Origin of the sequence: Variovorax sp. M-6, from assembly GCF_052114385.1 — a bacterium.
Classification (GTDB): Bacteria; Pseudomonadota; Gammaproteobacteria; order Burkholderiales; family Burkholderiaceae_C; genus Variovorax.
In genome coordinates, this window is sequence record NZ_JBFREQ010000017.1 from 53,495 (window position 1) to 108,816 (window position 55,322).

Consider the following 55,322-nt stretch of genomic DNA (forward strand, 5'->3'; position numbering starts at 1 on the left):
GTCGATGTCGCCCGCCATCAGCATCGCCTGGGCCGGTTCGGCCAGGTTCAGCAGACGCAGCAGGTTGCTGGCCGCGCTGCGGGAGCGTCCGACGGCCTGCGCGGCGGATTCGTGAGTGAGCCCGAACTCTTGTACCAACCTTTGCAGGCCTTGCGCTTCTTCAAGCGGATTCAGGTCTTCGCGCTGGATGTTCTCGATCAGCGACATGGCGGCCGCGGCCTCGTCGGGCACGTCGCGCACCAGCACCGGCACGCTTTCGAGGCCGGCCAGGCCGGCCGCCCGGAAGCGCCGTTCGCCCGCGATGATCTCGAACTCGGCCTTCTTGTCGCGCGCCGCTTCGGCGTCCAGTCGACGCACCAGGATCGGCTGCATGATGCCTTGCGCCTTGATGCTCTCGGCCAATTCGTACAGCGCGCCTTCGTCCATGCGCGTGCGCGGCTGGTAGACGCCGGGCACCATCTGGTCGAGCTGGAGGGTGGTCGGATTCGGCGGCGCCGCATCATCGAGGACCGCGCTGTCCGAGCCGTTGAAGGTCGGCCCCAGGAGGGCTTCGAGTCCGCGGCCGAGGCCCTTCGGTTTTTTGGTGGCCATGGAAGTCATTCTTCTTTCAGTAGGTCGTTCAGCAGAGCCCGGCCTTCGGGCCAGTCGCCCAACCCGGATTCGCTGTTGAGGTGTCCACGGGCGCCGGCTTCGACGAAGCGGGCGCCCCAGTCGCGCGCCATCTCGCGAGAGCGCGTGGCCTCGCAGTAGGGATCGTCCTGGGCCGCGATCATCAGCGCGGGGAATGGCAGGGGCTGGCGCACGATCGGCGCCCAGCCGGGAATCATCTGGCGGAGGTCGTCGCGTTCGACGTCGCCCGGGGCGACCAGCAGCGCCGCGCGCACCTTGGCCGTCCGGCGGGAGTGCGCGGCCCAGGCCGCCACCAGGATGCAGCCGAGGCTGTGCGCCACGAGCACCACCGGACCAGGGGCGGCCAGCACTTCTTCCTCGAGCCGGGCAGACCAGTCGCCGCGCAGCGGCCGGATCCAGTCGTGCTGGTCGACGCGGTGGTCGCCGTAGTTCGTCTCCCAGCGGCTTTGCCAGTGGGCGGGGTCGCTGTTTTGCCAGCCCGGCAGCAGCAAGATCTTCGGAGCGGTCATCGGCGGGGCAATGGTCAAGGACCGTCGGGTGCGTGGACGGCGACGGGAGGCGCATCCATCGGCGCGGGCACCGGCGGCGCTGCGGCTTCGGACGCCAGCGCGCTGGCCGGCGGCATCTTCTCGACCAGTTCCTGCGCGAAGGCCACGAAGGCCTGGCTGCCCTTGGCCAGCGGGTCGAACACAACGCCCGGCAGTCCGTAGCTCGGCGCTTCGGCCAGCCGCACATTGCGCGGAATCACGGTGTCGAACACCTTCTCGCCGAAATGGGCCTTGAGCTGCTCGCTCACCTGCTGCTGAAGGGTGATCCGCGGGTCGAACATCACGCGCAGCAGGCCGATGATCTGCAGATTCTTGTTGAGATTGGCGTGCACCTGCTTGATGGTGTTGACCAGGTCGGTCAGGCCTTCGAGCGCAAAGTACTCGCACTGCATCGGCACGATCACGCCGTGCGCGGCGCACAGCCCGTTGAGCGTGAGCAGGCTCAGGCTGGGCGGGCAGTCGATGAGGATGAAGTCGTACTCGGCGCCGACCGCGGCGAGCGCGGTGCGCAGGCGCTTTTCGCGCCGATCGAGGGCCACCATCTCGACCTCGGCGCCCGCCAGTTCGCGGTTGGCGCCCAGGATGTCGTAGCCGCATTTCTCGGACTTCACGCGTGCTTCGGCCACCGAGGCCGACTCCAGCAGGACGTCATACACGGTGGTTTCGAGCTGGCGCTTGTCGACGCCCGACCCCATGGTGGCGTTGCCCTGGGGATCGAGGTCGATCATCAGGACACGCTGTCCGACCCTCGCCAGACCCGCTGCCAGATTCACCGTGGTGGTGGTCTTGCCGACGCCGCCCTTCTGGTTCGCGATGCAAAAGATCTTGGCCATGCTTACCTGGAAATGGCCAGCTTGAAGCCGAAGGCGATCAGGAAGACGCCCGCGAGCTTGCCGAGCATGCCGGAGACACGGGGGTTGGCGCGCAGGCGCTCGGCCAGGAAATAGGTCAGAAGCGTCACGATCAGGCCATACATGAAGGTCAGGAAGGCGATCGTGGCGGCCATCGCGGCAAAGGTCGAGAAGCCTTGATGCCGCGTCGGGTCGATGAACAGAGGGAAGAAGGCCATGTAGAACACGATGGCCTTCGGGTTCAGCAGCGTGATCGTCAAGGCCTGCTGGAGGTACTGCCGCGGCCGGATATTGAGAATAGGGGCCGCGCCCGGCTTGGCGCGGATCATCTTGAAGCCCAGCCACGCCAGATAGGCGGCTCCCAGCCACTGCACCGCGCTGAATGCGGCCGGGTAGGCACTGAGCAAGGCGGCCACGCCGGCCACGGCGGCCCACATCAGCACCTGGTCGCCGGCGATCACGCCCAGGGTGGCGGCCAGTCCGCCACGGATTCCGCCCTTGCCGGTCGAGGTGATCAAGGCGAGATTGCCAGGCCCGGGTATCGCCAGAAAAAGAATGATGGCGGCGACGAACGCGCCGTAGTCAGCGATGCCGAACATGGAAATGGCCTGAAATGGGAGTGCGTCGAGTCTAAGCGAGGTCGGCGCAATGAGCGCCTGTCAGGCGGCGCGTTTTCGCATCCAGACGATGCAGCGTTCGGCATCCAGGCCCGGAACCGACAGTTGTTCCACGTGAAACACTTCGCAATCCACCGGAAGCTGGGCGATTTCGTCGTCCGGCGCCCTGCCCTTCATGGCCATCCAGACGCCGTCCGGCGCCAGCAGATGGCGAGAGCCAGCCACGAAGTCGGCCAACGAGGCGAAGGCCCGGGAACTGATCAACTCGTAGCTCCCCGCCAGCATCTCGACCCGCGCGTGCAGTCCGCGAAGATTCTTCAGCCCCAGCTCCGACGCCACCTGCTGGACGAATGCCACCTTCTTGGCCACGGCGTCGAGGCAAGTGACCTGGATGTCGTCTCGAAGGATCGCGACCACCACCCCGGGCAACCCGGCGCCCGCCCCAACGTCCAGCAATCGCGCGCCGCCTGGACATTCCCTCTTGAGCGGCTGGATCACCGACAGGCTGTCGAGCAGATGGTGCGTCAGGACCGTCGCCGGATCCCTCAGGGCGGTGAGGTTGTACACCTTGTTCCACTTGAGGATCAGCGCGCCGTAGGCCAGCAGGCGCTCGCATTGGCGATCGCTCAAGTCCAGTCCGAGCGCGGCCGAGCCCTCGCGCAGCAATTGCTCCTGGCTCATTCGACGACCGGATCTGCTGTGGTGGCCGCATCCCGGGCAAAGGCCTGGTGTCCGCCCTTGCGAAGATGGATCATCAGCAGCGAGATCGCCGCCGGCGTGACACCGGAGATGCGCGAGGCCATGCCCAGCGTCTCCGGCCGGTGCTTGGCAAGCTTCTGGCGAACTTCGAAGCTCAGGGCCTTGACCTGGCCATAGTCGAAGGTTTCGGGCAACTTGAGGTTCTCGAAATGAGCGGCCCGCTCCACCTCGTCATGCTGACGATCGATATAGCCCGAGTACTTGGCGGCGATCTCGATCTGCTCCACCTCGGTCGCACCCGGCGTCGCCGCGGCGGCGTACTTCCCACCGTCCAGCGACATCAGCGACTCATAGCTGACGTTCGGACGACGCAGCAGGTCGCCCAGGTTGTATTCGTGCTCGATGGCCTTCCCAAGCACACGCTCCGATTCGGCAGCCGGCAGGTTGCGCGGATTGACCCAGATCGAACGCAAGCGCTCTGTTTCACGTGAAACAACGTCGCGCTTGCGCGAGAAAGCATCCCAGCGCGCATCGTCGACCAAGCCGAGCTTCCGGCCGATCTCGGTCAGCCGCATGTCGGCGTTGTCTTCGCGCAGCTGCAGCCTGAACTCGGCACGGCTGGTAAACATCCGGTACGGCTCGGTCACGCCCTTGGTGATCAGGTCATCGACCAGCACGCCCAGGTAGGCCTCGTCGCGACGCGGCAGCCAGGCCCCCTCCCCTCTGCATTGCAGTGCAGCATTGATGCCGGCGAACAGGCCTTGGGCGGCGGCCTCCTCGTAGCCGGTGGTGCCGTTGATCTGTCCGGCAAAGAAGAGGCCCTGGATCGCCCGCGTCTCGAAGTTGCTCTTGAGCTCGCGCGGATCGAAGTAGTCGTATTCGATCGCGTAGCCGGGCCGCAGGATGTGCGCGTTCTCCAGGCCGACCATCGAGCGCACCAGCTGGTACTGGATGTCGAAAGGCAGGCTGGTCGAGATTCCGTTCGGGTAGTACTCGTTGGTGGTCAGCCCTTCGGGCTCGAGGAAGATCTGGTGGCTCTCCTTGTCGGCGAAGCGGTTGATCTTGTCCTCGACGCTCGGGCAGTAGCGCGGCCCGATGCCGTCGATCTTGCCCATGAACATCGGGCTGCGGTCGAAACCCGAGCGGATGATCTCGTGCGTCCGTGCATTGGTGTTCGTGATCCAGCAGGGCATCTGCTGCGGATGCATGTCCTTGTGGCCCATGAAGCTGAAGACCGGCATCGGCCCGGCCCCGCCGGGCATGCCGTCGCCAGGCTGCTCGGTGCACTTCGAGAAATCGATGGTCCGGCCGTCGAGCCGCGGCGGCGTCCCGGTCTTGAGGCGGCCTTGTGGCAGCTTCAGCTCCTTGAGCCGCGCCGACAGGCTGATCGCGGGCGGGTCCCCGGCGCGCCCCGCCTGGTAGTTGTCCAATCCCACGTGAATGCGGCCGTCCAGGAACGTGCCGGCCGTGAGCACCACCGCCCGCGCGCGGAAGGCGATGCCCACCTGCGTGATCGCCCCCACCACGCGATCGCCTTCGATCATCAGGTCGTCGACCGCCTGCTGGAACAGCGACAGGTTGGGCTGATTCTCGAGCCGGCGCCGGATCGCGGCCTTGTACAGAACCCGGTCGGCCTGCGCCCGGGTCGCCCGCACGGCCGGCCCCTTGCTCGAGTTCAGGACACGGAACTGGATCCCGCCCTCGTCCGTCGCGAGGGCCATGGCGCCGCCGAGAGCGTCGACTTCCTTCACGAGGTGGCCCTTGCCGATGCCGCCGATCGAGGGGTTGCAGCTCATCTGCCCCAGGGTCTCGATGTTGTGGGTGAGCAGCAGCGTGCGGGCGCCCATGCGCGCGGAAGCCAGCGCGGCTTCGGTGCCGGCATGGCCGCCGCCGACGACGATCACATCGAATTCTTCGGGGTACAGCATGGAATGGGGCGCAGGACGCGTGCGCTCTCGGAAAGGGGCGTCAATTTTAATCGCCGGCGCGCCTCCGTGCACCCTTTGGGGACAAGCGTGCCGGACCCGGCATCCGCGCCATGGGCCATCGGCACTGGAAGTAGTGCTATCATTTTGATAGCAATCAAGGTCGCGACACGCACGACTCACAAGGCAAAAACGCGCCCGACGCGAAACCGCTAGCATCGGCCTCGCGTCGTCAAGAACGCGTTTCGCCTATTCACTGGAGTTTTTCGAATGAAGCTGTATTACTCGCCGGGCGCCTGCTCGCTGTCCCCCCACATCGCGCTGCGCGAGGCCGGCCTGGCCTTCGAGCCGGTGCTCGCGAGCACCAAGAGCCACAAGCTGCAGGACGGTACCGACTACTACGGCATCAACCCGCTGGGCTACGTGCCGATGCTCGAACTCGACGACGGCACGCGCCTGCGCGAAGGCCCGGCCATCGTGCAGTACATCGCCGACCTGGCGCCGACCAAGAACCTGGCACCGGCCAACGGCACGATGCAGCGCTATCGCCTGCAGGAATGGCTGACCTTCGTCGGCACCGAGATGCACAAGGGCTTCTCGCCGCTGTTCAACCCGAACATGCCCGAGGAAGCCAAGACCATCTCGAAGACCAAGCTGCTGTCGCGCTACGAATGGCTCGACGGCCAACTGGCCGACAAGGACTTCCTGATGGGCGAGCACTTCAGCGTCGCCGACGGCTATCTGTTCACGGTGACCAACTGGACCAAGCCGACGGGCCTGGACATCTCGAAGTTCGCAAACGTCAACGCCTGGCACACGCGCGTCGCCGCCCGCCCCGCCGTGCAGGAGGCCCTGAAGGCCGAAGGCCTGATGAAATAGGCTCGCCCCCAGGTTGCCCGGCACTTCGTGTCCGGGCGCCCACCCCCTACCGGGGGCAACACCGGCGGACTGGCAAAGCCAGATCCGCGGTGTTTCACGAACGGGCCTGGCTGCGCCGGCCTGTGAACTGCGCATACGCGCCCGCCTGGGCGAGCGCTATGCAGGGCGCTGGCGCCAGGCCAGCAGGGCGCCGAGCCACAGGGTGAGGGCCGAGGCCACGAGGCCGCCGGCCAAGCCGCCACGGCCGTCGGAGATCCAGCCGGTCACGGTGGGGCCGACGATCTGGCCCGCTGCGAACACGATCGTGAAGGCGCTGATGCCCGTCGCCCATTGGGCCGGCGGCAGGTTGTGGCGCACCAGCGCCGTGGTGGAGGCCACCACCGACAGGAACACCGCGCCGAACATCAGGCCCGAGGCCAGGGTCACCGGCCAGGCCGGGCTCAGCACGGGCAGCAGGGTCGCCACGCCCAGCAGCGCATTGAGCAGCGCCTGCGGGCCACCGCCGCGGAAGCGGTCCAGCAGGCCCGCCCAGAGCCGCGACGACGCGACGCAGGCGACGCCGAGCAAGGCGTAGAACAAGGTGATCTCGCCCGGCCTCGCACCCTGCTCGCGCAGCAGCGCGATCACGAAGGTCATGTAACCGATGTAGCCGGCACCGAAGAGCGCGTAGCCCGCGAGGGCCCAGCCGAATCGCCGCAGCGGCGAGCCGCCATCGAGCGCGAGCGGCGGCCTCGACGCCGCCGGTCCGGCGACCCCCACGCCCTCCCCCGGCATCGCACGCACCGCGAGCGCCAGCACGGCCGTCGCGGCGAAGCTCGCCAGCGCCAGCGCCCACCAGGCCCAGGCCCAGCCGTGCGGCGCCCCCGCCGCAGCCTGCAGCACGGCCGGCACCAGCAGTGCCGACAGCGTGATGCCGAGGCCGGTGCCCCCGTAGTAGAGCCCCAGCAGGAAGCCCGCGCGCGACGGCTGCGAGACGCCGAGCCGTGCCGCCAGCAATCCGCCGGCGACGAACACCCAGGCGCTCGCGAGGCCGGCCAGCAGCCGCTGCAGCAACAAGGCCGGGGCCGAGGTGAAGAAGCCGCTGGCGGCCATGAACAGGCTGGCCGCGAACGCGCCGCCGACCAGCAGCCGGACCGCGCCGAAGCGACGCATCAGGGCCGGCGTCAGCAGCGCGCCGAGCAGGTAGCCCGCGGCGTTGGCGGTGTTCATTCCACCGGCCAGCGCATAGCTCCAGCCCAGGTCCGCGCGCATCGGCGGCAGCAACAGGCCATAGGAAAAGCGGGTGATGCCGAGCGACACGGCGGCGCCCAACGACAGGGCCAGCGCGAGACGGAGGGCTTGGGCGGGCGTGAGCGAGGCGGCGGTCGAGGGCATGGGGCGGGCCCATTCTGCGGCAGCGCCTAGCACCAAAGCGACAACCTCGCGACAGCAGGGTTGCGACCGCGGGTTTACCCTAGCTCTGTCTTTCCCTTCACGTCACCACAAGGCACTCCGGCATGAGCACTCTTTTCGATCCCGTCCAGGCGGGCGATCTCGCACTCGGCAACCGCATCGTCATGGCGCCGCTGACGCGCAACCGCTCACCCAATGCGGTGCCGCGCGACATCACGGCCACCTATTACGCACAGCGCGCCTCGGCCGGCCTGCTGATCACCGAGGCCACCGCGATCAGCCAGCAGGGCCAGGGCTACGCCGATGTGCCCGGCCTCTACGGCACCGAGCAACTCGACGCCTGGAAGCGCGTGACCGACGCCGTGCACGCCGAGGGCGGCAAGATCGTGGTCCAGCTCTGGCACGTCGGGCGCGTCTCGCACACCGAGCTTCAGCCCGACAACGGCAAGCCGGTGGCGCCTTCCGCGATCACGGCCAGGACCAAGACCGTGCTGATCAAGGACGGCGTGCCGACTTTCGTCGACACCTCGGAGCCGCGCGCGCTCGACGCCGCCGAACTGCCGGGCATCGTGCACGCCTATGCGGCCGCGGCGCGCAACGCGGTCGAGACCGCAGGCTTCGACGGCGTCGAGATCCACGGCGCCAACGGCTACCTGCTCGACCAGTTCCTGAAAACCGGGAGCAACGAGCGCACCGACGACTACGGCGGCAGCATCCGCAACCGCGCCCGCCTGTTGCTGGAGGTGACGCGCGCGGTGGTCGATGCGGCCGGCGGCGGCCGCACCGGCGTCCGCCTGTCGCCCGTCACGCCCGCCAACGACGTCCACGACGCCGACCCGCAGCCGCTGTTCGACTACGTCGTCAGGCAGCTGGCGCCGCTCGGCCTGGCCTACATCCACGTCATCGAAGGTGCCACCGGCGGCCCGCGCGAGCTCGACGATCGACCCTTCGACTACGAGGCCCTCAAGGCGGCCTACCGCGAGGCGGGCGGCAAGGGCGCCTGGATGGTCAACAACGGCTACGACAAGCCGCTGGCCGAAGAGGCGCTGAAGGAAGGCGATGACCTCGTCGCCTTCGGCAAGCCCTTCATCTCCAATCCGGACCTGGTGCGCCGCCTGCGCGAAGGCGCGCCGCTGAATGCGTGGGACAAGACCACCTTCTACGGCGGCGGCGAAGCGGGCTACATCGACTACCCAGCGCTGGCTTGAGGCGCCTCGAAGGCCACGCTGACGCGCAGCCCGCCGGCCTCCGAGGCGCGCGCGAAGCGTAGCTCCGCGCCGAGCAGCTTCGCGTAGCGGGCCACGATCGCCAGGCCCAGTCCCGCCCCCTGCCCGAGCTTGCGCCCGGCCGGCCCCTGGGCCCAGCGCTGCAGCAGGTCGCGCTCGGCCTCGGGCGCGATGCCCGGGCCGTCGTCGGCCACTCCGAGCGTGAGACCGGAGAGTTCCACGGTGATGGTGCGGCCGCCGTAGCGCAGCGCGTTGTCGATCAGGTTGTCGAGGATGCCCTCGACCAGCGCGGCATTGGCCTGCACCGTGACCGCCTCGTCCAGGCCGAGCGCGCCCAGGTCCACGCCCCGGGCATCGGCGCGCGCCAGGTGCCGAAGCACCGCCTGCTGCACCAGCTGGTCCAGGCGCAGGGTCTCGCGTTGCAGGCCGGTACGTCCCTCGTCGGCCAGCGCCAGCGCCAGCAACTGGTCGACCAGACGACTGGCGCGGGCCTGGCTCTGCGCGATCTGCTGCAACTGCTCGCGCCAGACGGCCGGGCTCTGCTGGGCCAGGCCGTAGTCGGCCAGCGCGCGGATGCCCGCGAGCGGCGTGCGCAGCTCGTGCGCCACGTTGCCGGCGAACTCGCGCTGCGCGGAGGCGCTCTGGGCCAGCCGCTCGAGCAGCGCATTGAGCGTGTCGCCGAGCTGCTCGAGTTCGCGCGAACTGCGCGCCACCGGCACCGCCGCCAGGTCGTGGGCGTCGCGCTGCTCCAGCGTGCGCCTGAGTTCGCCCAACGGGTGAAGCTCGCGCTCGATGCCGCGCCAGAGCCAGCCCGCGAGCAGCGCGAGCAACACCAGCTGCGGCGCCAGCGAATAGATCAGAAGCTTCTCGATCAGCATCGCGCGCGCGCGCGTGGTCTGGGCAATGACGACGCGATAGGCGGCCGGCGCCTCGTGGTCCAGCACCACCGCGCGCAAGGTCATTCCCCGGTAGTCGATGCGCGAGAAACGATGGCGCGCGCCCTCCTCGGGTGCCGGTGCCACCAGCCCCTGGTCACCCGCGAGCAGCGAGCCGTCGGGCCGCAACACCGCGAAGAAGACCGTCTCCGACTGGTCGAACAGGACGTTGGTGATGTCGCGCGGCGACAGCAGGAGGTCGAGGCCGCGTTCGCCGGCGCGCACGCTGGCCGACACCGAATAGGCGTCGTCGAGGAGCGCGCGATCGAAGGCCTGCTCGGTGAAGTAGCTGGCGACCAGCAGTGCCACCGCCGTGCCCAGCAGCCAGGTCAGGCCCAGCGGCGGCAGCACGCGGCGCAGCACCCGCGCGGTCAGCGACGGCGCCGCTGCCGCGCCCGCACTCACGTCTCGGCTTCCATCAGGTAGCCGATGCCGCGCAGGGTGCGGATGACGGCGCCGCTGGCGACCAGCTTCTTGCGCAGGCGGGAGATGAAGGCCTCGAGCGCGTTGTCGCCCAGGGACTCGTCGAAGGTCGACAGCTTGTCCGACAGCTCGCGCTTGCTGACCGTGCGGCCCGGCGGGCTCATCAGCTCCCACAGCACCTCGAACTCGCGCGCCGGCAGGTCGAGCGGGACGCCGCCGACCGCGAAGCGGCGAGCCCGCCGATCGAGCCGCAGGTGCCCGAGTATCGCGATGTCCTCGGTGCCCTGGGCCCGGCGCACCAGCGCCCGCAGCCGGGCCTCGACCTCGGCCAGGTCGAAGGGCTTGCCGAGGTAGTCGTCCGCGCCCGCGTCCAGGCCCGCGATGCGCTCGTCGGTGCGGTCGCGCGCGGTCAGCACCAGCACCGGCGTGCGGTCGCCGCGGCCGCGCGCATGGCGCAGCGCGACCAGGCCGCTGGCCAGCCCGCTGGTCGGGCTCGCGGTGGCCGGCAGGTTCAGGTCCAGCAGCACGGCATCGAAGGTCTGCACGCGCCACAGGTGGTCGGCGTCCTCGACGTTGGCCGCCACGTCGACGCGATGGCCGGCGTCACCCAGACTGCGCAGCATCACGCCGCTCAGGACTTCATCGTCTTCGACCAGTAGGATTCGCATGGGAAGGGGAATCAAAAAATATCGGCTGTTTGTACAGCACGCAGCACCCCCATGCTGGACATTGGCATGGCGGAAAGGTTCAAACTCGCCACTCGTTCACATGAAGGAGCAATCACGATGAGCCAGAAGTTCCAGGTCACGGGCATGAGTTGCGGCCACTGCGCCGGTGTGGTGCAGAGCGCCGTCCAGACGATCGATCCCAGTGCGCAGGTCACGGTCGATCTCGAGACCGGCCACGTCGATGTGGTCAGCGAGCATCCTCGACGGGACATCATTGTGGCGATCGAGAACGCCGGCTACCAGGCCCAATAGCCTTCTTTCTCCAGCGCCCCAGGACGCGCAGCACGCCAAAGCAAGAGAACAGTTGAATACTTTGTGTTTCAAAGTGCAAAATGCGTGCAGCAAAAAATTCACCTGGTCAGAAAGACGCTCCATGTTCTCGAGCCTGTTGCCTTCCTCCGTTCGCGAAGCCGCCTATCGGCGCAAGTTCCTGGAGAACCCCGAGAGCGAGAACCTGTTCATGGGCTCGTTCGAGAGCTTCGCCGATGCGGAATCCAATGCGCCAGCCGGCAAGGCGGTAGGCTACGACGACGCCGAGGCGGCCAAGACGCTCTATAGCCACCAGCTCTATTTCTACGACTACCCAGGCCTGTTCTGGCTCGGCCGGGCGCTCGACGGGGGCATGCGCAGCGTTTTCGACCTGGGTGGCCATGTCGGGATCAAGTACTACGCCTTCCGCCGCGTGCTTCCCTACCCTGCGAACCTGCGCTGGACGGTCTGCGACCTGCCCGGCGTCGTGCAGACGGGCCAGGAGCTCGCCGTCCAGCGCGAAGCGACGTCCCAGCTCGACTTCACGACCGACTTTCGCAACGCCAGCGGCTACGACGTCCTCTATGCCTCGGGCAGCCTGCAATACCTGCCGTTGCGGATCTCGGAAATGCTGGCCCAGATGCCCGTGAAGCCGAAGCGCATCGTGATCAACACGGCAGCGACGCACCCCGACCGGACGCTCTTCACGCTCAACAGCATCGGCTTCGCGGTCTGTCCCTACCGCATCCAGCACCAGGACGCCCTGCTGAACGAACTGATGGAGTCCGGGTACCAGCGCCGCGATGCCTGGCGCAATGAAGGCAAGCCGATCGAGGTCCCGTTCGTCGAGGGCGGCGACAAGGCCTTCTACTCCGGCTGCTGCTTCGATCTGCGCTGAGCCGCGCGCGCCCGGAGCGCGGGTCGCCAGCGCGGGGCGAGCGCCCCGCTACCATCCGCCCATGCCTTTTCACCCCCGGATCCTGATCGCCGAAGACGAGTCCGGCATCGCCGACACCCTGCAATACGTGTTGCGCACCGACGGCTTCGTGCCGGTCTGGTGCGCCACTGCGGAGCAGGCCATCGCGCAGTTCGCGGCCGAGCCGCCCGCGCTCGCGATCCTCGACGTCGGGCTGCCCGACATGAACGGCTTCGAGCTGTTCAAGCGGCTGCAGGCCCTGCCCGGCGGTGCACAGGTGCCGATGCTGTTCCTGACCGCGCGCAGCGACGAGATCGATCGCGTGGTCGGCCTCGAGCTCGGCGCCGACGACTACATCGCCAAGCCCTTCTCGCCACGCGAGCTGGTGGCCCGGGTGCGGACCATCCTGCGCCGCAGCGGACGCGGCGCGCAGGGCACGTCAGCTCCCGCGGCGGCGCCCACCGCCCCGACGCCGGCCCCGCAGGCGCCGGCCACGCCGTTCGCGCTCGACAGCGAGCGCATGCAGATTCGCTACTACGGCCGCCTGCTCGAACTCTCGCGCTACGAGTACGGCCTGCTGCGGCTGCTGGTGCAGCGGCCCGGCCGCGTCTACACGCGCGACGACCTGCTGCGCCTGGTCTGGGACGAGGCCAGCGACAGCTTCGACCGCACGGTGGATGCGCACGTGAAGACCCTGCGCGCCAAGCTCAAGGCGATCGCGCCCGAGGTCGATCCGATCCGCACGCTGCGCGGGACGGGCTACGCGTTGAACGAAGACCTGCCGTCGGCGCCATGAGCACCAGGCCGGCGCCGGGCCGCTCCCAAGACGGACAGCGGCCCCCTCGAGGGGCAGCGACCCACACGCAGTGGGGGAGCGTGGGGGCCCAGGCCGGCGCCGGGCCGCCCCAAGGCGGCCTGCAGCCCCCTCGGGGGGCAGCGACCCACACGCAGTGGGGGAGCGTGGGGGCCATGAAGTGACGAGCCGCACGCGCATCTTCATCGGCATCCTGCTGATCTATACGGCGGGCATCGCCTTCCTGCTCTACCGCGTGGTGATCGACATCGACCCGCGCTACCGCGAGTCGGCGGAGGAGTCGCTGGTCGAGGCTTCGCAGCTGATGGCCAGCCTGGTCGAACAGGACGTGATCGCCGGCGCGATCAACACCACGCGGCTCGAGCCGCTATTCCGCTCGGCCTATGCGCGCCAGTTCTCGGCCCAGATCTACAACCTGCACAAGCGCCACGTCGAACTGCGCATGTATGTCACCGACCGCAACGGCCGCGTGCTGTTCGATTCGCTGGGCCGCAACCTCGGTGCCGACTTCTCCCAGTGGAGCGACGTCAAGCGCTCGCTGGCCGGCACCTACGGCGCCCGCACCACGCGCGACATCGCGGGCGATCCGCTGAGCTCGGTGATGTACGTGGGCGCGCCGGTGCGCTGGGGCAACGAGATCGTCGGCGTGGTCAGCGTCGGCAAGCCGGTGCAGAGCTTCGGCCAGTTCGTCGAGGACGCCCGGGCCCGCACGCTGGGGGTCGGCGTCGGCTCGGCGCTGGCGCTGCTGGTGGGCGCGGTGATCGTCTCGATCTGGCTGGTGCGGCCCTTCGGGCTGATCTCGGACTACGTGGGCTGGCTGCGCGCCCAGCGCAGCCTGAGCCTCGGACGCATGCTGCGCCGGGCGGTCGACACGGTGCGCCGCGGCTTGGGCGAGATGCGCGACGCCTTCACCGGCCGCAACTACGTCGCCGACTACGTCCAGACCTTCACGCACGAGATCAAGAGCCCGCTGTCGGCGATCCGCGGCGCCGCCGAGCTGATCCAGGAGCCCTCGATGCCGCAGGCCGAGCGCGAACGCTTCCTCGGCAACATCGCGCACGAGACCCAGCGCATCCAGGAGATCGTCGACCGCATGATGGAGCTCACCGCGCTCGAGACGCGGCGCGCGCTGGACCGCAGCGAACCGGTGGCGCTGGCCCCGCTGCTGCAGGACGTGGCCGCCGGCGCCCGGGCGGCGGCCGCCAGGCGCGAGGTCCGCGTGCAGGTGGCGATCCACGCCGAGGCCAGCGTCGAGGGCGATCCCTTCCTGCTGCGCCGCGCGATCAGCAACCTGCTCGACAACGCGATCGACTTCTCGCCCGCGGGCGCCGAGGTGCTGCTGGCGCTGGAGGCCAGCTCGCGCCGCGCCATCGTGAGCGTGCGCGACCGCGGCCAGGGCATCCCGGACTACGCCAAGGACAAGGTGTTCGAGAAGTTCTATTCGCTCGCCCGGCCGCACAACCAGAAGAAGAGCACCGGCCTCGGCCTGGCCTTCGTGAAGGAGATCGCGGCGCTGCACCGCGGCCGGGTCGAGCTCGCGAACGCACCGCGCGGCGGCGCACTGGCCACCCTCACGCTGCCGCTGCTGTCACATCACTGACCGGTGAGCTCCCGGTAGGCCTTGCGGGTCTCGGGGCTCACCGCGTCGAGCACCTGCTCGTAGGAGGTCTTGTGGCGCGCCAGCAGCCGCGCCGAGGCCACGGTCTTCGACTTGCAGTACCAATGGCAGCTGTGCTGCATCAGGAACAGCTCGGCCGACATCATGAAGGCCTTGGCCTTCGATGGCCGGTGCAGCTCGTTGCGCATGACCCCGGCGATGCCGCGCGCGTGGATCGCGAAGGCCTGGCGCAGATCGAAGGTCGCGGCCGGGAACAGCTGCTGCACGAAGGGCAGCGCGAGCGGCAGCTTGCTGACCCGCGCCTCCTTTTCGCCGACCCGGGCGAACTCGGCCGCGAAGCTGTCGAACTGGGCCGACAGTTTTTCCTCGGTGGTGTCGAGCAGGCGCCAGATCTGTTCGCGGCGTTCGGGGTCGTCCTCGCCGAGGCAGCGCAGGTAGCCCTCGGTGAGGTTCTCCATGAGCTTCTCGATCTGGTAGTGGCCGAGGTGGCTGCCCAGCAGCGCGATGCGCCGGCGCTGGTCATTGGACTTGAGGAGATAGGCGCCGATGACGATGAGCGTCACCAGGGTGAGAGTTTCCATGAAGCGGTCGCGAGGGCGTTGAGCAGCAGCGAGTGTAGGGACCCCGCGCCGCTGCGCGGCGCGGCTACCGGAAAAAGTCCAGGATGCGGCTGCGCTCCTCCGGCGGCGCCGGCGGGCTCACCGGCACGCCGGCCAGGTCCTCGGCAGGCAGCGGCGCGAGCGCGGCGTCCAGCCCCAGGCTGGCCACGCCGCGGCCAGGCGCGTAGTCGTCGAAATACCACTCGCCGTCGACCTGCACCACGCCGTCCGCGGGCTTCAGCGCAGCCACCGGCACGCCCTTGAGCGCCGCCTGCATGTAGCCGGTCCAGATCGGCAGGCTCAGGCTGCCGCCGGTCTCGCCGCGCACGCCGAGCTGGCGCGGCGTGTCGTAGCCGACCCAGGCGATGCCGACCCGGGTCGGCTGGAAGCCCGCGAACCAGGTGTCGAAGGAGTCGTTGGTGGTGCCCGTCTTGCCGTACAGGTCGTCGCGCCGGAGCGCCTGGTAGGCCCTGGAGGCCGTGCCGCCCTTCACCACGCTCTGCAGCAGCGAGTCCATCAGGAAGGCATTGCGTTCGGGAATCGCGCGCCGGGCCTCGTCCAGCACCGGCGGCTCGGTCTCCATCAGGACCTTGCCTCGGGCATCGGTGACACGCGTCACGAGGTAGGGATTGACGCGATAGCCGCCATTGGCGAACACCGCATAGCCGGCCGCCATCTGCATCGGCGTCACCGAACCAGCGCCCAGCGCCATCGGCAGGTTGGCCGGCTGCTTCTCGCGCTCGAAGCCGAAGCGCGTGACCCAGTCCTGCGCATAGTCGGCGCCGATCGACTGCATGACCCGCAGCGTGACCAGGTTCTTCGATTGCTGCAGCGCGCGGCGCAGCGTGACCGGGCCTTCGTGGCCGCCGTCGTAGTTCTTCGGCTCCCAGGCCGTGCCGTTGGCGCCCGCCTCGAAGTACAGCGGGGCGTCGTTGATCACGGTGGCCGGCGTGAAGCCCTTCTCGAGCGCGGCCGAATAGATGAAGGGCTTGAAGCTCGAGCCCGGCTGGCGCCAGGCCTGCGTCGCGTGGTTGAACTTGTTCTTGCCGAAGTCGAAGCCACCGACCAGTGCCTGGATCGCGCCGGTGCGCGGATCGAGCGCCACGAAGGCGCCTTCGACCTCGGGCAACTGCGTGATCTCCCAGCTGTTCTTCGGCGTGCGCGCGACCCGGATCACGGCGCCGGGTCGGATGCGGATGTTGCGCGCGGCCTTCTCCGACAGGCCCGACTGTGCCGGCTTCAGGCCCTCGCCGCTGATCTGCAGCGTCTCGCCATTGGCGCGCACCGCCGTGACCTCCTTGGCGCCGGCCTGCAGCACCACCGCGGCGATCAGGTCGCCGTTGTCCGGATGCTCGGCCAGCGCATCGTCCACCGCGTCGTCGATCAACTTCGGATCGGCCGGCAGGTCGACGACCGCCTCGGGCCCGCGATAGGCCTGGCGCCGCTCGTAGTCCATGATGCCGCGGCGCAATGAGCGATAGGCCGCCTGCTGCTCGGCCGCGATCAGAGAGGTCGTGACCTTGAGGCCGCTGGTGTAGATGCTGTCGCCGTACTGCGCATGCATCATCTGGCGCACGGTCTCGGCCACGTGCTCGGCATGCAGCCGCGACGGATCGGCGGCGTCGCGCAGCTGCAGCGGCTCCTTGCGCGCCAGCTCGGCCTGCGCGGCGTTGATGAAGCCGGTCTCCTGCATGCGGTCGATCACGTAGAGCTGGCGGGCGCGCGCGCGGCGCGGGTTGGCCACCGGGTTGTTGGTGCCAGGCGCCTTCGGCAGGCCGGCCAGCATCGCGGCCTCGGCGATCGTGACGTCCTGCAGCGGCTTGCCGAAATAGGCCTCGGCCGCAGCCGCGAATCCGTAGGCCCGGTTGCCCAGGTAGATCTGGTTCAGGTAGATCTCGAGGATCTGGTCCTTCGTGAGTTCGCGCTCCATGCGCAGCGCCAGCAGGATCTCCCAGGTCTTGCGCCGCACCGTGCGCTCCGAGCTCAGGTAGACGTTGCGCGCCACCTGCATCGTGATGGTCGAGGCGCCCTGCTTGCGCCCGCCCTGCAGGCTGGCCAGCGCGGCACGCGCGAAGCCCTTGTAGTCGACACCGCCGTGCTCGTAGAAGCGCGCGTCCTCTACCGCCAGCACCGCGTCCTTCATGACCTTCGGAATCTGCGCGAAGGGCGTCAGGTTGCGGCGCTCCTCGCCGAACTCGCCGATCAGCGTGCCTTCGGCCGAATAGACCCGCAGCGGTTGCTTGGGCTGGTAGTCGGACAGCTCCGCGATGTCGGGCAGCCGTGGGTAGATGGTGGCCACCGCGATGCCTCCGGCGATCGCCAGGACGACGACGGTGCCGGCCGACAGCGCAGCGATCCAGGCCACCGGGCGGCGCCAGGTCGGCGCTCGGGAGGGGGTTGCGGAGGGAGAGGTCATGGCAGGGAGGGAGCAGGAACAGGCCGCGATGGTTCCCCATGGGCGCGATATCCGTGTGAAGTGCCGGCTCGCGGGACTTCACACGGACTTCACACAAGCCTGCATCGGCCGCGCCGGACTTCAAGAAGCCTTCCCACTGCCTTCTCGCTCGCTCTCGACAGTGGGCACCGTGCAAGTTCGCACGAGAAGGAGAAAGAACAACACCATGGACGCCCCTGCCACCCCCACCCCCACCCGCCCCGGCCGCTGGCTCTGGCTCGTCACCGTGACGCTGGCCGCCGCAAGCTTTCTCGCCCTGAGCGCCCGCCCGCTGCATGCGCAGGAAGCACCGGGCCCGCGTGCGAAGACCGAGAGCCCTTACTTCTTCGTCAAGAGCGACGATCCCGAACTCGACCGCCTGCCGCTCAAGGGCACGGAGGTCGACGTGAAGATCTCGGGCGTGATCGCCGACGTCACCGTCATGCAGACCTACCGCAACGAGGGCCAGCGGGCGATCGAGGCGCGCTACGTGTTCCCGGGCTCGACCCGCGCCGCGGTCGGCGCCTTGCACGTGCGGATCGGCGACCGCCTCATCACGGCGCAGATCCGCGAGAAGGCGCAGGCCCGCATCGACTACGAGGCCGCGAAGAAGGAAGGCAGGACCGCCGCGCTGCTCGAGCAGCACCTGCCCAACGTGTTCCAGATGAACGTCGCCAACATCCTGCCGGGCGACGAGGTCAAGGTGGCGCTGCGTTACACCGAGCTGCTGGTGCCGCAGGGCGGCAACTACCAGTTCGTCTATCCGACCGTGGTCGGGCCGCGCTACAACAGCCCCCAGTCGGAGAACGCGCAGGCCCGCTGGGTGGCGCAGCCGACGCTGCGGGCCGCGGTCGCACCGGGCACCGCCTTCAAGCTCAAGGTCGCGCTCGACGTGCCGATGGCGCTGCAGGAAGTGCGCTCGCCGAGCCATTCGATCGAGGTCGCCCGGCGCGATGGCGACGCCCATGCCGACGTCGCGCTGGCCGGCAGCGCCGGGCCGGCCGACAACCGCGACTTCGTGCTCGACTACCGGCTCGCGGGCGAGCGGATCCAGTCCGGGCTGATGCTCTACCAGGGCCACGGCGACGATTCCGAGAACTTCTTCCTCGCGATGGTCGAGCCGCCGAAGTCGGTGGCCGCGAACGCCGTCTCGCCGCGCGACTACATCTTCGTGGTCGACATCTCGGGCTCGATGCACGGCTTCCCGCTCGACACCGCCAAGGTCATGCTGGAGCGCCTGATCGGCGGCCTGCGGCCCAGCGACACCTTCAACGTGCTGCTGTTCTCGGGCAGCAACCGGATGCTGTCGCCGCACTCGGTGCCGGCCACCCGCGCCAATATCACGCAGGCGCTGGCAACGATCCAGAACTACGGCGGCGGCGGCAGCACCGAGCTGATTCCGGCACTGAAGCGCGCCTATGCCGAACCGAAGGCCGAGGGCGTCTCGCGCACCCTCGTGGTGGTCACCGACGGCTACGTCACCGTGGAGCGCGAGGCCTTCGAGCTGGTGCGCAGGAACCTGTCCAAGGCCAACCTGTTCGCCTTCGGCATCGGCTCGTCGGTCAACCGCCACCTGATGGAAGGCCTGGCGCGCGCCGGCATGGGCGAGCCCTTCGTGATCACCGACCCGGTCCAGGCGCCCGAGCAGGCCGCGCGCTTCCGCCGCATGGTCGAGTCGCCGGTGCTGACCCAGGTGAAGGCGCGCTTCGAGGGCCTCGATGTCTACGAGGTGGAGCCGATGGCGCTGCCCGACGTGCTCGGCGAGCGCCCGGTGATCCTGTTCGGCAAGTGGCGCGGCGAGGCCAGGGGCCGGCTCGTGATCGAAGGCCGCAGCGCCGAAGGTCCGTACCAGCAGGTGCTGAAGGTGGACCCGCAGGCGCGCCGGGACGCGGCCGCGCTGCGCAGCCTGTGGGCGCGCCATCGGATCGCGAGCCTCTCCGACCAGGAAGCGCTGGAGGGCGGCGACGACCTGCGCCAGCGCATCACCGACCTGGGGCTGCGCTACGGCCTGCTCACGCAGTACACCAGCTTCATCGCGATCGACCAGGTGGTGCGCAACGCGGCGCCGCAGAACGGCGCCAGCGTCGACCAGCCGCTGCCGCTGCCGCAGGGCGTGGGCGAACTCGCGCTCGGCCAGAACCTGGGCGCCGAGGTGCCGAGCACGCCGGAGCCCGAAACGCTGGGCGCGATCGCGGTGGTGCTCTCGATGCTGGCGATGCTGCGGCGCCGCGCCCGCCGCAACGACCGCCGGCGGCTGACTTCGTGAAACCTTGCGGGACAGACCAACAAAGTGCGAAGCAGTTTTTGCTCTGTCCTCAACTGATCAGAAAAAGGACGACGATGACTCTTGCCTCTCTCGCAAGCCGCCACCCGCGCCTCTTCGAGGCCGGCATCCGGCTCGACCGCGCACCGGCCCTGGCCTGGCTCGCGCTGCAGGCCGCCGCACTGGCGCCGACCTGGCTCTGGATGGGACGGCGCATGCTGGACCGCTCGGACGATCCGCTCGGCCTGCTGGCACTCGCAGCGCTGGGCCTGCTGGTCGCCGCGCTGCGACGCGAGTTGCGCGCTGCGCCGCGCCTCGGCTGGCTGGCGCTGGCCGGGCTGGCGACGCTCGCCGCCACCTTGCTGCGCACCGGCGCCGGCCCGTTGCCTTCGCTGCCGCCCCTGGCCGCCGCCCTCGTTGCCATGCTGGCGCTGGCCTGCGGCCTGCTGGCCTTCCTGCCTCGGCAGGTGGCCGCATGGCCGGTCGCCGGGCTGGCGGTGCTGGCGCTGCCGCTGCTGTCCTCGCTGCAGTTCTATGCCGGCTACCCGCTGCGCGTGGTCACCGCCGAGGCCAGCCGCTGGCTGCTGGCGCCGGGCTTCGACGTGGCGCGCGAAGGCAGCAGCCTGTGGATCGAAGGCCGGCTGGTCATCGTCGACGCGCCCTGCTCGGGCGTGCAGATGGTCTGGCTCGGCTATTTCACGGCGTGCGTGGTCGCGCTCTGGGCCCGGCGCGACGACCGGGGGTTCCTGGCACGGCTGCCGGCCGTCGGCCTGCTGGTGCTGGCCGGCAACATCGTGCGCAACAGCGCGCTGGTGGCCCTCGAGGCCATCGGACAGGCGCCGGCGCCCTGGCTGCACGATGCCTTCGGGCTCGCGCTGTTGGCCGGGGTCTGCGGCTGCATCGCATGGGTGATGACCACTTCCCGAGGAGGCCGGCATGGCAATCCCGCTCTTTGACCGCTGCTTCGCCAACCGCTTCGTGCATCGCATCCTGCACAAGGCGGTGTTCGCGCTCGCCATGGGGCTCTGCCTGGCCTGGTCGGCCGGCTCGGCGCTGCACCGATCGACGCCGGCCGCTGCCGCCGCCGTCTTCCAGGAATGGCCCAGCGAATGGGACGGCGCGCCGCTGCGACCGCTGGCGATGAGCGCCGTCGAACGCCGCTTCGCCGAACGCTTTCCGGGCGCCATCGCGCGCCTGACCGACGGCGAACAGGTGCTGGTGCTGCGCCAGGTGAACGCCCCGACCCGCATGCTGCACCCGGCTGCCGACTGCTACCGCGCCCTGGGCTACGGCATCGCCCAGGCCCGTCTGGAACGCGACCTGCACGAAAGACTGTGGCGTTGTTTCGTCGCCGAGCGCGGCGCCAGGCAAAAAATCCGCGTCTGCGAGCGCATCGTCGACGCGGGGGGCGATGCTTTCACCGACACTTCAGCCTGGTACTGGGCGGCGGCCAGCGGCCGCTCGAGCGGCCCGTGGCAAGCTGTGACCCTGGCCAGACAGATCGAGTGACGCGCATTGAAACACCCCCGAAGCGCCGGCGGCGCCGCCCCCTCGAGGGGGCGATACCAGCGGCCCGGCAAAGCCGGTTCCGCGGTATCCCTGGCATCGGGAGACGCCGGTTTCATGCATCGCGGGTCACACGATGGCGTGATGGAACATTGACAGAGTGAGAGTGATTTGCTGAAGAAAGCGCTGGTTTACCTGCTTTTCGCGACCCTGGCCCTGGTGCTGACTGCGGCGGTCGCGGTGTTCCTGATCCTCAAGGTGGCGCTGGCACCCGGCCGCGACGAGTGGCCGGCGCGCATCCAGGCCGGCCCGGTGGCGATCGATGTCGGGGTCCCGACCGCGATCCGCCTGGCCACCTCGACCTGGTTCGCGCCCTGGCTGGCCGGCCGAACGCTGGACACCGCCCACGGCCCGGTCCTGTTCGGCTGGAACGCAGCGACCGAAACCCTGGAACTCCGGTGTGCGCCCTGCAGCGCCACGGTGCCGGCGCTGGGCAGCCAGCCGATCCGGCTCGACAGCCTGCGAGGCACGGTGCGCCGCGACGCCGGCACGCTCAGCGGCGTGCTGGAGGCCGCGCCGCCCGGACGGCCGGCGACGGCGGCCGGCGGCGACGACGGGATCCTGCACGCCCGCTGGAACGGCCGGCTGACGCAGAAGGCCCTGTCGATCGACATCCATGTGCCCGAAACGCCCATCACGCGCTGGTACGCGGCGCTGACGCCCGGCCTGGCGGAGCTGCAGCGCGCCCGCATCGGCGGCACGCTGGCGCTGAACGCCCAGGTGGTGCTGCCCGCCGGCACCTTCACGCTGCAGCCGCGCATCGCCGACTTCACGGTCGACGGACTGGGCACCGAGGCGATCGCCAGCGCCCGCACCAGCTGCGGTGCACCGAGCCGGCTCGGCAACGAGAGCTGGCTGGCGCGCGCCGTGATCGCGGCCGAGGATCAGCGCTTCTTCAACCATCCGGGCTACGACATCGTCGAGCTGACGGCCTCGCTCGAAATCAACCAGAAGGCCGCCAAGGCCGAGCGCGGCGGCAGCACGCTGACCCAGCAGCTCGCCAAGATGCTGGTGACGGGTGGCGAGCAAAGCGCCGACCGCAAGCTGCGCGAGCTGCTCTACGCGGTCGAAATGGAGCAGACGCTGGGCAAGGCGCGCATCCTGCAGCTCTACCTCGACAACGCGCCCTGGGGCGCCCGGATTTGCGGCGCCGAAACGGCGGCGCGCACCTATTTCAAGCGCTCCGCGCGCAACCTCGAGCCGGCGCAGGCGGTCTGGCTGGCCGCCATGCTGAACAACCCGGCCGCCGCGGTGCGCAAGTGGCAGCATGACGGCACCATCAACGCCGAGCGCGCGAAGTGGGTGGCCGAAGGCGTGCGTGGCATCAGCAAGCCGCAGCGCGACGCCCTGCTGCGCAGTGTGGCGGCGGCCCGCTTCGCACCACCTTGACGCGGCCCGCGGCGTGCACCAGCACGGCGCGACGGCAAGCCGGCGGCAGGCCGGTTCGCTGGCACATGTCTTGCGATGGCATCCGCAATGGATGCTGTCACCGCCCCTCCGCCCGCAGCCGTTGAAATCGTCGCGCTGAGCAAGCGCTACGCCGCCGGCACGCCGCCCGCGGTCGATCAGATCGACCTGCGCATCGCCAGCGGCAGCTACTGCTGCCTGCTGGGCCCCTCGGGCTGCGGCAAGAGCACCACGCTGCGCATGGTCGCGGGCCACGAGTCGGCCTCGGGCGGCGACATCCTGCTGGACAACCGCAACATCACGAACCTGCCGGCGGCGGCGCGCGGCACCGCGATGATGTTCCAGAGCTTCGCGCTGTTCCCGCACCTGTCGGCGCTCGACAACGTCGCCTTCAGCCTCAAGATGAAAGGCGTCTCGAAAAGCGAACGCCACAGGCGCGCCGCCAACCTGCTCGAACGGGTCGCGATGGGACACCTGGCCGAGCGCAAGCCGGGCGAACTCTCGGGCGGCCAGCAGCAGCGGGTGGCGCTGGCGCGGGCCCTGATCACCGAACCCCGCGTGCTGCTGCTCGACGAGCCGCTGTCCGCGCTCGACCCCTTCCTGCGGATCCAGATGCGCGCCGAGCTGCGCCGCTGGCAGAAGGAACTCGGCCTCACCTTCATCCACGTCACGCACTCGCAGGAGGAGGCGATGGCGCTGGCCGACACCATGGTGGTGATGAACAACGGACTGATCGAGCAGGTCGGCTCGCCGCACGACGTCTACAACCATCCGGCCAGCGAATTCGTGGCCCGTTTCATGGGCGGCCACAACGTGTTCGCGCTCGACGACGGGCTGGTCGCGGTGCGCAACGACCACATGCGGATCGCGCCCGCGGGTGCCGTCGGCGGCGACACCGGACTGCCCGCGCACGTGACCGATGTCGATTACCAGGGCACCTACGTGCTGCTGGGCCTGCGCCTCGCGGGCGTGCCCCCGGAGTTCGCCAACGTCTCGGTGCTGCTGACCGAGAAGGACTTCGCCGCCCGCAACTACGCGCCCGGCGAGAGCGTGCGCCTCTCGTGGGCCGCGGCCGACGCGCGGACGCTGGGCCCCGGTGCCACCCGCCCCGAGGCGCGCGGTGGCGGCACGCCACCGGCCCGGCGCGCGCCGATGGCGGCCCTGGCAGCGATGGCGGCCTGAGGGCGCCCCACCACGCACGCCCCCGCATTTCGGTTCTTCCCCATTCATCACCACCGCCTCCCAGGAGACCTCCCATGTCCAAGAAAATCGACACCCCCACCGCCGGCGTGCAGCGCCGCACGCTGCTGCAGGGCACCGCGGGCATCCTCGCGGCGGGCGTGTTCCCCGCCATCCATGCGCAGGAGAAGATCGTGCTGCGCTACCTCGGCACCGCGGTCAACCAGGACAAGGCGATCGCCGAGAAGTTCAAGGCCGACACCGGCATCGAGATCCAGTACGTGGCCGTCACCACCGACGACGTCACCAAGCGCGCCGTGACCGCGCCGAACAGCTTCGACCTGATCGACACCGAGTACTTCTCGCTGAAGAAGATCGTGCCGACCGGCAACCTGAAGGGCATCGACACCCGGCGCGTGAAGAACGCCGACAAGATCACCTCGCTGTTCACCAAGGGCGAGGTCGCGGGCAAGAAGGTCGGCGACCAGGGCACGGCGCCGATCAAGGTGATCTTCCTCGAAGGCGAGAAGAGCAAGGCCTTCTCGAAGACGCCGACGCAGTTCATGTCGCTGATCCCGACCACCTACAACGCCGACACGCTGGGCATCCGTCCCGACCTCATCAAGCGCCCGATCGGCTCCTGGGCCGAGCTGCTGAACCCCGAGTTCAAGGGCAAGGCCGCGATCCTCAACATCCCGTCGATCGGCATCATGGACGCGGCGATGGTGGTCGAGGCCAAGGGCATCCACAAGTACGCCGACAAGGGCAACATGACCAAGGCCGAGATCGACCTGACGATCAAGACCCTGATCGAGGCCAAGAAGGCGGGCCAGTTCCGCGCGCTGTGGAAGGACTTCAACGAGTCGGTCAACCTGATGTCCTCGGGCGAGGTGGTGATCCAGTCGATGTGGTCGCCGGCCGTGACCGCGGTGCGCAGCAAAGGCATCGCCTGCACCTTCCAGCCACTGAAGGAAGGCTATCGCGCCTGGGCCTCGGGCTTCGGCCTGCCGGCCACGCTGTCGGGCAGGAAGCTCGACGGCGCCTACGAGTTCATCAACTGGTTCCTCGACGGCTGGGCCGGCGCCTACCTGAACCGCCAGGGCTACTACAGCGCCGTGCTGGAAACAGCCAAGGCCAAGATGGAGCCCTACGAGTGGGCCTACTGGATGGAAGGCAAGCCCGCCGCGCAGGACATCAAGAGCCCGCAGGGCGACGTCATCGCCAAGGCCGGCGCGCTGCGCGACGGCGGCAGCTACGAGGAGCGCATGGGCGGCATCGCGTGCTGGAACGCCGTGATGGACGAAAACGAATACATGGTCAGGAAGTGGAACGAGTTCGTGGCTGCCTAGCGGCAGTCCACGAACTCGACCCCCAGGCTGCGCTGCGCTTCGCCCACCCCCTGTGAGGGGGCGACACCAGCGGCCCGGCAAAGCCGGTTCCGCGGTGTCCCACCAACGGGCTTCGCGTTGCTCGCCTGAGAGAACACTCCATCTCCCACTTCATTCATGAGCGCACCCGCCACATCCGGCCACGCCGCATCGCTGCCCACCAAGTCCATCAAGGCCTGGTGGCAGGCGGCGCCCTTCGCGCTGGTGTTCCTGCTCTTCTTCCTCGTTCCGCTGGCGCTGGTCGCGATGGTGAGCCTGTGGAATTTCAACGAGTACGAACTGATCCCGGCGATCTCGCCGCGCAACTACCTGAGCATCTTCGAGGGCTGCTCGCACCTCACCGACAACGGCGATTTCTGCGTCACGCTGTCGACCTACCTCAGCACGCTGAAGTTCTGCCTGCTGGTCTGGGGCATCACGCTGCTGGTGGGCTTCTCGGTGGCCTACTTCCTGGCCTTCCACGTGCGCTCGCCGGGCATGCAGACGCTGCTGTTCGTGCTGTGCACCGTGCCCTTCTGGACCTCCAACGTGATCCGCATGATCTCGTGGGTGCCGCTGCTGGGGCGCAACGGGCTCGTGAACCAGGGGCTCGTGGGGCTGGGCCTGGTCGACACGCCGGTCGAATGGCTGCTGTTCTCGGACTTCTCGGTGGTGCTGGCCTTCGTGCACCTCTACACGATGTTCATGATCGTGCCGATCTTCAACTCGATGATGCGCATCGACCGCTCGCTGCTCGAAGCCGCCAACGACTCCGGCGCGTCGGGCTGGCAGACGCTGTGGAACGTGATCGTGCCGCTGTCGCGCACGGGCATCCTGATCGGCTCGATCTTCGTCATCACGATCGTGATGGGCGACTTCGTCACCATCGGCGTGATGGGCGGCCAGCAGATCGCCTCGATCGGCAAGATCATCCAGGTGCAGACCTCGTACCTGCAGTTCCCGCTGGCGGCGGCCAACGCGATGATTCTCCTGGCGGTGGTGCTCATGATCATCTGGGGCCTGACCCGCCTGGTCGACATCCGGAAGGAGCTCTGACTTGAGCCCACGCATTGGAGAACAGCGCAGGCCCGGCTTCTGGCCCCTCGCCATCGTCTTCGCGCTGTTCGTGGTCTTTCTCTACGGCCCGATGGTCACGATCTTCGTGCTGAGCTTCCAGGGCCCCGAAGGCGGCCTGACCTTTCCGCTGCGCGGCGTCTCGCTGCACTGGTTCCGCAAGCTCGCCGAAGGCCTGGGCACGGTCGACATCGGCGCCGCCTTCGGGCGCTCGCTGGTGCTCGGTGCGGTGGTGATGGCATTCACGGTCGTGCTGTCGGTGCTGGCCGGCCTCGCGTTCCGCAAGCGGCTCAAGGGCGGCAATGCGCTGTTCTTCGTCACCGTGGCGAGCCTGATCATGCCGTCGATCATCGTGTCGCTCGGCATCGGGCTGCAGTTCCGGCTGCTCGATGGCGGCATCAAGAGCGCGCTTGGCGCGATGGGCGCCGAGGGCAAGCTGGAGAAGTACGGTACGGCGCTCGGTCTGCTCACCTCGGCACTCGGCGCCCACCTGACCTGGACGCTGCCCTTCGGGCTCCTGATCATGTTCGCGGTCTTCAACCGCTTCAATCCCGCCTACGAGGAAGCCGCGCGCGACCTCGGCGCGACGCCGTGGCAGAGCTTCCTGCACGTGGTGCTGCCGCTGATCGGGCCGTCGGTGGTCGGCATCGGCATGTTCGGCTTCACGCTGAGCTGGGACGAGATCGCACGCACCTCGCAAGCCATCGGCGATGTCAACACGCTGCCGCTCGAACTGCAGGCGCTGACCTCGACCGTGACCACGCCATCGATCTATGCGCTCGGCACGGTGACCACCGTCGTGTCCTTCGCGGTGATGGCGCTCGCGCTGGGCTCCGCGGCCCTGCTGCGTGGACGCGCGAAGCGCGGACGCTGATGCGGGCTCGCCCATGACTCGTCTACTCGTGATCAACCCGAACACGTCCGCATCGGTGAGCGGCCTGCTGCAGCGGCATCTGCAGGCGCAGCTCGGCAGCCACGCGAGCGTGCGCACGGTCACCGCCCGCTTCGGCGCCCCCTACATCGCCAGCGAGGCCACCTACGCGGTGGCGCAGCACGCCGTGCTCGACGCCTGGGCCGCGGCACATGCGCAGGGCGAGCGGCCCGATGCCATCCTGATCGGCTGCTTCGGCGACCCGGGGCTGTTCGCATTGCGCGACGGCGCCGGCCCGCCCATAGGCGGCCTGGCCGAAGCCGCCTTCGCTGCGGCGGCACGGCACGGCCGATTCGCCATCGTGACCGGCGGCGAACGCTGGCGGCCGATGCTCGAGCGGCTGGCGTCCTCGCTCGGCTTCTCGGCTTCGCTGGCCGGTATCCACACGGTGGCGCCCACCGGCGCCCAACTCGCCGAGGACCCCGTGGGCGCCCGTGCGCTGCTGGCCGAGGCCTGCCGCGAGGCCGCGCTGCGCTTCCAGGCGCAGGCCGTGATCCTCGGTGGCGCCGCCCTGGCCGGGATCGCCGCCGACATCGCGGGTTCGGTACCGGTGCCGCTGATCGACAGCGTGAGCGCGGGCGGCGCGTGGGCGCTGGAGGCCCTCCGGAGCGGCGCGGCGTCCGCCGCAGCTACGGGCGGCTTCGGCGTGGCCTGGCAGAGCGTGTCCTGGGAGCTCGAGGCGCTGGGTTGACTTGCCCCGACGGCGCCGGCCCGGGTTCGCTACAGCCCCACCGGTGGCGCGGTCGCCCCAACCGTGCCACCATGCCGCCATGAGCCACCCTTCCCACGCCCGTCCCACCCACGCGGTCGAGCCGGCGTCGCTCGCGCGGCCGCGCGGCATCGACCAGATCGTCGCCGGCGTCTCGACCAGCGACGGCGATGGCGTCAAGCTCACGCGGGTGCTGCACGAGCCCCTGCAGCAGCGGCTCGATCCCTACCTGATGCTCGATGCCTTCGGCAGCGACAACCCGGGCGACTACATCGGCGGCTTCCCGAGCCACCCGCACCGCGGCTTCGAAACCGTGACCTACATGATCTCCGGGCGCATGCGTCACCGCGACAGCGCGGGCCACGAAGGCCTGCTCGCGAACGGGGGCGTGCAATGGATGACGGCCGGCCGCGGACTGGTGCACAGCGAGCTGCCCGAGCAGGAAGAGGGCCTCATGGAAGGCTTCCAGCTCTGGCTCAACCTGCCGGCCAAGGACAAGATGCGCGAACCCTCGTATCGCGATATCCAGAGCCCCGAGATCCCCGAGTTCATCACCCCGTCCGGTACCCGCGTGCGTGTCATCGCGGGCCACAGCCACGGCGTCAAGGGTGCGATGCAGCGCGAACATACCGAGCCGCTCTACCTCGACATCGAACTGCCTCCCGGTGCCGAATTCGCCCAGCCGCTGCCGGACGACCACAACGCGCTGGTCTACGTCTTTCGCGAATCGCTCTACATCGGCAGCAGCGAGATCCCGACCAAGCGCATGGCCATCCTGGCCAACGAGCCCGGCAGCGACGGCGTCGTCCTGCGTGCCCCGGCGTCCAACCACAGTCCGGCGCGCGCCTTGCTGATCGCCGGCAAGCCCTTGAACGAGCCGATCGCCCGGTACGGCCCGTTCGTGATGAACACGCGCGAGCAGGTCTCGCAGGCGATGCACGACTTCCAGAACGGCACGCTGGGCTGAAGCGCGCCGATACGCACGCGCCTTGGACCGCCGCCGCCCCGGCAACGCGGCGCGGCGCCTTCACCTATCTTTACCCGCGCTAACCCCGGGCTCACGGTTGCGATACATGCGGTCGCCACACTTGCCTTCACCTGCTGCCCATCGGCGGCGGGCTTCTTCGAAAGGAAGCACTGTCATGATCCCGTCCCGCAAGAATTTCCTCCTGGCCGGCTTGCTGGCCTCCGCCGCCTTCGCCTCCTCGGGCGCCTTCGCCCAGGCAGCGGTGACGCCGCCGCCGGCCGCCGAGGCGCAGACCGGCGCGCAAGCCCCGGCCAAGCCGCAGCGCGACCGCGCCGACCACGCCCAACGCCTGGAGCGCATGCAGGCGCAGCACGCCAAGCACCTCGCGGCGCTGAAGGAAAAGCTGAAGCTCACGCCGGCGCAGGAAAGCGCCTGGAGCAGCTTCACGGCGGCTCAACAGAGGCCGGCCCGTCCCGTCGGTCAAGCCGATGCCGAACGCGCCGAATTCGCCAAGCTGACGACACCGCAGCGCCTCGACCGGATGCAGGCGCGCCAGGCCGAGCGCAGCGCGATGTTCGCCAAGCGGGCCGATGCGACGCGCAGCTTCTACGCGACGCTGACGCCGGAACAGCAGAAGACCTTCGATGCCGAGTCGATGCCTCGGTTCGGTGCGCGCGAAGGTCACGGCGGCCCTGGCGGGCATCACCATCATTCCGCTGCGCCCGTGAAAAGCTGATACAGGCTCATGGAAAAGCCCCCGACGCTCGCGCGCCGGGGGCTTTTTCCTTTGAGGGCGGATCCGACGCGACCATTGAGGCGATCCAATGCTCATGCACAGGCCGGCGAAGAAGGTGGTGCGTTCCTACAGCCGCGGCACGGCCTCGGGCTTACAACGATGTCTGTGAAGCCTTCTTCCCATTCGGCCGTCGTCGCCGCAGCGTCGACCTCGCTCAAGGTCATGACAGTGAATACCCACAAGGGCTTCACGGCGCTGAACCGCAGGTTCATCCTGCCGGAACTGCGCGACGCCGTACGCACGGTGGGCGCCGATGTGGTGTTCCTGCAGGAAGTGCTGGGCACCCACTCGCGCCATTCGCGCAAGATCGACAACTGGCCCGAGGCGCCGCACTACGAGTTCCTGGCCGACACCATGTGGCCGCAGTTCGCCTATGGCCGCAATGCGGTGTATCCGCGCGGCCACCACGGCAACGCGCTGCTGTCGAAGTTCCCGATCATCCACCACCGCAACCATGACATCTCCATCGTCGGCCCGGAGAAGCGCGGCTTGCTGCATTGCGTGCTGCGGCTGCCGGCACGGCCGATCGACGTCCACGTGATCTGCGCCCACCTCGGGCTGGCCGAAACGCACCGCCTGCAGCAGCTCGAGCTGCTGTGCCATATCGTGCGCGACGAAGTGCCGGCGGATGCGCCGCTGATCGTGGCTGGCGACTTCAACGACTGGCGCGGCCGCGCGCACGAGATCCTCGCGCAGGGCGCATCGCTGCGCGAAGTGTTCGTGCAAGCCAACGGCAGCGCCGCGAAGACCTTTCCCTCGCGCTTTCCGATGCTGCCGCTGGACCGGATCTACGTGCGCAACGCCGGTGCGCATTCGCCGGTCGTGCTGCCGCGCAAGCCCTGGTCGCACCTGTCGGACCATGCGCCGCTGGTGGCGGAGATCGCACTGTGAGCGGCTACGCCACGGACACCCAGGCCGCCGCCCGGCGCTGGACCGAAGGCAACCGCGTTGCACTGCTGGAGAACGGCGAGCAGTTCTTTCCGCGCGTGTTCGAAGCCATCCGCGAGGCCCGGCGCGAGGTCATCGTCGAGACCTTCATCCTGTTCGAGGACAAGGTCGGCGAACAACTGCACGCCGCCCTGCGCGCGGCGGCTGCGCGCGGCGTGAAAGTCGACCTGATGATCGACGGCTTCGGTTCGCCCTCGCTGTCGCCCGGTTTCATCGGCGGGCTGACCTCCGCGGGCGTCCAGGTGCGGGTGTTCGATCCGGGCCGGCCCTTCTTCGGCCAGCGGCTCAACGTCCTGCGGCGCATGCACCGCAAGATCGTGGTCATCGACAGCGCGCTCGCCTTCGTCGGCGGCATCAACTATTCGGCCGACCACCTGCTCGACTTCGGCCCCAAGGCCAAGCAGGACTACGCGGTCGAGCTCGCCGGACCGATCGTCTCGGAGATCCACCGCTTCGTGCTGCAGGCGATCGCTATCGGCGGCAAGGGCCCGGGCTGGTACCGGCGCCGGCTCAAGGCCACCGCGCAGGACAACATCGCGCCGGCGGGAGAGGCCGCGGTGCAGTTCGTGACCCGCGACAACCGCCGCCACACCAACGACATCGAGCGCCACTACCTCGCCGCCATCCGCAGTGCGCGGCGTCGCATCGTGATCGCCAATGCCTACTTCTTTCCCGGCTACCGGATGATCAAGGAAATGCGCCGCGCCGCGCGGCGCGGGGTCGACGTCCGGCTGATCCTGCAGGGCGAACCCGACATGCCGATCGTGAAGGTGGCGGCCAGCCTGCTCTACCACCACCTGCTGCACGCCGGGGTGCGCATCTACGAGTACTGCGAGCGCCCGCTGCACGGCAAGGTGGCGCTGGCGGACGACCAGTGGAGCACGGTCGGCTCGAGCAACCTGGACCCGCTGAGCCTGTCGCTGAACCTCGAAGCGAACGTGATCGTGCGCGACAGATCCTTCAACCAGACGCTGTGGGAGCGGCTCGATGCGCTGATGCGGAACAACTGCAAGCGGGTCCAGGCCTCGGACCTGGGCGAATGGAGCGCCTGGCGGCTGGTGCGCAGCTTCTTCGTCTTCCACCTTCTGCGCTGGTATCCCTCCTGGGTCGGCTGGCTGCCGCGCCATGCACCGCAGGTGAAGCCGCTCGACACGCCCGTGCCGCAGGACGCCGGCGCCACCCGGACGGACGCGGCATGATGGCCAGCCGGCCCGCAGCGGTCGATGCCGCGCCGCCGTGGGAGCGGGCAACCGGAGGCTGGCCGCGCCTCAGGCGGATCGCCGCGTGGCTCTTCTTCGCCGCCGTGCTCGCGCTCATCGTGCGCCAGGCCCGCACGATCGACTGGACCGAGGTGCTCGACGCGCTGCGCGACATCCCGCTGCCGGCCCTGCTCGCTGCGGGCGCACTCGCGGCCTGCAGCCACCTGCTCTACAGCACCTTCGACCTCCTCGGCCGACGCATGACCGGCCACCGGCTCGGCACCCGCGTGGTGATGCGCGTCACCTTCATCAGCTACGCCTTCAACCTCAACCTCGGCGCGCTGATCGGCGGCGTCGCATTCAGGTATCGGCTCTACTCGCGCCTCGGCCTGGACAACGTCACGATCACGCGCGTGCTCGGCTTCAGCATGCTGACCAACTGGTTCGGCTACCTGGTGCTCGCCGGCGCCGTGTTCTGCTTCTGGCCGATGACGCTGCCGCCCGAATGGCACATGGACGGCGAAGGGCTGCGCATCCTGGGCGCCGTGCTGCTGGTCGCGGGCATCGCCTACCTAAGCCTGTGTGCCGTGGCGCGCCAGCACACCTGGCGCATCCGCGGCCACGAGCTCGACACGCCGTCGCTGCGCATGGCGCTGCTCCAACTGCTGCTCTCGGCCGCCAACTGGTCGCTGATGGGCGGCGTCGTCTGGTTCCTGCTGCAGCGCCAGCTGCCCTATCCGGAAGTGCTCGCGGTGTTCCTGGTCGCGGCGGTGGCGGGTGTCATCGCCCATGTGCCGGGCGGGCTGGGCGTGCTGGAGGCCGTCGTCCTGGCGCTGCTTGGGCACCGGCTGCCGCAGGGCACGCTGCTGGGCGCCCTGCTCGCCTACCGGGCGATCTACTACCTCGTGCCCTTGACTCTCGCCGCGCTGGCCGTCGTGGTCACCGAACTGCATGCCAGAAGGCTGCGCCGGACCGGCACAGCCCCTGACGGAGATCAGAAGCGATGAAGGTAGCGCACCCGCACGAAGGTCTCGCCCGGGTTCGGCGACTTGATGCCGGCGTTCGAGAAGTGCTGCAGGCGCAGCGACAGCTCGTGTTCGCCCTGGGCGCCGAAGCTGCCCCCGATGCTGAACTGTTCGGTGAACTGGAAGGCGGTGCTGAACTCCCGGTCGATGGTGCGGTAGAGGCGGTCCATCACGGTCCCGCCGATGCCGGCCTCGACGAACCAGGGCGAGTCGCCCTCGTTGAAGCGGTAGCGCCAGTTGGCGATCACGCCCAGCTGGGTGTAGTTGCGCTTGTCCCGACCGTCCGGCAGAGGGGCGCGCCACTGGCTCACGAAGAAATCCCAATTGAGCGACATGGCGCCGCCCTGGACCGGCGGCCAGAGCGTCCACGGCACGACCGCCCCGAGCGTCAGCGAGTCGGTCTGCGCATTGCTATGGAAAAGCGCCTGCCCGAGATCGATGTAGATGCCCGGCGCGCTGTCCTGCGGAGCCGCTGCGGCAGCGAGGGAAAGCGACAGGCATCCAGCACACGGCAGCAGCCTGAGGCAGCGCGGAATGGTGATCATTTGTTTAAGCCTGCGTTCCAAAAGTGAATGTAACAAGCATCGCAAAGCTTGTGTGAGGCATGAATCGACATTTCGCTCCCGAAGGGTAGGACGGGAACCCCAAATCAATGCTGCAGTGCAGCAAAAGAGGGCCTGGAGGTCTATAGTCGGATCAGAGCCCCACGAACACCGTCCAAAGACCTCCATGACCCCCAGCTTCTCTTCGCCGCGCTTCTTCAACCCGCTCATGCTGTGGGTCGACGTGGCCTTGAAGACCCACGAGATGCTGCTGTCGTCCGGTTCGGTGATCCAGATGCGCACCGAGCGCATGGCCAAGGCCGGGCTGCTGCCCAACGAAGTCGACCTTGCCGAGTTCCAGCTCATGAGCCACGAAAAGCTGGCGGCAGCCGGCGAATCGGGCGCTGCCATGGCGAACCAGCTGCACACCACCCAGTTCGCGCTCGTGAATCGCGCCGTGAAGCATTGGCTGAGCGGCGGCGCGGCCTTGTTCTCCTTGCTCACCAGCACCACCGCGGCCCAGGCAGTAGGCCATGCCGAAGCCTTCGGCAGCGCCGCCACCCGGTCGGCCGAGGCGGTGAGCCAGCTGTCCAGCGCGAGCGCGCGCATTGCGCAGCGCGGCCTCAAGCCGATCCACGCCAAGGCGACCTCCAATGCGCGCCGGCTCTCCGCCGGGCAGGCCTGAACCGCCGCCGCCGCGCCGAGAATAATTTCGGCCGCGCCAAGCTTCGCGCAACGCGAGGCTTGCTAGCCTTGGCGCATGCGGATCTCCGAACTCGCCCAACGCGCCGGCGTCACGGTGCATGCGCTTCGCCACTATGAGCGGCTGGGCCTGCTGCTGCCGGCACGCACGGCGTCGGGCTACCGCGACTATCCGGAATCGATGCGCCGTGAAGTCGTGTTCATTGCCATGTCGCGCCGCATCGGCTTCTCGCTGCAAGCCATCGGCGAACTGCTGCCGGCCTATCGCGCCGGCCGCCTGAGCATCGCCACCATGACCGAGGCGCTGCAGCACCGCGCCGCCGCACTGGAGCGTCAGATCACCGAACTGCAGGCGCAGCGCATCCAGGTTCTCGAACACGCGTCCTGGCTGCGCGAGCAGGACCGGCGGCAACGCGCGCGGACCCGGACCCCCTCCCCCTGGCCGAAAGCGGCCGCTCGAAAGGACAGGAAATGACCACATCCCACCTCCAGCAGCTCGAGCGCGCCGTGCTCGCGATGCCGATGGCGCGCACGCTGGGCCTGCGCTTCGTCCGGCTGGCCCGCGGCGAGGTCGAACTCGAGATCCCGATCGCCGAAGCCTTCACCTTCCGCCCCGGCCAGCTCCAGGCCACGCCGGTCTTCGCAGTGGCCGATTTCGCCGCGGTCGGAGCCGCCGGCAGCGTGCTGCCCGAGGGCTGGATCAACGCGACCGTCGACGCCACGCTGAAACTGGTGGCGCCCGCCGTCGGCGCGGCGTTGCGCGCCCGGGGCCGCGTGGTCAGCGCCGGCAAGCTGCTCACCGTCTGCGCGGCCGACGTGTTCGCGGTCGACGCCGACGGCAACGAAACGCTCTGCGCCACGCTGCTCGGCAGCGCGCGCAACATCAAGCCCGCCTGAGGCAGAGCGGCCGACGCCAGGCCGCCCCGGGGCTCAAGCCTGCACCAGCCGCAGCAAGGTGATCTCCGACGGGGCGCCGAAGCGTTTGGGCGGGCCCCAGTAGCCGGTGCCGCGACTGGTGTAGACCCACATCTCGTGCAGCTTGTGCAAACCGGCCGTGAAGGGCTGCTGCAGCGGCACGAACAGGTTCCACGGAAAGAACTGGCCGCCATGCGTGTGACCGGAGAGCTGCAGGTGGTAGCCGGCGCCGGCGGCCTCCGGCGCGCTGCGCGGCTGGTGTGCCAGCAACACCCGCGTGTGCACCAGCGGCGGCGCGTCGAACAGGGCGAGATAGGGGTCGCTCGCATGCGCCGCATCGAAATGGCCCGCCGTGTAGTCGGTCACGCCGGCCACCAGCAGCGCGCTTTCGAGCACTTCCTCGTCGGTCTGCGCGCCTTTCACGTTGCGCGTCTGCAGCACCACGTGCTCGTTGAGCAGCACGCGCAGGCCGAGCCGCCGCAGTTCATCGATCCAGGCATGCGCACCCGCGTAGTACTCGTGGTTGCCGGTCACCACGAAGGTGCCGTGCCGCGTCTTGAGATGCTGCAGCGGGGCGATATGGTCGCGCAGCTCGGCCACCGTGCCGTCGACCAGGTCGCCGGTGATCGCGACCATGTCGGCGCCCAGCGCGTTGACCGCATTCACGATGCGCTGGATGTAGCCGCGCTTGATCGTCGGCCCCACGTGAATATCGCTGAGCTGCGCGATGGTGAAACCGCTCAGCGCCGAAGGCAGGTCGCGGATCGGCACGTCGACCCGTACCACGCCCGCCGTGCGCCGCGCATTCAGCAAGCCGACCAGGGAAGTCGCAGTCGCCGCCAGCGGCACGGCCGCGGCGCTCCAGACGCCCCAGCGCGACCAGTCGACCGTCGCACCCGACGCCGCCGCGCCGAGCCAGCCGAGCAGCAGGCCCGCATCGCGCAACAGCGTGAGCACGATCATCGACGAGAACCAGCCCATGCTGATGAGCCCGATCCATTTCCAGGCGTCGGCGAACTGCCGTCTTTCGGAACGCATGCCGACGAACGGCAGCGGCATGGTGGAGGCCGACACGAGCAGCGCCGCCAGCAGCGCCGGCTGCGCCAGCGGCAGGCCCGCCAGCGCCGGCAGCAGCCGCAGGCCGATGTAGACGTGCAGCAGCGTGGTGAGAAGGATGAGGGGGCGAAGCGGCATCGGGGCCCAGGAAGACGGGCGGCGCCCGGCCCCTCCATGTGGGAGCGAACGCTGCGCATTCAAGGCCCCTTTTTTCGAGGGAGCCGGCCGCAGGACCGGCTTGTCTCCGGCCTATCTGACGGAGGCTTGCTGTTCGGGGCGCGGGAAGCCCAGCGCGGCGGCGAAATCGACATTCGAGGGCCAGACGAACACCGCCTTCGAGCTCAGGCCGTTGAACACGGTCAGTGGCTGCTGCAGCGTGATCCCGGCCAGCGTGGCCTCGACCTCGTAGGCGCCGGGGTCGAGCCGTGCCAGCATGATCGGCGCGCCGGTGGCCGTCTCCATCACCAGCCGGCCCGAATAGCGCTCGCGAACCACGACCTTCACGTCGCTCGGAAACTGGCCCGGCTTGCCGCGGCTGACCGCGAACTCCAGGGTGGCGGCCCAGCGCGGCGCCACCGTCTCCATGAAGGACGCCTCGGCGCTGCTCTTGCCGCCGCACATGTACTCGATGCCCTGGGCGATCCGGATCGGCGGATTGGTCAACGCCTGCGCCGAACTGAACACGCCGAGGATCGCCAGGGCCGCTGCGGGCCGCCAAAAACGGGTCGGGGTCATTGCTCTGCTGTCCTTGCTCAAAAATGGCGATTGCTCGCCGGCAATTCTGCTTAGCAAGAGTCGGGCTAGGAATAGCGTTTACACGCAGTGGCGCCGCCGAGACGCCCCAAGGACGAAAAACGCATGACGACCGACGGTTTTCATTGTTGGCGATCCGGAAATTGAGATGTTCCGCGGGGCCGCTTCGAGGCCTGCGATCCACGGCCAGACTCGATGGCCCCGCAACACAGCTTCGGAACCCGCCTCCGGTTCCAGACGCCCTCATGAACGCACCCTGCTCCCCCTGCGCCGATGCGCTGGCCCCCGCCGCCGCCGATTCGTCCCGCTCCGCCTGGCTCGCGGTCGGCTCGATCGCCGTCGGCACCTTCGCGATGGTCACGACCGAATTCCTGCCGATCGGCCTGCTGACCGACATCGGCGCCGGCCTGCAGGTCAGCGACGGCACGGCCGGCCTGATGGTCACGATGCCGGGCGTGCTGGCCGCCTTCGCCGGGCCGGCGCTGATCGTCGCCTCCGGCCGCCTCGATCGCCGCACCGTCCTGGTGGCGCTCACGGCACTGCTGGTCGCCTCGAACCTGCTGGCCGCCTTCGCGCCCAACTTCGCGACCATGCTGGTGGCCCGGCTGATGCTGGGCCTGTGCGTCGGCGGCTTCTGGACCTTCGCGCCGAGCGCCGCCACGCAGTTGGTGGCGCCGGGCTCCCAGGCACGCGCCATGTCGCTGGTGCTCGCCGGCGTTTCGGTGGCCACCGTGCTCGGCGTGCCGGCCGGGGCGCTGGTCGGCACGCTGGCCGGCTGGCGCGCGGCCTTCGGTGTCACGGGCGGTCTGGCCGCGATCGTGCTGGCGGTGCAGATCTGGCTGCTGCCTGCCATGCCGCCGTCGCGCGCCATCCGGCCGCGCGACCTGCTCACGCCGCTGACCCGGCGCATGGCGCAGGTCGGATTGCTGGCCGTGCTGTTCCTGGTCGCCGGCCATTTCGCCGCCTACACCTACCTCAAGCCCCTGTTGCAGCAGGTCTTCGGACTGGGCTCCGGCCCGGTCACGGCCTTGCTGCTGGCCTATGGCGCGGTCGGCTTCGTCGGCACCTTCATCGGCGGCAGCCTGGTCGCGCGCAGCGTGCGTGCCGCAGCGCTGCTGGCGGCCGTGCTGCTGGCCACCGCGCTGCTGCTGTCGACGGTGGCGGGCAGCGGCTTCGTGGCCGGCGCGGCGGTGGTCATCACCTGGGGCATCGCCTTCGGCATGATCCCGGTCGCGCTGACCGGCTGGATGATGGAAGCCGTGCCCGATGCACCCGAAGCCGGCCAGGCCCTGCTGGTGAGCGGCTTCCAGGTCGCGATCGCCTCGGGCGCCCTGCTCGGCGGCCTCGTGGTCGACGGCTGGGGCATCTCGACCGCGATGCTGCTGAGCGGGGCGCTGGTGCTGGTGGCTGCCGTGATCGTGGGCGGGCTGGGGCGGGCGCCGAAGCGCGCGGGGCTGGGCACCGTGGGCGAAGGCAGCTGAACGAACGGCCGAGCGCAGAGAGCCCCGCGGTACCGGATCACCGTCTGCGCGCCAAACGCTCGGCGAATTCAGGGCCGGTGTTCCAGTGCTAACGGCGGAACAGGCGCTGGCCCTTCTCCCCGTCTTCGATGTCCCACCCCAGGTCTCTCAGCCTGACACGCACCGCATCCGCCTGTTCCCAGTCCTTTTCGGCCCGCGCCCTCCGGCGCTCTGCCGCCAGGGACGCGATGTGCGTCGGGATGACGGGCTCCTCCACCTGCCACCCGGCCAGGCGCAAGCCAAGCACCGCGTCGAACGCATCGACCGTGGCGCGCCGCGTCGCCATGGGCAACTCACTCTTGACCAATTCCCACAGCACCGCAAGCGCGCGAGGCAGATTGAGGTCCTGGTCGACCTCGGCGTGGAAGCGCGCCGAGAAATCCGCGTCGACCGCCCCGCCTTCGGGCCAGCCCGCGTACGCCCGTCGCAAACGATCCAATGCCGCCCCCGATGCAGTCAGCGCCTCTTCGGTGAATCGCAACTCGCTCCGATAGTGCGCCGTCAGGCATAAATAGCGGTAGGCGAGCGGGTCCGCCCCGCGGTCGATCAAGGTCTGCAACCGGAGAAACGCTCCGCTCGACTTCGACATCTTCGCGCCGTCGTCCAGCAGAAAGTGCCCATGCATCCAGAAGTTCGCCATGCGCGTGCCGTGGTTTGCCTGACACTGCGCAATCTCGTTGCTGTGATGAACCGAAATGTGGTCTTCACCACCGCAATGAATGTCGAACCATGGCCCCAGGTACTTGCTCGCCATGGCCGAGCACTCGATGTGCCAGCCCGGGAAACCGCGGCCCCAGGGACTGTCCCATTCCATTTGCCGCATCGCTCCTGCGGGACTGAATTTCCAGAGCGCGAAATCGGTCGCATTGCGCTTTTCTCCCATCGCGATCCTGGTGCCGGCCCTCATGCCCGCACGGTCCAGGCGGGCCAGGTGGCCGTAGTCGTCCTGCTTGCTGGTGTCGAAGTACACGCCGTCTGCGGTCTGGTACGTGTAGCCCTTGTCCTGCAGTGCTGCGATGAACGCCAGTTGCTCGGGAATATGGTCGGTCGCACGCGGCCAGTGCGTTGGCTCCAGGAGATTCAGCGCCTTCCAGTCGCTCCGGAACGCCGCGGTGAATCTTTCAGCGATCGCCCATGCAGACTCGCCCGTGCGTCGACTTCCCTTTTCCATCTTGTCTTCGCCGGCATCGGCGTCCGACACCAGATGGCCCACGTCGGTGATGTTGACCACGTGCCGCACCCGATAGCCGTTCGCGACCAGCACCCGGCGCAGCAGGTCTTCGAACACATAGGTGCGCAGGTTGCCGATATGCGCATGGTCGTACACCGTCGGCCCGCAGCAATAGAGATCCACCTGGCCGGGACGAATGGAAATGAATGGCCGCACAGAGCGCGACCAGGTGTCGTACAGAGCGAGTGACATTCGAAGTCCTCTGTGAGGGGAAGGGATTCGTCACAAACAAAAAGGCCACCGGTCTCGCAACGGGTGGCCTTTGGGGACGCGGACGTGAAATGACGCGCTACACGCAAGCCCCATCGGCAGGCCGTGACAGCATGCGCAAAAGAATGCGCAAGGGGGGAAATCGTGGGCGGCCATGGACGGCATCATAGCGAGCAACGTCAAACGTCGATGTTCGCGGCCCTGAGCGCGTTCTGCTCGATGAACTCGCGCCGCGGCTCGACCTCGTCGCCCATCAGCATCGTGAACACGCGGTCGGCCTCGATCGCGTCGTCGATCTGCACGCGCAGCAGCCGGCGCACCGCCGGGTCCATCGTCGTTTCCCACAGCTGCTCGGGGTTCATCTCGCCCAGCCCCTTGTAGCGCTGGCGCGAGGTCGCGTTCTCGGCCTGGCCGATCAGCCAGCGCATCGCTTCGCGGAAGTCGTTGACCTTTTCTTCCTTGGCGCGCTCGCCTTCGCCGCGCTTGACCACGGCGCCCTCGCCCAGCAGGTCGCGGAAGGTCTTGGCGGCCTCAGCCAGTGCCGCGTAGTCGGCGCCATGGACGAAGTCCTGGGTGAGCACGCTGCTCTTGATGTTGCCGTGATGACGGCGGCTGATGCGCAACAGCGGCTTGTCGGTGCGGGTGTCGAACTCGCTCGACACATCGGCCGGCGCGCCGGTGGTGTTGAGCTCGCGCAGCTTGTTCTGCAGCGCCACGGCCGAGGCCTCGGCGCTGGCGGTGGTGTCGAGGTCGAGCGAAACGCCGTCGGCGATGGCGCGCAGCGCCGCCGCATCGAGGAACACGCCGAGCCGAGCGATCACGGCCTCGGCCAGCTGGTGCTTGCGCGCCAGTTCGGCCAGCGTGTCGCCGCTGAGGGTCGTCGGGCTCGCGCCGCCGGTGGCGACACTGGCGTCCTTCAGCGCCACCTTGAGCAGGAAGGCGTCGAGCGCCGGCCCGTCCTTGAGGTACTGCTCTTCCTTGCCGACCTTGACCTTGTACAGCGGCGGCTGGGCGATGTAGATGTGGCCGCGCTCGACCAGCTCGGGCATCTGCCGATAGAAGAAGGTCAACAGCAGCGTACGGATGTGGGCGCCGTCGACGTCGGCGTCGGTCATGATGATGATGCGGTGGTAGCGCAGCTTGGCGACGTTGAAGTCGTCGGCGCCGCCGCCCGAGGTCGTCGCGCCGGCCCGGCCGATGCCGGTGCCGAGCGCCGTGATCATGGTCAGGATTTCGTTGCTGGTCAGCAGCTTCTCGTAGCGCGCCTTCTCGACGTTCAGGATCTTGCCGCGCAACGGCAGGATGGCCTGGAACTTCCGGTCGCGGCCCTGCTTGGCGGAACCGCCGGCGGAATCGCCCTCCACCAGGTAGACCTCGCACAGCGCCGGGTCCTTTTCCTGGCAGTCGGCCAGCTTGCCCGGCAGGCCCATGCCGTCGAGCACACCCTTGCGGCGCGTCATCTCGCGCGCCTTGCGTGCGGCTTCGCGCGCACGCGCGGCTTCCACGATCTTGCCGCAGATGATCTTGGCGTCGTTCGGACGCTCCTGCAGGTAGTCGGTCAGCAGCCGGCCGACGATGTCTTCGACCGGCGCGCGCACCTCGCTCGACACCAGCTTGTCCTTGGTCTGGCTCGAGAACTTGGGCTCGGGCACCTTCACGCTCAGCACGCAGCACAGGCCTTCGCGCATGTCGTCGCCGGTGACCTCGACCTTGGCCTTCTTGGCCAGTTCGTTTTCCTCGATGTACTTGTTGATGACCCGGGTCATCGCGGCGCGCAGGCCGGTCAGGTGGGTGCCGCCGTCACGCTGCGGGATGTTGTTGGTGAAGCACAGCACCTGCTCGTTGTAGCCGCTGTTCCACTGCATCGCGACCTCGACGCCGATGTGCGTGCCCGGGATGCCGCCGTAGGTCTCGGCGGGCTTCTCGCCCGCGGCGTAGAACACGTTCGGGTGCAGGACGGTCTTGCCCTTGTTGATGAACTCGACGAAGCCCTTGACGCCGCCGGCGCCCGAGAAGTCGTCCGACTTGCCGGTGCGCTCGTCGAGCAGTCGGATCCGCACGCCGTTGTTCAGGAAGCTCAGTTCGCGCAGCCGCTTGCTGAGGATCTCGTAGTGGAAATCAGCGTTTTCCTTGAAGATCTCCGAGTCGGGCAGGAAGTGCACCTCGGTGCCGCGCTTCTCGGTCTCGCCCGTGATCTTCATCGGCGACACCTCGACGCCGCTGACGGTTTCGATGATGCGGTTCTGCACGAATCCCTGGCTGAACTCCAGCGTATGGACCTTCCCTTCGCGCCGCACCGTCAGCCGCAGCATCTTGCTCAGCGCGTTGACGCAACTCACGCCCACGCCGTGCAGGCCGCCCGAAACCTTGTAGCTGTTCTGGTTGAACTTGCCGCCCGCGTGCAGTTCGGTCAGCGCGATCTCGGCCGCCGAGCGCTTGGGCTCGTGCTTGTCGTCCATCTTGACGCCGGTCGGGATGCCGCGGCCGTTGTCGGTGACCGAGACCGAGTTGTCGGTGTGGATGGTCACGACGATGTCGTCGCAATACCCCGCCAGCGCCTCGTCGATCGAGTTGTCGACCACCTCGAACACCAGGTGGTGCAGCCCGGTGCCGTCCGACGTATCGCCGATGTACATGCCCGGGCGCTTGCGCACCGCCTCCAGCCCCTCGAGGATCGTGATGGAGCCTTCGCCATAGGAGGTGTCGCCGGCCGGTGTCACCTCGATAGGAATCGCGTTGTCGATTTCAGGGGTGTAAACCGGCTCGGTGTGCGGCACGTCCGGCTTGTTTTCTTCGCTCATCAGACTCTTTCTCTCTCGGCACCGGGCTGGGCGCCTTCTGTTCGGGAGATACCGCGGAACCGGCTCCGCCGGGCCGCTGGTATCGCCCCCTGCAAGGGGGTGGGCGGCTACACGAAGTGAGCCAACCTGGGGGTGTGCTAAATCCTCATCGGCATGACGACGTACTTGAACGACGCGTTCTCGGGAATCGTCATCAGCACCGAGCTGTTGGAGTCGGCCAGGTCCAGCTTGACCATGTCCTGGCTCATGTTGGCCAGCGCGTCGATCAGGTAGGTCACGTTGAAGCCGATCTCGATCGCGTCGCCGCCGTAGTCGATGTCGAGTTCGTCCTGCGCCTCTTCCTGCTCGGCGTTGTTCGAGGCGATGCGCAGGGTGCCGGGCTCGATGTTGAGCCTCACGCCCTTGAACTTCTCGCTGGTCAGGATCGCGGTGCGCTGCAGGCTGGCCAGCAGCGGCGCGCGGCCCAGCGTCACCGTGTTCTTGTGGGTCTTCGGGATCACGCGGTTGTAGTCGGGGAACTTGCCCTCGACCAGCTTGGTGACGAATTCCATGCCGCCGAAGCTGAACTTGGCCTGGTTGTTGGCGAACTGCATCTCGATCGCGCCTTCGGCGTCGGACAGCAGGCGCTGCATCTCGAGCACGGTCTTGCGCGGCAGGATCACCTCCTGGCGCGGCACTTCGACGTCGAGCATGGCCGAGGCGAAGGCCAGCCGGTGACCATCGGTCGCCACCAGGCTCAGCTGCTTGCCCTCGGCGACGAACAGGATGCCGTTGAGGTAGTAGCGGATGTCGTGCACCGCCATCGCGAACGACACCTGGCCGAGCAGGTCCTTGAGCGTCTTTTGCGGCACGCTGAAGACCGGGCCGAAGTTGGCCGCTTCCTGGACCAGCGGAAAGTCCTCGGCCGGCAGCGACTGTAGCGTGAAGCGGCTCTTGCCGCCCTTGAGCACCAGCTTGCTGGCGCTGGATTCGAGGCTCACGGTCTGGTCGGCCGGCATCGTGCGCAGGATGTCGATCAGCTTGCGGGCGCCGATGGTGGTCGTGAAGTTGCCTTCGTCGCCGCCGAGCTCGGCCTGGGTCCGGATCTGGATCTCGAGGTCGCTGGTGGTCAGCTGGATCTGGCCGCCGGTCTTGCGGATCAGCACGTTGGCCAGGATGGGCAGCGTGTGGCGCCGCTCCACGATCCCCGCCACCGATTGCAGCGCGGCGAGGACTTTGTCTTGTGTTGCCTTCAAAACGATCATTGTCTTACCTCTTCCTTATTTCTTTAATTCAAATTAGTAGTAGTAGATAAGGGACGCACTGGGCTGTGGACAGGGCCATTTTCCGCTTTCGTGACAAGGACTTGCGGCAGCCGGCCGGCTGTGCGCAGCCGTGCTTTCGTGCTGTCGCGCCAAGGCGCACAACTTCGGGGCGCGCGCCCGGCCTGTGGACAAGTGCCTTCTTGCACCGAAACTGTCCCCAGAGTTGTCCTTTGACAGGACGCGCCGCTTCTGTGCAGGACCACGCTCACCGAATCATCCTTTGAGAGTTTGTTCCAGCACGTGCAATTGCTGGTTGAGCTCGGTGAGCTGCTGCCGCTCGCCCGAGATCTTGCGCACCGCGTGCAGCACCGTCGTGTGATCGCGGCCACCGAACAGCTCGCCGATCTCGGGCAGGCTCTTCTGGGTCAGCTCCTTGGCCAGGTACATCGCGATCTGGCGCGGTCGGGCGATCGAGGCCGGCCGCTTCTTCGAGTACATGTCGGCGACCTTGATCTTGTAGTAGTCGGCCACCGTCTTCTGGATGTTCTCGACCGAGATCTGCCGGTTCTGGATCGACAGCAGGTCGCGCAGCGCCTCGCGCGCCAGCGCGATGGAGATCTCTTTCTGGTTGAAGCGCGAGTACGCCAGGATCTTGCGCAGCGCGCCTTCGAGCTCGCGCACGTTGGAGCGCACGTTCTTGGCGACGAAGAAGGCCACCTCTTCGGGCATCTCGGCGCTCTCGGCCCGCGCCTTGTTGATCAGGATCGCGACGCGCATCTCGAGCTCGGGCGGCTCGATCGCGACCGTCAGGCCCGAATCGAAGCGCGAGACCAAGCGCTCGTGAATGTCCGCCAGGCCCTTGGGATAGGTGTCGCTGGTCATCACGATGTGCGACTTCTTGGCCAGCAGGGCTTCGAAGGCGTTGAAGAATTCTTCCTGCGTCCGGTCCTTGTTGGCGAAGAACTGGACGTCGTCGATCAGCAGCAGATCGAGCGAGTGGTAGCGCTCCTTGAACTCGTCGAAAGTCTTGCGCTGATAGGCTTTGACCACATCCGAGACGAATTGCTCCGCATGGATGTAGAGAACTTTGGATTCCGGCCGATCGGCGAGCAAGCGGTTGCCCACCGCGTGCATCAGGTGGGTCTTGCCGAGGCCGACGCCGCCGTAGATGAAAAGCGGGTTGTAGAGGTGGCCCGGCATGCCGGCCACGTGCATGGCCGCGGCGCGCGCCATGCGGTTCGCCGTGCCTTCCACCAGGGTGTCGAAAGTGAGCCCGGAGTTCAGCCGGTTCTTGAACGCGGCAGCGGCCAGGTCCTCGCCCGGCGCGGCCAGGTCACGCGGCACGTCGACTTCGGTAATGACGGCCATTGATGCAGGCCTGGCAACGATTTCCCGAGGAGCGAGCGCTAACTCGATGATCACAGGCTGACCATAGAGCTTCTCCGCCATGGCGGCAATCTTGCCGGCGTACTGGGCCCGGATCCAGTCGAGTTTGAAGCGGTTGGCCACGAAGACCGTGACCCGCGAAAGATCGTCCGCGACCCGTGCGGTCAGCGGCTTGATCCAGGTGTTGAATTGCTGTTCGGACAGCTCCTGTGCGAGCTGGTCGACACAGGCCTGCCAGAGGCTGTCGCCAATGCCGTCACTCGGCATGGGTGCTCTGAAAAGTGGTTTGTCCCTCAGCCATCTCTCGTCTTGGTATTGTGGATAGTCGCACCCGCGATGCGCCTTTGATTCTAACTTGTCAAAACCTTATCCACACCGTTTCAGCGGTCGTCGAAGAGGCCCGGATCGGTGCCAGTGATTGTGGGTCGGCCGAAATTTTGCGATAATCGCGGGTTTCCCTGAAAACCTCTTTGTGTGTTTCGGGGTATGTCCGTGTATCTGGGGGCCTCCGAGGCCTCCCCGGTCACAACTAAGAAACTTAAGAAACTTAAGAATCGCGCCGACGGCCTTCGGGACTCGGAGGCTCAAACGCCGGCCTGGCCGGTGAATCAGGAAAATCATCATGAAACGCACTTATCAAGCTTCCAAAGTCCGCCGCGCCCGTACCCACGGCTTCCTGGTCCGCATGAAGACCCGCGGTGGCCGCGCCGTGATCAACGCACGCCGCGCCAAGGGCCGCAAGCGCCTGGCCGTCTAAGGCGCGCCGGCACCGTTGCCAGTCGACCCGCTGCCGTCTTCACCGTCCGACGGCGTCCCGCGGTTGGCTTCCATGCAGCGGCTCAAGACCCGCGCGCAGTTCCAGGCCGTCCTCGCAGGTGCCACCGTGGCGCGCACAGCCCACTTCGCACTGCACCGCTGCGCGCTCGACGCGCCAGCCGGGGCCGAGCCGCTGTTTGCCACCGAGGACATGTGGCTCGGCGCGATGGTTCCCAAGCGCTGGGCCCGCCGCGCGGTCACCCGCAACGCGATCAAACGCCAGATCTACACCGTGAGCGCTGCCGTCGCTGAATCGCTGCCGCGCGCGGCGCACGTGGTGCGCCTGCGTGCGGCCTTCGATCGCCAAAAATTCGTCAGCGCGACTTCCGACAAGCTCAAGGCCGCCGTCCGTGCCGAACTCCAGCAATTGCTGGAGCGGGCCGCGACGGCGCGCGCATGATGCGGCGCCTCCTGATCGGTCTGGTCAAGGGCTACCGGCTCCTGCTGAGCCCGTGGCTCGGCCAGTCCTGCCGCTTCGAGCCGACCTGCTCCGTCTATGCCATCGGCGCACTCGAGCAGCACGGCGCGGCCAAGGGCAGCTACCTCACGCTGCACCGCATCGCCCGCTGCCAGCCCTGGTGCCAAGGTGGCCACGATCCGGTTCCCCCGAAGGCACAGCGACCGGCGCCCGCGCGCGGGTCGCTGTTCGCCTTTCTCTCTTCCGACGACAAGAAGTCTTCTTCATGAACGATATCCGCCGCACCATCCTGTGGGTGATTTTTGGTTTCTCGCTGGTGCTGCTGTGGGACCAATGGCAGGTCTACAACGGCCACAAGCCGACATTCCTGCCCTCGACCAAGACCGCCGCCCCCGCCGATCCGTCGGCGACGCCCGCCGGCGCGAACGCCAATGGCGTCCCGGCCGCCGCCGCACCAGCGGCAGGCGCGGTGCCGGTTCAGGGCTCGGCGCCCGCCATCGGCGAGAAGGTCACGGTCTCCACCGATGTCTTCAAGGCGACCATCGACGGTGAGGGCGGTACGCTGTCCGAACTGCAACTGCTGCAGTTCCTCGACCAGACCAACCACGGCGGCCTGGTCGAGTGGTTCCGTCGGCTGGTCGGCTTGCCGGTGCCGCAGAACGAGGTCCGGCCCGTGTTGCTGATGGAGAACGGTTCGCCCGCCACCCGCTACGTGGCCCAGACCGGCCTGCTGAACACGGTGGACACCGGCGATCGCTTCCCGAATCACCTGAGCCTCATGACCGCGCGCCCCGGTCCGCGCGAGCTGGCCCCGGGCCAGAACACGCTCGAAGTGGCGTTCGAGTCGCAGCCCGTGGGCGGCCTCAAGTACGTCAAGACCTACGTGTTCCAGCGCGGCGACTACTCGATCCGCGTCAAGCACCAGATCGTCAACGTCAGCGACAAGCCGCGCGATGCGCAGCTCTACCTGCAGTTCACGCGCCACGGCACGGTCGCGGCCGGCACCATGTTCGGCACCAACACCTTCACCGGCCCGGCCATCTACACCGAGCAGAAGAAGTTCCAGAAGATCGACTTCAGCGCCATCACCAAGGGCAAGGTCGAGTTGCCGGCACCCGCCAACGACGGCTGGGTGGCGATGGTGCAGCACTATTTCGTCTCGGCCTGGCTGCTGAACGTGCCGGGCAGCGATGCCATCAAGCGCGAATTCCGCGTCGCCGACCTCGGCAACAACCTGTTCTCGGTCGCCATGGTGCTGCAGGTGCCTCAGCTGGCACCGGGCGCGGCGCAGACCATCGACAGCAACCTGTTCGCCGGCCCCGAGGAAGAGAAGAAGCTCGAGGCGATCGCGCCCGGCCTCGACCTGGTCAAGGACTACGGCATCTTCGCGATCATCTCCAAGCCGCTCTACTGGCTGCTGAACCAGCTGCACGGCATCCTCGGCAACTGGGGCTGGTCGATCGTCGCGCTGGTGGTGCTGCTGAAGGCGGCCTTCTACTGGCTCAACGCCAAGGCCTACGCGAGCATGGCCAAGATGAAGGCCATCAATCCGAAGATCATGGAGATGCGCGAGCGGCTCAAGGACAAGCCGCAGGAGATGCAGCAGGAGATGATGCGCATCTACCGCGAGGAAAAGGTCAACCCGATGGGCGGCTGCTTCCCGATCGTGATCCAGATCCCGGTGTTCATCGCGCTCTACTGGGTGCTGCTGTCGTCGGTCGAAATGCGCCATGCGCCCTGGATCCTGTGGATCCATGATCTTTCGGCACCGGACCCCTGGTTCATCCTGCCGGTGGTGATGACCGCCACCTCGCTGTTCCAGACCTGGCTCAACCCGACGCCGCCGGACCCGATGCAGGCCAAGCTGATGTGGATCATGCCGCTGGCCTTCAGCGTGATGTTCATCTTCTTCCCGGCCGGCCTGGTGCTCTACTGGATCACCAACAACGTGCTGTCGATCGCGCAGCAGTGGTTCATCAACAAGCGCCTCGGCGTGCTGGGCAATCCGTCGAAGACGCCCAAGGCGCCGAAGCTGGCGAAGCCGGGCAAGTAGGCTTCGGCACCCCCAACCCGAGGGCCGCGAAAGCGGCCCTTTTTGCTGGAAGAATCGCCCCCATGCTCTCGCGCACCGCCGATCCCATCGTCGCCATCGCCACCGCCCCAGGCCGCGGCTCGGTCGGGATCGTGCGTGTTTCCGGGCGCGAACTGGCGCCCCTGATCGCCGCGATCTGCGGCCGGGACCTGAAACCGCGCGAAGCGACCTACCTGCCCTTTCGCGACGTCGACGGTTCCGCGATCGACCGCGGCCTGGCCCTGAACTTTCCGGCGCCGCACTCCTTCACCGGGGAGGACGTGTTCGAACTCCAGGCTCACGGCGGCATGGTGGTGCTGCAACTGCTGGTCGCGCGCTGCCTCGCGGCGGCCGCCGAAATCGATGTGGCGACCGGCAAGCCGCGCCTCACCGGATTGCGCGTGGCCGAGCCGGGCGAGTTCAGCCAGCGCGCCTTCCTGAACGGCAAGATCGACCTGGCGCAGGCCGAGGCCATCGCCGACCTGATCGACGCCAGCACCGAGGCTGCCGCACGCAGCGCCAGCCGGTCGCTGTCGGGCGCCTTCTCCGAAGAGATTCACACGCTGCTCGAGGCGCTGGTGCGGCTGCGCATGCTGGTCGAGGCGACGCTCGACTTTCCCGACGAGGAGATCGACTTCCTCCAGGAGGCCGATGCCCAGGGCCAGTTGGCCGCGCTGCAGGTCCAACTGGCCGCGGTGCAGCAGCGTGCCCGCCAGGGCGCCCTGCTGCGCGAAGGCATCAAGGTCGTGATCGCGGGCCAGCCCAATGCCGGCAAGAGTTCGCTGCTCAATGCGCTGGCCGGGGCCGAACTGGCGATCGTCAGCTCGGTGGCAGGCACCACCCGCGACGTCGTGTCGCAGACCATCCAGATCCAGGGCGTGCCGCTGCACGTGATCGATACCGCCGGCCTGCGCGACAGCACCGACGAGGTCGAGCAGATCGGCATCGCCCGTGCCTGGGGCCAGATCGAAGGTGCCGATGCCGTGCTGTTCCTGCACGACCTGACCCGAAGCGCATCCCCCGTGTACGCGCAGGCCGATGCGCAGATCGCGAGCCGGCTGCCCGCCAGCGTGCCGGTGATCGACGTCTGGAGCAAGCTGGACGCTGCGGCGCCGACCGCACTGCCGGCCACGGCCACCGGCGTCAGCCTGTCCGCCCGGACCGGCGCCGGCATCGAAACCCTGCGGCGCCGGCTGCTGGAAGTGGCGGGTTGGCAAGCAGTTCCCGAAGGGATCTACCTCGCGCGGGCCCGCCATGTGCAGGCACTTTCGCGGGTCGAGGAGCACATCGCCCTGGCGTCCGGCCATCTGGCGGCGCAGGCGCAATTCCTGGATCTGCTGGCCGAAGAATTGCGGCTGGCGCAGAACGCGCTGAACGAGATCACCGGCGAATTCGGCGCCGACGATCTGCTGGGCGTGATCTTTTCCCGCTTTTGCATCGGCAAGTAACTCGAAGTGTGAGTTTGTGTGACATCTGTCACCGCGCATTTGAGGTTTCGCGGATACTCCTGACGCACAGCAGGGTAAACATCGATGTCATCCAGCATTCAGGATCTTTGCCGCGCCATCGCGCAGAACACCAGCTATGACGCCTTCGCTCCGGCGCTGAATGCTCACCAATGGGAAACCTTGGGGGGCTATCTGCAAGTCTTCGACCTCGCGGCCGGCCAGGTGCTGATCGATCAGGGCACGATCGACCGCACTGTCTTCTTCATCGAAAGCGGCGCCCTCAGCGTGCACCTGATCGGCGACAAGGGCCAGATGCAGCTCGCGATCCTGAATCCGGGCTCCGTGGTGGGCGAAGGGTCCTTCTTTTCGCGCGCGCCACGATCGGCCAATGTGGTCGCCACGGGCGCGGCCCGGGTCTGGCGGCTCACGGCGATCCGCTTCGCCGAACTGTCGAAACGCCAACCCGATCTCGCCCTCGAAATCACGCTGGGACTCGGCGCGGTCATCGCCAGGCGGATGGTGAACAAACCCAAGCGGGTGGCGGTGACCTGAGCCCGACAGATGACCCAGGCATGCGTGGATTGCCTCACGGACAACCGTGACGGCGCCAAGTTCTGCAAGGGTTGCGGCAAGAGGCTGGTTTCGTTGACGCCGGTGGGCCCCGCGGCCGTCACCGGCGGCGCCGAGCAGTGGCCCGCCACACAGCGCATGCCGATGCGCTCGAAGCTGCCGACGCCGCCAGCGCCAAGCCCCCGCCGACCGGTTCCGGCACCTGCAGCGGCGTCCCGTCGCCGTGTCGAGCCGGCCGAGTCAAGAACAAGAAGCACGCCGCAACGCACCGCCGCTGGGCGCTCGAACCCATGGCGCTCGGCCGTGATCGGCCTGCTGATCGTTGCCGGGCTGGTCGCGATCGCCGCCTGGTTCTTCTCCGAGCCGCCACGCCCCGCGATACCGCCTGCGCCGTCCTTGGCGGCGAATTCGCCGACGCCGCCGGCACCCGTTCTTGTCGAGCCCGCGGCGCTCCTCGCGACGCCGCCACCTGACGAGCCATCGGCCGCGGCCCCGGCTCCCACGCCTACGCCTACGCCTACGCCCAGCGCCCCACCCTCGGTCGTGGCGCCGCCGGCGGCCCCGCTGAAGCCGGCGCCGGCGGCCCCGAAGAGCCGCAAGCCGGCACCGCCACCCGCGCCCGTCGCCGCGCTGCCTGCGCCATCACCCGAAGAATCGCCGCCGCCGCCGGCCGCGCCACCGAGCCCCCGGTCGCAATGCGGCGGCCTGAATTTCTTCGCACGCGCCCAATGCCTGGCCGCGCAGTGCGCCAAGCCGGAACTCAAGTCGAACGCCGAATGCGACGCCGTGCGACGCCAGCAGCAGATCGAGGAAGAACGACGCAATCCGACGCTGCTGAACTGAGAAAACCCGGCCGGACCAGGCGACCTCAGCCCTTCTGCAGCTTGTCGATCGCCATCGCCAGCGCGCCGGGCTTGCCCGACAGCACCAGGGTATCGCCGTCGGCCAGCACTGTGTCGTCGGCGGCCTCGGCGGCCTTGCCGTCGCGCCGCCGCAGGCTCGCGACCCGCACCCCGAGCCCCGCCAGCGCCAATCGCGCCAGCGGCTGGCCGATGGCGCGTGCACCGACCGTCAGCGTGAAGCTGTTGAGCCGCTCGTGGTCGACCTCGTCTGCGGTGTYGTCGTCGGCGCCGTGGAAGTAGCCGCGCAGCAGGTTGTAGCGGGCATCGCGCTGGTCCTGCACCACGCGGATCACGCGCCGCATCGGCACCCCGACCAGCGCCAGCGCATGGCTTGCCAGCATCAGCGAGCCTTCGATGGCCTCCGGCACCACCTCGGTGGCGCCGGCCGCCTGCAGCTTCTCGAGATCGCGATCATCCTGCGTGCGCACGATCACCGGCACCAGCGGCGCGTGGGCGCGGGCATTGGCCAGCACCTTGAGCGCGCCCGGCACGTCCTGGTAGGTCACGACCAGCGCGCTGGCGCGCGCCAGGCCGGCCGCCATCAGCGCCTGCATGCGCGAGGCGTCGCCGAACACCACCGAATCGCCGGCCGCCGCGGCCTGGCGCACGCGGTCCGGGTCCAGGTCCAGCGCCAGGTACGGGATGCCTTCGCGCTCCAGTATCCGCGCCAGATTCTGGCCGCAGCGCCCGTAGCCGCAGATGATCACGTGGCGCGCCGTATTGATGGTCTTGCGCGCGATCGTGGTCATCTGCAGCGACTGCTGCAGCCAGTCGCTGGCGACCAGCCTGCGCACGATGCTGTTGCTGTACATGATGATGAAGGGCGTCGACAGCATCGACAGCACCATCGAGGCCAGCACCGGATTCGCCAGCCAGGCCGGCAGCAGATCCTGGCCCTGGGCCAGCGCCAGCAGCACGAAGCCGAACTCGCCGGCCTGCGCCAGGTAGAGGCCGGTGCGCAGTGACACGCCGGCGGTGGCGCCGAGTCCGCGTGCCAGCGCCGTCACCAGCACCAGCTTGAAGGCCAGCGGCAGCACCAGCAGCGCGGCGACCAGCGCCCATCGCTCGACTACCACGTGCCAGTCGAGCGACATCCCGATCGTGATGAAGAAAAGGCCCAGCAGCACATCGTGAAAGGGCCGGATGTCGGTTTCGACCTGGTGCTTGAATTCCGTCTCCGACACCAGCATGCCGGCCACGAAGGCGCCCAGCGCCAGGCTCAGGCCGGCGAGTTCGGTCAGCCAGGCCAGGCCCAGCGTGACCAGCAGCAGGTTGAGCATGAAGAGCTCCTCGCTGCGCCGGCGCGCCACCAGCGTGAGCCACCAGCGCATCACGCGCGGGCCGCCATACATCAGCACGGCGATCAGGAAGCTGGCCTTCAGCAGTGCCAGGCCGAGCGCCTTCAGCAGGGCTTCCGGCGGTGCGCCCAGCGCAGGGATCAGCACCAGCAGCGGCACTACCGCGAGATCCTGGAACAGCAGCACGCCCATCACGCGCTTGCCGTGCTCGCTGTCGAGTTCGAGGCGTTCGGCCATCAGCTTGACCACGATCGCCGTGCTGCTCATCGTGAGCGCGCCCGAGAACACCAGCGCGGCCTGCCAGTCCAGCCGCCACGCGGCCGGCAGCCAGGAGGAGACCAGCAAGGCGCCGCCCGTGGCGACAGCGATGGTCAGCATCACCTGCAGCAGCCCGAGGCCGAAGACGTGCCGACGCATCGCGCGCAGCTTGGGCAGGCTGAACTCCAGGCCGATCACGAACATCAGGAAAACGACGCCGAACTCACCCAGGTGCCGGATGCCTTCCGAGTTCTGGGCCAGCGCCAGCGCGTGGGGCCCGATCAGGACGCCGGCCGACAGGTAGCCGAGCATCGGCGGCAGCCTGAGCGAACGGCAGATCACCACGCCGATCACCGCAGCGAGCAAGTACATCAGCGTGAGATCGAGCGAGGACATGGCCTGCATGCTAGCAATACGCTTGCCCGCATCCGGCGCGAATTCGTCCTCGCGACGGCCATGGCATGCCCGGCCGATAAAATCCGCCGATGAGCTCCCGCCCCCCCGTGATCCCCGTGACCGACCCCGAAGCGCTGCTGGCGCGCGCCCGGACGACCTTCGACATCGAGGCGGCGGCGGTGCTCGGCCTCAAGGACCGCCTCGGGCCGACCTTTCCTGCGGCGGTGCAGAAGATCCTCGAGGTGCGCGGCCGGGTGGTCGTGATGGGCATGGGCAAGAGCGGCCATGTCGGCCGCAAGATCGCGGCCACGCTCGCCTCGACCGGCACGCCGGCGATGTTCGTGCACCCGGCCGAGGCCAGCCACGGCGACCTCGGCATGATCAAGTCGGTCGACCTGGTACTGGCCATCTCCAACAGCGGCGAGGTGGAGGAGCTCACCACCATCCTGCCGGTGGTCAAGCGCCAGGGCGTGCCCCTGATCGCGATGACCGGCCGGCGCGACTCGACGCTGGCGCGCCATGCCGACATCGTGCTGGACAGCGGCGTCGAAAAGGAAGCCTGCCCGCTCAACCTGGCGCCGACCGCGAGCACCACCGCCCAGATGGCGCTGGGCGATGCGCTCGCGGTGGCGCTGCTCGATGCACGCGGCTTCGGCACCGAGGACTTCGCCCGCTCGCACCCCGGCGGCGCCCTGGGCCGCAAGCTCCTGACCCACGTCAGCGATGTCATGCGCTCGGGCGACGAGGTGCCGCGCGTCGGCCCCGACGCCAGCCTCAGCGAAATCATGCGGGAAATGAGTTCCAAGGGGCTCGGTGCGACCGCGGTGGTCGGATCCGACGGTCGCGCGATCGGCATCTTCACGGACGGCGACCTGCGCCGCAAGGTCGAGACCGGCGCCGACCTGCGGGCCCTCACGGCGGCCGACGTGATGCACGCCGGCCCGCGCACGCTGCGCGCCGACGCGCTGGCCGCCGAAGCGGCCGATCTGATGGAACAGCATCGCATCACGAGCGTGCTGGTGGTCGACGCCGCCGGGGTGCTCGTCGGCGCGCTCAGCATCAACGACCTGATGCGCGCGAAGGTCATCTGATGGGCATCGACTTCAAGCCCGAAACCCTGCTCGCCGCCCAGGACATCCGCATCGCCTTCTTCGACATCGACGGCGTGCTGACCGATGGCGGCGTCTACTTCACCGAGCATGGCGAAACGCTGAAGCGCTTCAGCATCCTGGACGGCTACGGCCTCAAGCTGCTGCGCACGGCCGGCATCACTCCGGCCGTGATCACCGGCCGCGACTCGAAGCCGCTTCGCGTGCGCCTGCAGGCGCTGGGCATCGATCATGTCCGCTACGGCACCGAGGACAAGCTGCCGGCCGCCGAGGCCATGCTGACGCAACTCGGCCTCGACTGGTCCCAGGCCGCCGCGATCGGCGACGACTGGCCTGATCTGCCGGTGCTCGCGCGCGTCGCCTTCGCGGCCGCGCCGGCCAACGCCCATGCCGAGGTCCGCGCCATCGCGCGCCACGTGACCGCGGCGCGCGGCGGCGAAGGCGCGGCGCGCGAATTCTGCGACCTGCTCCTGACCGCCGGCGGGCACTACCGACGTCTGCTGGACCAGGCGCGGGGCTTCACCGAATGAAGTCGACCTGGCGCCTGCTGCGCGACGCCTTCGATCGCCTGACGATCTACCTGCCGATCATCCTCGCCGCGGTGCTCGCGCTGGGCACCTACTGGCTGGTGCGCAATGCGCCGGAGTTCCTCGCGCCCTTGCCCAAGGAGGCGCCGACGCACGAACCCGACTACTTCATGCGCGGCTTCTCGGTGAAGAACTTCCTCCCCAACGGCGACCTGCGCAGCGAGATGTTCGGCAA

The 55,322-nt window shown here is 68.4% G+C and carries 53 protein-coding genes (2 of these 53 running past the window's edge); 34 read left to right on the forward strand and 19 right to left on the reverse strand.

The genetic code is table 11. The features are described 5' to 3' along the window. The 6 genes in view from AB4Z46_RS19480 to mnmG are tightly spaced (at most 60 nt apart) and all read right to left on the reverse strand, a layout consistent with a single transcriptional unit that may run on beyond the window. A protein-coding gene (locus tag AB4Z46_RS19480; RefSeq protein ID WP_442285177.1) for a ParB/RepB/Spo0J family partition protein crosses the window boundary here: on the reverse strand, positions 1–591 show its 5' portion. 351 nt of this gene lie to the left of the window's left edge; 591 of the gene's 942 nt are visible here — the first part of the coding sequence; it begins with the start codon at positions 589–591; its stop codon lies beyond the left edge, outside the window. Between the two features lie 5 nt (positions 592–596). Next, a complete protein-coding gene (locus AB4Z46_RS19485) occupies positions 597–1,139 on the reverse strand; it encodes an RBBP9/YdeN family alpha/beta hydrolase (RefSeq protein WP_442285178.1) in 543 nt (180 codons plus the stop codon). 14 nt (positions 1,140–1,153) lie between these two features. Then, on the reverse strand, positions 1,154–2,011 hold the full coding sequence (locus AB4Z46_RS19490; RefSeq protein WP_442285179.1) for a ParA family protein: 858 nt from the start codon (positions 2,009–2,011) through the stop codon (positions 1,154–1,156). Between the two features lie 2 nt (positions 2,012–2,013). Next, positions 2,014–2,628, reverse strand: coding sequence for a LysE family transporter (locus AB4Z46_RS19495; RefSeq protein WP_442285180.1), 615 nt, complete (start codon positions 2,626–2,628; stop codon positions 2,014–2,016). A gap of 60 nt (positions 2,629–2,688) precedes the next feature. Continuing rightward, positions 2,689–3,327 carry a 16S rRNA (guanine(527)-N(7))-methyltransferase RsmG gene (rsmG, locus tag AB4Z46_RS19500; RefSeq protein WP_442285181.1) on the reverse strand — a complete coding sequence of 213 codons (639 nt, stop codon included), beginning with the start codon at positions 3,325–3,327 and terminating at the stop codon, positions 2,689–2,691. Next, positions 3,324–5,273, reverse strand: coding sequence for a tRNA uridine-5-carboxymethylaminomethyl(34) synthesis enzyme MnmG (gene mnmG / locus AB4Z46_RS19505; protein WP_442285182.1), 1,950 nt, complete (start codon positions 5,271–5,273; stop codon positions 3,324–3,326). Before mnmG ends, rsmG begins: the two co-directional genes overlap by 4 nt. Positions 5,274–5,540: 267 nt before the next feature. Here mnmG and gstA point away from each other — a divergent pair, with 267 nt between their 5' ends. Further along, the gene (gene gstA, locus AB4Z46_RS19510; protein ID WP_442285183.1) at positions 5,541–6,149 is read left to right on the forward strand and encodes a glutathione transferase GstA; all 609 of its coding nucleotides are present in this window, start codon (positions 5,541–5,543) and stop codon (positions 6,147–6,149) included. A 156-nt stretch (positions 6,150–6,305) separates the two neighbouring features. On the opposite strand, the gene AB4Z46_RS19515 is transcribed toward gstA, so the two are convergent. Further along, a complete protein-coding gene (locus AB4Z46_RS19515; protein WP_442285184.1) occupies positions 6,306–7,523 on the reverse strand; it encodes a YbfB/YjiJ family MFS transporter in 1,218 nt (405 codons plus the stop codon). A gap of 122 nt (positions 7,524–7,645) precedes the next feature. Between AB4Z46_RS19515 and AB4Z46_RS19520 the strand changes: the two genes are divergently transcribed. Continuing rightward, positions 7,646–8,749 carry an alkene reductase gene (locus tag AB4Z46_RS19520; protein WP_442285185.1) on the forward strand — a complete coding sequence of 368 codons (1,104 nt, stop codon included), beginning with the start codon at positions 7,646–7,648 and terminating at the stop codon, positions 8,747–8,749. On the opposite strand, the gene AB4Z46_RS19525 is transcribed toward AB4Z46_RS19520, so the two are convergent. Beyond that, the gene (locus AB4Z46_RS19525; RefSeq protein WP_442285186.1) at positions 8,731–10,107 is read right to left on the reverse strand and encodes a sensor histidine kinase; all 1,377 of its coding nucleotides are present in this window, start codon (positions 10,105–10,107) and stop codon (positions 8,731–8,733) included. The genes AB4Z46_RS19520 and AB4Z46_RS19525 overlap by 19 nt on opposite strands. Further along, on the reverse strand, positions 10,104–10,793 hold the full coding sequence (locus AB4Z46_RS19530) for a response regulator transcription factor (RefSeq protein ID WP_442285187.1): 690 nt from the start codon (positions 10,791–10,793) through the stop codon (positions 10,104–10,106). The genes AB4Z46_RS19525 and AB4Z46_RS19530 overlap by 4 nt, the downstream gene beginning before the upstream one ends. Positions 10,794–10,910: 117 nt before the next feature. On the opposite strand from AB4Z46_RS19530, the gene AB4Z46_RS19535 reads away from it, so the two are divergent. The 4 genes from AB4Z46_RS19535 (at position 10,911) to creC (ending at position 14,432) form a co-directional block, all read left to right on the forward strand. Then, the gene (locus AB4Z46_RS19535) at positions 10,911–11,105 is read left to right on the forward strand and encodes a heavy-metal-associated domain-containing protein (protein WP_442285188.1); all 195 of its coding nucleotides are present in this window, start codon (positions 10,911–10,913) and stop codon (positions 11,103–11,105) included. A gap of 121 nt (positions 11,106–11,226) precedes the next feature. Continuing rightward, positions 11,227–12,000 carry a TIGR04325 family methyltransferase gene (locus tag AB4Z46_RS19540; RefSeq protein WP_442285189.1) on the forward strand — a complete coding sequence of 258 codons (774 nt, stop codon included), beginning with the start codon at positions 11,227–11,229 and terminating at the stop codon, positions 11,998–12,000. Between the two features lie 61 nt (positions 12,001–12,061). Continuing rightward, positions 12,062–12,814 carry a two-component system response regulator CreB gene (gene creB, locus AB4Z46_RS19545; protein WP_442285190.1) on the forward strand — a complete coding sequence of 251 codons (753 nt, stop codon included), beginning with the start codon at positions 12,062–12,064 and terminating at the stop codon, positions 12,812–12,814. A 178-nt stretch (positions 12,815–12,992) separates the two neighbouring features. Continuing rightward, the gene (creC, locus tag AB4Z46_RS19550; protein ID WP_442285191.1) at positions 12,993–14,432 is read left to right on the forward strand and encodes a two-component system sensor histidine kinase CreC; all 1,440 of its coding nucleotides are present in this window, start codon (positions 12,993–12,995) and stop codon (positions 14,430–14,432) included. On the opposite strand, the gene AB4Z46_RS19555 is transcribed toward creC, so the two are convergent. Both AB4Z46_RS19555 and AB4Z46_RS19560 read right to left on the reverse strand, forming a co-directional pair. After that, positions 14,426–15,031, reverse strand: coding sequence for a hypothetical protein (locus tag AB4Z46_RS19555; RefSeq protein WP_442285192.1), 606 nt, complete (start codon positions 15,029–15,031; stop codon positions 14,426–14,428). The two genes, creC and AB4Z46_RS19555, sit on opposite strands and share 7 nt — an antisense overlap. Positions 15,032–15,095: 64 nt before the next feature. After that, positions 15,096–17,465, reverse strand: a complete 2,370-nt coding sequence (locus AB4Z46_RS19560) for a penicillin-binding protein 1A (protein WP_442285193.1) — start codon at positions 17,463–17,465, stop codon at positions 15,096–15,098. Positions 17,466–17,670: 205 nt separating this feature from the next. Here AB4Z46_RS19560 and AB4Z46_RS19565 point away from each other — a divergent pair, with 205 nt between their 5' ends. From AB4Z46_RS19565 to AB4Z46_RS19630, 14 genes are all read left to right on the forward strand, one after another. Next, positions 17,671–19,749, forward strand: coding sequence for a VIT and vWA domain-containing protein (locus AB4Z46_RS19565; protein WP_442285194.1), 2,079 nt, complete (start codon positions 17,671–17,673; stop codon positions 19,747–19,749). A 74-nt stretch (positions 19,750–19,823) separates the two neighbouring features. Next, complete coding sequence (gene xrtQ / locus AB4Z46_RS19570; RefSeq protein ID WP_442285195.1) at positions 19,824–20,702, forward strand: exosortase Q; 879 nt, start codon at positions 19,824–19,826, stop codon at positions 20,700–20,702. Further along, positions 20,683–21,255 carry a hypothetical protein gene (locus AB4Z46_RS19575; protein WP_442285196.1) on the forward strand — a complete coding sequence of 191 codons (573 nt, stop codon included), beginning with the start codon at positions 20,683–20,685 and terminating at the stop codon, positions 21,253–21,255. Before xrtQ ends, AB4Z46_RS19575 begins: the two co-directional genes overlap by 20 nt. A 168-nt stretch (positions 21,256–21,423) precedes the next feature. Then, complete coding sequence (locus AB4Z46_RS19580; protein ID WP_442285197.1) at positions 21,424–22,701, forward strand: biosynthetic peptidoglycan transglycosylase; 1,278 nt, start codon at positions 21,424–21,426, stop codon at positions 22,699–22,701. A gap of 87 nt (positions 22,702–22,788) precedes the next feature. Beyond that, positions 22,789–23,901, forward strand: coding sequence for an ABC transporter ATP-binding protein (locus tag AB4Z46_RS19585; protein WP_442285198.1), 1,113 nt, complete (start codon positions 22,789–22,791; stop codon positions 23,899–23,901). Positions 23,902–23,975: 74 nt separating this feature from the next. Next, positions 23,976–25,247, forward strand: coding sequence for an ABC transporter substrate-binding protein (locus AB4Z46_RS19590; RefSeq protein ID WP_442285199.1), 1,272 nt, complete (start codon positions 23,976–23,978; stop codon positions 25,245–25,247). A 156-nt stretch (positions 25,248–25,403) separates the two neighbouring features. After that, the gene (locus AB4Z46_RS19595; RefSeq protein WP_442285200.1) at positions 25,404–26,321 is read left to right on the forward strand and encodes an ABC transporter permease; all 918 of its coding nucleotides are present in this window, start codon (positions 25,404–25,406) and stop codon (positions 26,319–26,321) included. A 1-nt stretch (position 26,322) separates the two neighbouring features. Then, entirely contained in the window at positions 26,323–27,213 is an 891-nt protein-coding gene (locus AB4Z46_RS19600) for an ABC transporter permease (RefSeq protein WP_442285201.1), read from the forward strand. 13 nt (positions 27,214–27,226) lie between these two features. Then, on the forward strand, positions 27,227–27,961 hold the full coding sequence (locus tag AB4Z46_RS19605; protein ID WP_442285202.1) for an aspartate/glutamate racemase family protein: 735 nt from the start codon (positions 27,227–27,229) through the stop codon (positions 27,959–27,961). A gap of 79 nt (positions 27,962–28,040) precedes the next feature. After that, positions 28,041–28,946, forward strand: a complete 906-nt coding sequence (locus AB4Z46_RS19610) for a pirin family protein (protein ID WP_442285203.1) — start codon at positions 28,041–28,043, stop codon at positions 28,944–28,946. Between the two features lie 175 nt (positions 28,947–29,121). Then, entirely contained in the window at positions 29,122–29,682 is a 561-nt protein-coding gene (locus AB4Z46_RS19615; RefSeq protein WP_442285204.1) for a Spy/CpxP family protein refolding chaperone, read from the forward strand. Positions 29,683–29,841: 159 nt separating this feature from the next. Further along, positions 29,842–30,633: an endonuclease/exonuclease/phosphatase family protein gene (locus AB4Z46_RS19620; protein ID WP_442285205.1), complete on the forward strand. Its 792-nt coding sequence runs from the start codon at positions 29,842–29,844 to the stop codon at positions 30,631–30,633. After that, complete coding sequence (gene clsB, locus AB4Z46_RS19625; RefSeq protein ID WP_442285206.1) at positions 30,630–31,889, forward strand: cardiolipin synthase ClsB; 1,260 nt, start codon at positions 30,630–30,632, stop codon at positions 31,887–31,889. The genes AB4Z46_RS19620 and clsB overlap by 4 nt, the downstream gene beginning before the upstream one ends. Next, a complete protein-coding gene (locus AB4Z46_RS19630) occupies positions 31,889–32,896 on the forward strand; it encodes a lysylphosphatidylglycerol synthase domain-containing protein (RefSeq protein ID WP_442285259.1) in 1,008 nt (335 codons plus the stop codon). The genes clsB and AB4Z46_RS19630 overlap by 1 nt, the downstream gene beginning before the upstream one ends. Here AB4Z46_RS19630 and AB4Z46_RS19635 read toward each other — a convergent pair. Next, positions 32,884–33,459 (reverse strand): acyloxyacyl hydrolase, encoded by a 576-nt coding sequence (locus AB4Z46_RS19635; RefSeq protein WP_442285207.1) that lies wholly within the window; start codon positions 33,457–33,459, stop codon positions 32,884–32,886. The genes AB4Z46_RS19630 and AB4Z46_RS19635 overlap by 13 nt on opposite strands. A 184-nt stretch (positions 33,460–33,643) precedes the next feature. Here AB4Z46_RS19635 and AB4Z46_RS19640 point away from each other — a divergent pair, with 184 nt between their 5' ends. The 3 genes from AB4Z46_RS19640 (at position 33,644) to AB4Z46_RS19650 (ending at position 35,055) form a co-directional block, all read left to right on the forward strand. Continuing rightward, positions 33,644–34,141 (forward strand): polyhydroxyalkanoate granule-associated phasin, encoded by a 498-nt coding sequence (locus AB4Z46_RS19640; protein WP_442285208.1) that lies wholly within the window; start codon positions 33,644–33,646, stop codon positions 34,139–34,141. A gap of 75 nt (positions 34,142–34,216) precedes the next feature. Continuing rightward, positions 34,217–34,633: a MerR family transcriptional regulator gene (locus AB4Z46_RS19645; protein WP_442285209.1), complete on the forward strand. Its 417-nt coding sequence runs from the start codon at positions 34,217–34,219 to the stop codon at positions 34,631–34,633. After that, positions 34,630–35,055: a PaaI family thioesterase gene (locus tag AB4Z46_RS19650; RefSeq protein ID WP_442285210.1), complete on the forward strand. Its 426-nt coding sequence runs from the start codon at positions 34,630–34,632 to the stop codon at positions 35,053–35,055. Before AB4Z46_RS19645 ends, AB4Z46_RS19650 begins: the two co-directional genes overlap by 4 nt. A 33-nt stretch (positions 35,056–35,088) precedes the next feature. Here AB4Z46_RS19650 and AB4Z46_RS19655 read toward each other — a convergent pair whose 3' ends face one another. Both AB4Z46_RS19655 and AB4Z46_RS19660 read right to left on the reverse strand, forming a co-directional pair. Further along, on the reverse strand, positions 35,089–36,267 hold the full coding sequence (locus tag AB4Z46_RS19655) for a metallophosphoesterase (RefSeq protein ID WP_442285211.1): 1,179 nt from the start codon (positions 36,265–36,267) through the stop codon (positions 35,089–35,091). A 111-nt stretch (positions 36,268–36,378) separates the two neighbouring features. Then, the gene (locus AB4Z46_RS19660) at positions 36,379–36,864 is read right to left on the reverse strand and encodes a hypothetical protein (RefSeq protein ID WP_442285212.1); all 486 of its coding nucleotides are present in this window, start codon (positions 36,862–36,864) and stop codon (positions 36,379–36,381) included. A 263-nt stretch (positions 36,865–37,127) separates the two neighbouring features. Here AB4Z46_RS19660 and AB4Z46_RS19665 point away from each other — a divergent pair, with 263 nt between their 5' ends. Beyond that, a complete protein-coding gene (locus AB4Z46_RS19665) occupies positions 37,128–38,363 on the forward strand; it encodes an MFS transporter (protein ID WP_442285213.1) in 1,236 nt (411 codons plus the stop codon). Positions 38,364–38,451: 88 nt separating this feature from the next. On the opposite strand, the gene cysS is transcribed toward AB4Z46_RS19665, so the two are convergent. The 4 genes from cysS to dnaA all read right to left on the reverse strand — a co-directional run bounded on the left by cysS (position 38,452) and on the right by dnaA (position 45,541). Next, positions 38,452–39,825 (reverse strand): cysteine--tRNA ligase, encoded by a 1,374-nt coding sequence (gene cysS, locus AB4Z46_RS19670; RefSeq protein WP_442285214.1) that lies wholly within the window; start codon positions 39,823–39,825, stop codon positions 38,452–38,454. A 197-nt stretch (positions 39,826–40,022) separates the two neighbouring features. Beyond that, complete coding sequence (gene gyrB, locus AB4Z46_RS19675; RefSeq protein WP_442285215.1) at positions 40,023–42,644, reverse strand: DNA topoisomerase (ATP-hydrolyzing) subunit B; 2,622 nt, start codon at positions 42,642–42,644, stop codon at positions 40,023–40,025. 137 nt (positions 42,645–42,781) lie between these two features. Further along, entirely contained in the window at positions 42,782–43,888 is a 1,107-nt protein-coding gene (dnaN, locus tag AB4Z46_RS19680) for a DNA polymerase III subunit beta (protein ID WP_442285216.1), read from the reverse strand. Positions 43,889–44,161: 273 nt separating this feature from the next. Continuing rightward, entirely contained in the window at positions 44,162–45,541 is a 1,380-nt protein-coding gene (dnaA, locus tag AB4Z46_RS19685) for a chromosomal replication initiator protein DnaA (RefSeq protein WP_442285217.1), read from the reverse strand. Positions 45,542–45,896: 355 nt separating this feature from the next. Between dnaA and rpmH the strand changes: the two genes are divergently transcribed. The 7 genes from rpmH (at position 45,897) to AB4Z46_RS19720 (ending at position 51,440) form a co-directional block, all read left to right on the forward strand. Beyond that, a complete protein-coding gene (gene rpmH, locus AB4Z46_RS19690; RefSeq protein WP_007834827.1) occupies positions 45,897–46,031 on the forward strand; it encodes a 50S ribosomal protein L34 in 135 nt (44 codons plus the stop codon). Positions 46,032–46,103: 72 nt separating this feature from the next. Then, complete coding sequence (locus AB4Z46_RS19695) at positions 46,104–46,490, forward strand: ribonuclease P protein component (protein WP_442285218.1); 387 nt, start codon at positions 46,104–46,106, stop codon at positions 46,488–46,490. Then, complete coding sequence (gene yidD / locus AB4Z46_RS19700) at positions 46,487–46,777, forward strand: membrane protein insertion efficiency factor YidD (RefSeq protein WP_442285219.1); 291 nt, start codon at positions 46,487–46,489, stop codon at positions 46,775–46,777. The genes AB4Z46_RS19695 and yidD overlap by 4 nt, the downstream gene beginning before the upstream one ends. Next, the gene (yidC, locus tag AB4Z46_RS19705) at positions 46,774–48,561 is read left to right on the forward strand and encodes a membrane protein insertase YidC (protein ID WP_442285220.1); all 1,788 of its coding nucleotides are present in this window, start codon (positions 46,774–46,776) and stop codon (positions 48,559–48,561) included. Before yidD ends, yidC begins: the two co-directional genes overlap by 4 nt. A 62-nt stretch (positions 48,562–48,623) precedes the next feature. Continuing rightward, positions 48,624–50,027, forward strand: coding sequence for a tRNA uridine-5-carboxymethylaminomethyl(34) synthesis GTPase MnmE (gene mnmE / locus AB4Z46_RS19710; protein ID WP_442285221.1), 1,404 nt, complete (start codon positions 48,624–48,626; stop codon positions 50,025–50,027). An 84-nt stretch (positions 50,028–50,111) separates the two neighbouring features. After that, a complete protein-coding gene (locus tag AB4Z46_RS19715) occupies positions 50,112–50,579 on the forward strand; it encodes a Crp/Fnr family transcriptional regulator (protein ID WP_442285222.1) in 468 nt (155 codons plus the stop codon). 9 nt (positions 50,580–50,588) lie between these two features. Further along, positions 50,589–51,440, forward strand: coding sequence for a hypothetical protein (locus AB4Z46_RS19720; RefSeq protein WP_442285223.1), 852 nt, complete (start codon positions 50,589–50,591; stop codon positions 51,438–51,440). Between the two features lie 25 nt (positions 51,441–51,465). Here the strand turns inward: AB4Z46_RS19720 and AB4Z46_RS19725 are convergent, their stop codons facing one another. After that, positions 51,466–53,451: a monovalent cation:proton antiporter-2 (CPA2) family protein gene (locus tag AB4Z46_RS19725; protein ID WP_442285224.1), complete on the reverse strand. Its 1,986-nt coding sequence runs from the start codon at positions 53,449–53,451 to the stop codon at positions 51,466–51,468. 89 nt (positions 53,452–53,540) lie between these two features. Between AB4Z46_RS19725 and AB4Z46_RS19730 the strand changes: the two genes are divergently transcribed. The 3 genes in view from AB4Z46_RS19730 to lptC are tightly spaced (each overlapping or abutting the next) and all read left to right on the forward strand, a layout consistent with a single transcriptional unit that may run on beyond the window. After that, positions 53,541–54,542 carry a KpsF/GutQ family sugar-phosphate isomerase gene (locus tag AB4Z46_RS19730; RefSeq protein ID WP_442285225.1) on the forward strand — a complete coding sequence of 334 codons (1,002 nt, stop codon included), beginning with the start codon at positions 53,541–53,543 and terminating at the stop codon, positions 54,540–54,542. After that, complete coding sequence (locus AB4Z46_RS19735) at positions 54,542–55,090, forward strand: KdsC family phosphatase (RefSeq protein ID WP_442285226.1); 549 nt, start codon at positions 54,542–54,544, stop codon at positions 55,088–55,090. Before AB4Z46_RS19730 ends, AB4Z46_RS19735 begins: the two co-directional genes overlap by 1 nt. Further along, positions 55,087–55,322, forward strand: the beginning of a protein-coding gene (gene lptC / locus AB4Z46_RS19740) for an LPS export ABC transporter periplasmic protein LptC (RefSeq protein ID WP_442285227.1). It continues 400 nt past the right edge of the window; only the first 236 of its 636 coding nucleotides appear in the window; the start codon lies at positions 55,087–55,089; its stop codon lies beyond the right edge, outside the window. Before AB4Z46_RS19735 ends, lptC begins: the two co-directional genes overlap by 4 nt.

Excerpts from the sequence above, each read along its gene's own strand:
- AB4Z46_RS19485 (WP_442285178.1), bottom strand. The coding sequence starts at position 1,139 with ATGACCGCTCCGAAGATCTTGCTGCTGCCGGGCTGGCAAAACAGCGAC.
- AB4Z46_RS19490 (WP_442285179.1), bottom strand. The coding sequence starts at position 2,011 with ATGGCCAAGATCTTTTGCATCGCGAACCAGAAGGGCGGCGTCGGCAAG.
- AB4Z46_RS19495 (WP_442285180.1), bottom strand. The coding sequence starts at position 2,628 with ATGTTCGGCATCGCTGACTACGGCGCGTTCGTCGCCGCCATCATTCTT.
- rsmG (WP_442285181.1), bottom strand. The coding sequence starts at position 3,327 with ATGAGCCAGGAGCAATTGCTGCGCGAGGGCTCGGCCGCGCTCGGACTG.
- mnmG (WP_442285182.1), bottom strand. The coding sequence starts at position 5,273 with ATGCTGTACCCCGAAGAATTCGATGTGATCGTCGTCGGCGGCGGCCAT.
- gstA (WP_442285183.1), top strand. The coding sequence starts at position 5,541 with ATGAAGCTGTATTACTCGCCGGGCGCCTGCTCGCTGTCCCCCCACATC.
- AB4Z46_RS19515 (WP_442285184.1), bottom strand. The coding sequence starts at position 7,523 with ATGCCCTCGACCGCCGCCTCGCTCACGCCCGCCCAAGCCCTCCGTCTC.
- AB4Z46_RS19520 (WP_442285185.1), top strand. The coding sequence starts at position 7,646 with ATGAGCACTCTTTTCGATCCCGTCCAGGCGGGCGATCTCGCACTCGGC.
- AB4Z46_RS19530 (WP_442285187.1), bottom strand. The coding sequence starts at position 10,793 with ATGCGAATCCTACTGGTCGAAGACGATGAAGTCCTGAGCGGCGTGATG.
- AB4Z46_RS19535 (WP_442285188.1), top strand. The coding sequence starts at position 10,911 with ATGAGCCAGAAGTTCCAGGTCACGGGCATGAGTTGCGGCCACTGCGCC.
- AB4Z46_RS19540 (WP_442285189.1), top strand. The coding sequence starts at position 11,227 with ATGTTCTCGAGCCTGTTGCCTTCCTCCGTTCGCGAAGCCGCCTATCGG.
- creB (WP_442285190.1), top strand. The coding sequence starts at position 12,062 with ATGCCTTTTCACCCCCGGATCCTGATCGCCGAAGACGAGTCCGGCATC.
- AB4Z46_RS19555 (WP_442285192.1), bottom strand. The coding sequence starts at position 15,031 with ATGGAAACTCTCACCCTGGTGACGCTCATCGTCATCGGCGCCTATCTC.
- AB4Z46_RS19560 (WP_442285193.1), bottom strand. The coding sequence starts at position 17,465 with ATGACCTCTCCCTCCGCAACCCCCTCCCGAGCGCCGACCTGGCGCCGC.
- AB4Z46_RS19565 (WP_442285194.1), top strand. The coding sequence starts at position 17,671 with ATGGACGCCCCTGCCACCCCCACCCCCACCCGCCCCGGCCGCTGGCTC.
- xrtQ (WP_442285195.1), top strand. The coding sequence starts at position 19,824 with ATGACTCTTGCCTCTCTCGCAAGCCGCCACCCGCGCCTCTTCGAGGCC.
- AB4Z46_RS19575 (WP_442285196.1), top strand. The coding sequence starts at position 20,683 with ATGGCAATCCCGCTCTTTGACCGCTGCTTCGCCAACCGCTTCGTGCAT.
- AB4Z46_RS19585 (WP_442285198.1), top strand. The coding sequence starts at position 22,789 with ATGGATGCTGTCACCGCCCCTCCGCCCGCAGCCGTTGAAATCGTCGCG.
- AB4Z46_RS19590 (WP_442285199.1), top strand. The coding sequence starts at position 23,976 with ATGTCCAAGAAAATCGACACCCCCACCGCCGGCGTGCAGCGCCGCACG.
- AB4Z46_RS19595 (WP_442285200.1), top strand. The coding sequence starts at position 25,404 with ATGAGCGCACCCGCCACATCCGGCCACGCCGCATCGCTGCCCACCAAG.
- AB4Z46_RS19605 (WP_442285202.1), top strand. The coding sequence starts at position 27,227 with ATGACTCGTCTACTCGTGATCAACCCGAACACGTCCGCATCGGTGAGC.
- AB4Z46_RS19610 (WP_442285203.1), top strand. The coding sequence starts at position 28,041 with ATGAGCCACCCTTCCCACGCCCGTCCCACCCACGCGGTCGAGCCGGCG.
- AB4Z46_RS19615 (WP_442285204.1), top strand. The coding sequence starts at position 29,122 with ATGATCCCGTCCCGCAAGAATTTCCTCCTGGCCGGCTTGCTGGCCTCC.
- AB4Z46_RS19620 (WP_442285205.1), top strand. The coding sequence starts at position 29,842 with ATGTCTGTGAAGCCTTCTTCCCATTCGGCCGTCGTCGCCGCAGCGTCG.
- AB4Z46_RS19630 (WP_442285259.1), top strand. The coding sequence starts at position 31,889 with ATGGCCAGCCGGCCCGCAGCGGTCGATGCCGCGCCGCCGTGGGAGCGG.
- AB4Z46_RS19635 (WP_442285207.1), bottom strand. The coding sequence starts at position 33,459 with ATGATCACCATTCCGCGCTGCCTCAGGCTGCTGCCGTGTGCTGGATGC.
- AB4Z46_RS19640 (WP_442285208.1), top strand. The coding sequence starts at position 33,644 with ATGACCCCCAGCTTCTCTTCGCCGCGCTTCTTCAACCCGCTCATGCTG.
- AB4Z46_RS19645 (WP_442285209.1), top strand. The coding sequence starts at position 34,217 with ATGCGGATCTCCGAACTCGCCCAACGCGCCGGCGTCACGGTGCATGCG.
- AB4Z46_RS19650 (WP_442285210.1), top strand. The coding sequence starts at position 34,630 with ATGACCACATCCCACCTCCAGCAGCTCGAGCGCGCCGTGCTCGCGATG.
- AB4Z46_RS19655 (WP_442285211.1), bottom strand. The coding sequence starts at position 36,267 with ATGCCGCTTCGCCCCCTCATCCTTCTCACCACGCTGCTGCACGTCTAC.
- AB4Z46_RS19660 (WP_442285212.1), bottom strand. The coding sequence starts at position 36,864 with ATGACCCCGACCCGTTTTTGGCGGCCCGCAGCGGCCCTGGCGATCCTC.
- AB4Z46_RS19665 (WP_442285213.1), top strand. The coding sequence starts at position 37,128 with ATGAACGCACCCTGCTCCCCCTGCGCCGATGCGCTGGCCCCCGCCGCC.
- cysS (WP_442285214.1), bottom strand. The coding sequence starts at position 39,825 with ATGTCACTCGCTCTGTACGACACCTGGTCGCGCTCTGTGCGGCCATTC.
- gyrB (WP_442285215.1), bottom strand. The coding sequence starts at position 42,644 with ATGAGCGAAGAAAACAAGCCGGACGTGCCGCACACCGAGCCGGTTTAC.
- dnaN (WP_442285216.1), bottom strand. The coding sequence starts at position 43,888 with ATGATCGTTTTGAAGGCAACACAAGACAAAGTCCTCGCCGCGCTGCAA.
- dnaA (WP_442285217.1), bottom strand. The coding sequence starts at position 45,541 with ATGCCGAGTGACGGCATTGGCGACAGCCTCTGGCAGGCCTGTGTCGAC.
- rpmH (WP_007834827.1), top strand. The coding sequence starts at position 45,897 with ATGAAACGCACTTATCAAGCTTCCAAAGTCCGCCGCGCCCGTACCCAC.
- AB4Z46_RS19695 (WP_442285218.1), top strand. The coding sequence starts at position 46,104 with ATGCAGCGGCTCAAGACCCGCGCGCAGTTCCAGGCCGTCCTCGCAGGT.
- yidD (WP_442285219.1), top strand. The coding sequence starts at position 46,487 with ATGATGCGGCGCCTCCTGATCGGTCTGGTCAAGGGCTACCGGCTCCTG.
- yidC (WP_442285220.1), top strand. The coding sequence starts at position 46,774 with ATGAACGATATCCGCCGCACCATCCTGTGGGTGATTTTTGGTTTCTCG.
- mnmE (WP_442285221.1), top strand. The coding sequence starts at position 48,624 with ATGCTCTCGCGCACCGCCGATCCCATCGTCGCCATCGCCACCGCCCCA.
- AB4Z46_RS19715 (WP_442285222.1), top strand. The coding sequence starts at position 50,112 with ATGTCATCCAGCATTCAGGATCTTTGCCGCGCCATCGCGCAGAACACC.
- AB4Z46_RS19720 (WP_442285223.1), top strand. The coding sequence starts at position 50,589 with ATGACCCAGGCATGCGTGGATTGCCTCACGGACAACCGTGACGGCGCC.
- AB4Z46_RS19730 (WP_442285225.1), top strand. The coding sequence starts at position 53,541 with ATGAGCTCCCGCCCCCCCGTGATCCCCGTGACCGACCCCGAAGCGCTG.
- AB4Z46_RS19735 (WP_442285226.1), top strand. The coding sequence starts at position 54,542 with ATGGGCATCGACTTCAAGCCCGAAACCCTGCTCGCCGCCCAGGACATC.